Here is a 57,671-nt window from a genome sequence, read left to right as displayed (position 1 = left end):
TGTTAGCAAGCCAGTTTCCAAATCTTCCCTCCTTTATATGTTCTGGATACCAATTTATTTTTCTATTGTTATTGAGTAGATCTTCCTTTATAGCTGTGGTTTTTATATACCATGAAGATCTTGCATAATATATAAGAGGAGTATCACATCTCCAACAGAAAGGATAAGTATGGGTATACTTTTCTTCTTTAAGTAAGAGATTTCTCTCTTTTAAATACTCAATTATTAGAGGATCTGCCTTTTTTATGAACATTCCTGCCCAAGGCTTTATTTCTTTTATAAATTTACCATTTTGATCTACGGGCTGTAAGAAAGGAAGGTCGTACTTTTTACCTAATTGGAAGTCTTCATCTCCAAAAGCTGGAGCAATGTGTACAATTCCTGTTCCATCCTCTAATGTGACAAAATCACCTAAGACCACGTAGTAAGCATCTTTATCTACAGGAAGGAAAGTAAATAGTGGTTCATAGTAAGCTTTTTCTATTTCTTTTCCCTTTTTCTTTTCTACAATTTCATAGGTTCCTTCTTCGAATATGTAGGGAAGCCTTTTTTCAGCAAGAATGTAATACTCATTATTATGTTTAACTTTTACATACTCTTCTTCAGGATGGACTGCAAGGGCTACATTAGAGATTAAAGTCCAAGGGGTAGTGGTCCATGCAAGAAAATATGTATTTTCCTGATCTTTAACTCTAAATTTTACAAAAATAGATGGGTCTTCTGTCTCTTTATAACCTTGAGCCACCTCGTGATCTGAAAGAGCTGTCTCACACCTTGGACACCAAGGAACTATTTTATAGCCTTTATATAAAAGTCCTTTTTCCCATATTTTTTTAATAAGCCACCAAACCGATTCTATATAGTCATTACTTAGAGTAATATAGGGATTGTCCATGTCTATCCAAAAGCCAATTCTTTCTGTAAATCTTCTCCACTCTCTCTCGTATCTAAACACACTTTCCTTGCATTTTTTATTGAATTCTTCTACCCCATATTTTTCTATATCTTGCTTGCTATTAAGACCAAGTTCTTTTTCTACTTCTAACTCTACAGGCAGACCATGGGTATCCCATCCTGCTTTTCTTGGCACATAATATCCTTGCATAGTCTTATAGCGAGGGAAAAGATCTTTATATATTCTGGGTAAAACGTGTCCAGCATGTGGTTTTCCATTAGCAGTAGGAGGTCCTTCATAAAAATTGAATCTTGGAGAACCTTTTCTTATTTCTAAAGACTTCTTAAAAGTATCGTTATCTTTCCAGAATTTTAATATTTCTTCTTCCATCTCTGGGAAGTTTATTAGCGACGGTAATTTCTTAAACAAAATATCCCTCCTTCCAAATCTTAAAGCTCTCAATTTAGGTTTAAGTATATTACAAAAAGAACCTATGTCAAGTTTTATAAGTTTCTAAAAATAAAAAAGGTGAGGGATTACTTATCCCTCACCTTTTTTATCTAGTATAGTTTAATGGAAGAATATAGGGAGGAATACTAAGGAGATTACAGACATAAGCTTAATCAAGATGTTTATGGAAGGACCAGCTGTATCTTTGAAAGGATCCCCTACAGTATCTCCTACCACTGCTGCTTTATGAGCATCAGATCCTTTTCCACCGAATTTACCATGTTCTATGAGTTTCTTAGCATTATCCCATGCCCCACCTGCATTTGCCATAAATATAGCGAGTAAGCCACCTGATATGGTTGCACCTGTTAACATTCCACCAAGAGCTTCTTTTCCAAAGATAAAAGCAATTACAAAAGGCGAGAGAATCATAATTAAACTTGGGAGAACCATGGCTTTTAATGCTCCTTTTGTACTTATGTCTACACACCTTGCATAGTCTGGTTCTGCTTTTCCTTCGAGTAGACCTTTTATTTCCCTAAATTGTCTTCTTACCTCTTCTACCATATGAGTTGCTGCCTCACCCACAGCCTTAAGAGCTAAAGATGAGAATAAGAAAGGAAGCATACCTCCAATAAGAGCACCTGCAAGAACACTTGCTTTAGAGATATCAATATAACTTATTCCTGCCCATTCTTTAAATGCAGCAAACAAAGATAGAGCTGTGAGTATTGCAGATCCAATGGCGAATCCTTTCCCCATTGCTGCAGTTGTGTTTCCATAGGCATCAAGAGAACTTGTTATTTCTCTTACTCTTTCTCCTTGATGAGCCATTTCAGCTATACCTGAGGCATTATCTGCAATAGGTCCATAGGCGTCAACAGATAATGTAATGCCTAAGGTTGCAAGCATTCCAACACCTGCTATTGCTACACCCCACATACCATTGGCAATGTAGGATAAATAAGTTCCAATGGCAAGGATAACAATAGTTAAGAAAGTGCTTTCCATTCCAACAGAAAGACCTGTAATGATATTAGTAGCTGGACCTGTAGTGCTTGCATAAGCAATTCTTTCAATAGGCTTATTAGAAGTGTAATACTCGCTTATTAGTCCTATCCCAATTCCTGCAAGAATACCTATCAGAGATGCCCAGAAAGGACCTGAATTCCCTACCAAACTTAGGGAAAGGAAATAGGACCCAACTATAGTTATCCCTGCAGAAAGGAAGGTTCCATTCCTCAATGCACTGGCTGGATCAGCATTCTTTCTTGATGCATAAACTTTTGTAAATATTATCCCAATAATGGATGCATATAAGCCTATTACTGCTAAGAGGAAGGGGAAGAGTAAGCCTTTTAAGTCTGCATATGCAAATCCTAATACAGCCCCCGCATGAATAGCCCCTACGTAAGACTCGTAGAGATCTGCCCCCATTCCTGCCACATCTCCTACATTATCTCCCACATTATCTGCTATGACCGCTGGATTTCTTGGATCATCTTCTGGAATTCCTGCCTCAACTTTACCTACCAAGTCAGCTCCCACATCAGCAGCTTTGGTATAAATACCACCACCTACACGGGCAAAGAGAGCAATAAAACTTGCCCCTAAAGCATATCCACTGATGATCTCAAGTTTTAACCTTGGATCGGGCATAAATCTACTTAAGATCAGGTATATTAAGCTTGATCCAAAGATTCCTAAACTTGCCTCCATAAGTCCCATAACAGATCCGCCAGAGAAGGCAATATCTAATGCTCTTCCAGTACCATATTTAGCTGCGGCATAAGTGGTTCTACCATTGGCTCTTGTAGCAATTTTCATTCCAATGTATCCTGTTAACATCGAGAAAGATGCACCTATAACAAAGGAAAGCCCTAAAAGAGGTTGTAAGACTATAGCCATAAAGATTCCAAATAAGATTACGAAAATTGATACAGTTCTAATTTCACGATTTAAGAACGCATCTGCTCCCTGTTGTATTGCTTTCATGATCTTTTTTATTTCTTCTGGTCCTTCTTCTTCTCTTAAAATTCCGCGAGCAATGAAATAAGCGGTGATAAAACCAATGAAACCTGAAAGGGGAACAATCCAGAGTAGATTTTGCATTTTTCAACCTCCCTCTTAAAAAAATTCTCCTTAGTTTATAATAAGTTTAAACATATTAATGTCAAGTTAAAATTAGTTTAAAATGGAATTAAGTTCTTTAATAATATTCGTAAATTCTTCTAACAAATCTTGTGCCTCTTTAAGGGTAGAAGATTCGGCATAAACTATAAAGGAAGAGTCTTCAGGATGGGGCAAAATTAAGACCCAAGAATGGTCAAAATAAATTTTTATTCCATCAATATAATCAATTTGTTTTTCAGCAAATTTTTCTATAAGTTTTCTCATTATTTTGCCTTTATTTTCCCAGAAGCAATCTACAGTACCACTGACTTTATAGTACTTAGGAACAGTGTTAACTATTTCCGTTATAGTTATGTTAACCATAGAAAATAGTTCGAGGAATTTTATTAAGGCAAAAATTCCATCAAACGATAGTTGAAATTCAGGAAAGATAAATCCATCTTCACTTGCACCAAATCTTGCCTCAGATCTTAATATGGTTTTTGTAAGTTCTGATGGGGATGTTTTACTTCGTATTATGCTTCCTCCTAAGATTTCGGCTACTTTTTCTACCGCTTTTGATACGGTTACTGGTATTACAATTTGTGACTTGGGATCTCTTTTTAAAATCAAGTAAGTCATTAATGAAATTAAATCATCCTTTGCTATAATCTTACCCTCGTTGGTTATTAGAGAAAAACCTTCACTGTCATTATTTATGATAATCCCAAAATCAGCTCCTATAGATTGAGTTATTTTTAATACTTCTTCTTCAGGTACTAAAAATCTTTTAGTCTCTTCTCCGTATAGGTTTAAAGATATATTTTCTATTCCCAGTCGTGAAAATACATTGGGCAAAAATAAAGAGGAACTATTACCTTGGTAATCTATTACAATTTTGAAGTCTTTTTTTCTAATCAATGATATGTCTACTCTGTTAAGTAGACCTTCCACATAATATTCAATTATATGAGGGGGAAACCTAATGACTCCTATATCCTCAGTATAAGTTCTTCGAAAATCTTCACGGAAAAATATGTTCTCTATTTTTCTTTCAGTATTTTTATCTATATTTGTACCCTTTTTATCTAAGAACTCTATTAGTATTTTTTCAGAATTATATGGAGAAATTCTTATGTGCACCCCAGCGATGGCGTGAAGGTTTTCTATGGAATATCTAGATACAGGTATAGGGAGAGTTCTTATATCAAAAACATTTACTCCTGTGGAAAGTATACCTGTTAATATTGCTCTTTTAATCATTCTACAAGCAGGCTTCTCATCTCTACTCATTACTACGAAAGAGTTCTTTGGAAGAATAGTTCCGAAAGCTGCTCCAATCTTGGTAGCAATTTCTGGAGTTATATCAATATTTATTTTGCCTGAAATGCCTCTATATCCAAATAAAGATTTTCTCCATTGGCTTCCCCAAATTATGCTGGTGTTGACAATGGTCCCTGTTTCAACGGTTTTATTGGGCCATATTTTGACCCCACTGTTTATAAATACCCTTTCTCCAATAGTTGTGTTATCACCTATAGTTACACCTTCCTCAATTTTTGTTGCAGTTTTGATGTTGCATTTGCTTCCTATTATGGAGGAAAAAATTGTAACCTTTTTGCCTATATAGGTATTATTAAAAACTACACACCTTTGGAGCTTAGCTTCGTTATCTATATAAACAGAATCTCCAATTATTGTAGGTCCTAATACAGTTACATTATTGTTAATTTTTGTGAATTGTCCTATATATACAGGGGGTCTTATGAAAGCTGAAGGATCAATTTCTACGTCTTCGTTTGTGTAAATACCAGGTAAAATTTCCCTTCCTGGAATTTTAATTTTTACTTTCTTGTTTAGAACATCAAAATTTGCTTGTAAAAATTGTTCTAAATTACCTATATCGCACCAATATCCTTGTGCTAAATACCCATATATAGGAGCACCCTTCTCAAGCAACATTGGAAATAAGTCTTTACTGAAATCAAAAGGTTGATTTTCAGGAATATAATCTAACACTTCTGGCTCAAGAATATAGATTCCTGTATTTACATTATCACTAAACACCTCTCCCCAACTTGGTTTTTCAAGAAATTTTATTATTCTTCCATCTTCGTTAATTATCACTACTCCATACTCTAAAGGGTTCTCTACACTTGTAAGTACAACTGTAACTAGTGCTTCTTTTTCTTCGTGAAATTTTATTGCTTCATTGAGATTAAAATCGGTAAGAGCATCTCCACTTATTATTAATATTCTTTCCTTGGGTTTATTTTTTAAAGCGTACTTCACACTACCTGCTGTTCCAAGAGGAGATTCTTCTATAGAATAATCCAGATTTACATTCCAATTTGAACCGTCAGCAAAATACTCTTGAATTATCTCAGGAAGATAATATAAAGTAGCTGTTAGCTCCCTAAATCCTTGTTCCGAAAGAAGATTAATTATGTGCTCCATTATGGGCTTACCTACCACATAGGTCATAGGTTTTGGTCGAGTTATAGTAAGCGGTCTTAATCTGGTACCTTCACCCCCAGCCATTATTACGGCTCTCATTTTAAAGTAAAAACCCCCTTTACCAATCAGTTTTTAAATATTCTTGGTAAACATTAAAATACAGATTTTTAGTTTCTTGTGCTATTTTATCCCAGAGATATTTTTCTCTTACTTTTTGTACTGCATTATTTTTAATTACCTGGATCTGCTCCTCATTGGTTAAAGTAAATATTATTTTTTCTGCTAAGTCATAAACATTTTTTGGTTCAAAAAGAATTCCATCTTTTCCGTCTTCAATTATTTCAGAAAAACCCCCAACCCTACTTGCTATTACAGGCTTTCCAAGAGCCATAGCTTCTAAGGCTACAATTCCAAATGGCTCGTAAATGCTTGGAAATACACATATGTCAGCGGTATGTAGCAAAGCATTTCTTAAATTATCATCTATAAATCCAGTAAATATAGTTTTTTCAATTATTCCTAAGTATTTAGCTTCTTCTATAAGACTACCAAGTTGAGGACCTGTACCTACAAATATAAATTTTACATTTTGAATTCTATTGAGAACTATAGGGATTGCCCTTAAGAGATATTCGGCACCTTTTTGGGGATGCATTCGCCCAATAAAGAGGATAATTTTTTCTTTATTTGGAGCATATATATTTTTTATTTCTTCAATATTGAGATTTGTCTTTAGGTTTTCTATATCTATCCCGTTAGGAAGCACGATTATTTTATCCTCAGGGAGATTGAAAAGTTTTTTTACTTCCTCCCTCATATTAAGACTACAGACAATAACCTTCCAAGATTCGTAAGTAAGCCACCATTCTACGTTGTGAATAAACCTTTGCTCGTCAGTATATATACCTTGGTTTCTGCCATACTCTGTGGCATGTATAGTGGAGATTAGAGGTTTTTTTAAAGAATGCTTTAGAGTATAAGCAGAAAAAGTAGTAAGCCAATCATGGGAGTGGATAATATCCACAGATTCCTTTGAGTTTATCTCCATAGCTTTAACAATCATGGATATATTAAGAAGATAGATCCATGATATAAAATTATAAGAATCAATTAATTTTTCAGGCACCCTATATACGGACAAGTTATCAAAATGCTCTTCAAAAGGGACATTTGGAGCTTCACAGGTTATGACGGATACTTTTACATTTTGTTTCGCTAAATGTCTACTTAGGTCATGGACATGTCTACTTAGTCCGCCTACAATTCTTGGAGGATATTCCCATGTTAACATTAGAACATGTAGTTTTTTTTCGTTATTTTTTATGAGGTATAATTCATAGGCCCTTTTTAGGATCTCTTTTTCTTGATTAAAAGTGAGAAAATTATGAGCTTCCTGGAAATTAAAAAATCTTCCGTCAGAAAAGATGCCTTCTTCTACTTTAATACTATCTTCTTCCGTTTCCATTAAGAACCATATTACTGTTTTTTCTTCATCGGGATGCTTTTCGGTAGCGGGAGCAAAATAATGGGTTTTTCCAACGTAATCTATGATTTTTACATTTAAGCCTGTTTCTTCTTTTGCCTCTCTTATGGCTGTGTCTTCAGGCTTTTCCTCATCTTCTACGTGACCTTTTGGAAGTACCCAGTTTCCATTTTTTCTTTTAAGGATTAATATTTTTTTTGAATTCTTGTTTATAATTACTCCTCCAGATGCTAATGCTTTCTTCATAATTCTTCTCCTGTGATATCTTTAAGAAATCTCTTAAGAAGGTCTTCAGGAAGTCCGGTTTTAAGAAGTTCCCTTAAAACCTCTTTTGAATTTAGACCTTTTGACTTTAAGCTCTCATACATTTTATAGACAAATTCTTTTCTCTCCCAAGGAAAGACTATCCAGGCTTCAGTTTCGCTTATGTAAAAGTCAGGTTTCACTATAGACCATGGTTTGTAATAAATGGTAGCTATTTTTACTTGGGAGGCTCCACATTGTTCCAGATGTTCTCTTGCTACTTTAAGACTTTTTCCACTATCTGCTACATCATCGGTGATTAGTACTTTTCTACCTTCTACTATTGTGGAAATGGTTTGAGTTATTACAGGTCTATCTTTTGTTTCTCCTACTCCTCTATAAAAGTCAATCTTTAGGTTTGCAGTATAAGAATTACCAAGAAGGTCTGAAAGGATTCTTGCAGGTATCCAGCCTCCTCTTGCTATTCCTACGATTATTTCAGGTTCGTATTTTTGTTGCTTTATTCTATCTGAAAGATCAAGACATAGATTGTAAATTTCTTCCCAACTTGGTGCTATAAATTCCATCTTTTACCTCCTTTCAAAGTTTTGTATTAATTTTATTCTATCCTAACAAAAATGAATTTAAAAGAAATTTTAAAAAACAATTTTTTCTTTAATGTTATAATACTTTTGTAAGTTTATTTAAATGACAAACTCTTCAGGAGGTGTAAAGATGCCTGCGATTTTGGATGTTCATGGAAGAGAAGTATTAGATTCGAGGGGAAATCCCACTGTAGAGGCAGAAGTGTATTTGGAGGATGGATCAGTAGGTAGAGCAATTGTGCCTTCAGGAGCCTCCACTGGTAGTAGAGAGGCTCTTGAATTAAGAGATAATGATCCTAAGAGGTATAAAGGAAAAGGGGTACTGCAAGCTGTAAAAAATATCAATGAAATCATAGCTCAAGAATTAATAGGACTTGAGGCTCTTAATCAGTATACTGTAGATAAAACTATGCTTGAACTTGATGGAACTGAGAATAAGTCAAGGCTTGGTGCTAATGCCATTCTTGCTGTTTCCCTTGCTACAGCGAGGGCTGCTGCTGCATCCTTAGGAGTGCCTTTATATGTTTATCTTGGAGGCGTGCAAGCAAGAGAACTTCCTACTCCTCTAATGAACGTAATAAATGGTGGAAAGCATGCTGATAATCCTCTTGATTTTCAGGAATATATGATTGTTCCTCTTGCGTCTACTTTTAAGGAGTCTTTGAGATGGGCTGTTGAAGTATTCCATACTCTAAGGAGTATCTTAAAGAGCAAAGGACTCAATACTAATGTGGGAGATGAGGGAGGCTTTGCACCATATCTTGAAAAGAACGAAGACCCCCTTGCTATACTTGTAGAAGCAATACAGAAGGCAGGTTTTGAGCCTGGAAAAGATGTTGCATTAGCTTTAGATCTTGCTGCCAGTGAGTTTTATGAGGATGGGAAATATATCTTAAAGGCAGAGGGGAAAGAGTTAACTTCTGATGAAATGATTTCCTTATTGGAGTATCTCTGTGATAAGTATCCTATTGTCTCTATAGAAGATGGTCTATCAGAAAAAGATTGGGATGGTTGGAAGAAACTTACCGATAAATTGGGAAAGAGGGTGCAACTTGTAGGAGACGATATTTTTGTAACTAATCCCCAAATATTAGCTGAAGGGATTGAAAAAGGGATAGCGAATGCTATTCTTGTGAAGGTTAACCAAATAGGATCTCTTACTGAGACCTTAGACACTATAAGAATTGCTCATCAGGCAGGGTATAGGACTGTTATTTCCCATAGATCAGGAGAGACCGAGGATACCTTCATAGCAGACCTTGCTGTTGCAGTAAACAGCGGTCAGATAAAGACCGGATCCTTAAGTAGAACTGATAGAATTGCGAAATACAATCAACTTCTGAGAATAGAAGAAGATTTGGGTGAAGCAGCATTATACAGAGGAATATTGAATTTTAAGAGATAACTTAATATAATTGACTAAGATCTCGTATAATCCCGGGAATATGGCTCGGGAGTCTCTACCAGGCAACCGTAAATTGCCTGACTACGAGCGGAAGCGCTCCTTAGGGTCAAAAGATCCAAGCGGAGCGGGCAAGATTAAAGGTCTTGCTACACCGAAGGGATAAAAGCCCAGGCGGGTAGGTTCCCTCGTATGGAGAACCTATAAGCTTGGGCTTTTGTTTTTAAGGAGGTATGAAAAGTGTTATTAAGGTACAGTAGAAAAGAATTAAGAGAGATATGGTCAGACGAGCACAGGTATTTTTTGTGGTGGAAGGTGGAGGAGGCTGTTTTAGAGGCAAGAGCAAAATTTGGCGAAATTCCTTATGAAATTTTGAAAAAAATAAAAGAAAAAGCAAGATTTAGTGTTGAGGAGATAATAGAGATAGAAAAGGAAAACAACCACGAAATGATAGCATTTCTTACCAATGTTGCTCAGTATGTAGGAGAAGGCTCGGAGTATATCCATCAAGGATTGACTTCTTCTGATGTTATGGACACTGCTTTCTCTTTGCAGATTATTGAGGCGTTAAATCTTATAGAAGACGACTTAAAAAGGTTAATGGAGGAAATTAAGAAAAAAGCTATACAGTATAAAAACCTTCCAATGATGGGGAGAACTCATGGAATGCATGCAGAACCAATAACCCTTGGGTTTAAATTTTTAAGTTGGTGGTCGGAATTAAAGAGAGATTTAGAAAGATTAAGAGTAGCTAAGGAAAATATTAGTTTTGGGAAATTTTCTGGTGTGGTTGGTACTCTGGCTCATTTATCTCCAAAAATTGAAGAAGAAGCATGTAAAATCTTAGGACTGAAACCCGAACCTGTAGCAACTCAAGTTATACCAAGGGATCGACATGCAGAGGTGATTTATGCTCTTTCCATGATTGCTTCCACATGTGAAAGAATAGCCTTAGAAATACGACATCTTCAAAGAACTGAAGTGGGAGAATTGGAAGAACCTTTTAGGGAAAAGCAAAAAGGTTCCTCCGCTATGCCTCATAAAAGGAATCCTGTTCTTTCTGAGAGAATTTGTGGCCTTTCAAGGGTAATAAGAGGATATATAAATTCTGCTTTAGAAAACATACCGTTATGGCATGAAAGAGATATAAGTCATTCGTCGGTAGAAAGGGTTATTTTTCCTGATTCCACTTCTTTAACAGATTACATACTTAATCTCCTTATTGGAATTATTAATAATTTGAGGATAAATGAGGAGAGAATAAAAGAAAACATGTCAATGAATTATCGTATCTATTATTCTCAAAATCTTCTTTTAGCACTAACAGAAAAAGGAGTATTAAGAGATGTGGCATATGGGTGGGTCCAGGAAGATGCTTTTAGGGCTGTAGAACAGAAAAGGGATTTTATGGATATTGTTTTAGAGGACAATCGTATTAGAGAGTATTTGAGTGAGGAAGAAATTAAACAATGCTTTTCTCCAGAGGTTTTTCTCAAAAATATTGATGTGATTTTTGAAAGATCTGGAATATATAAACAAGAGGTTTAGATAAGGAGGATTTAAAAAGGTGAAAAAGTGGACAGTAATTTTAGAGATATTTTTGAAAGAGGGTATTTTTGATCCTCAAGGAAAGACGGTTAAAGATGCTCTCCATAATTTGGGTTTTAAGGAAGTGGAAGAGGTAAGAATAGGAAAAGTACTCAAGATAGATATCCTTGGAGAGAACAAGGAAGAGATTATTAGTAAGGTAAAAAAAATGAGTGAAATCTTTCTTGCAAATCCTGTTACTGAAGATTTTGTTATAAGGGTGGAAGAATGATGAGGGTTGGAGTTGTAGTTTTTCCAGGCACAAATTGTGATATGGATACTTATCATGCTTTGAGATTGGTAGGACATGATCCAGTCTATTTATGGCATAAAGAACACGATTTAAAAAATGTAGATGTAGTTATTCTTCCTGGCGGTTTTTCTTATGGGGATTATTTGAGGGCAGGAGCTATTGCGAGGTTTTCTCCTATAATGAATGAAATTATAGATTTTGCTAAAAAGGGTGGCTATGTATTGGGAATATGCAATGGTTTTCAAATTCTTCTTGAGGCTGGTCTTCTTCCTGGGGCTATGCTTCCTAATATTACTAATTCTTTTATATGTAAGGAAGTTTTCTTAGAGGTAATTAACAATAATACTCTGTTTTTAAAAAATTACAAAGTTGGTGAGATTCTTAAGATGCCCATAGCTCATAAAGAGGGAAGATATTACATCTCTAAAAGGGAACTTGAAGAATTAAAGGAAAATAACCAAATAGTGCTTAAATATTACGGTGAAAACCCTAATGGGTCTTTGGAGAATATTGCTGGTATTATAAATAAAAAAGGAAATGTTATGGGACTTATGCCTCATCCTGAGAGAGCTGTAGAAGAGATTCTTGGTAGCACCTCAGGTTTAAATCTATTTTTAACTTTATTAGAATAAAATTCAAGGAGTGATAAGAAAAATGGGTGTATTTGGGCTTAAAGAGGAAGAAATAAAGCATGCTATTAAACTACTGGGAAGGGAACCTAATGATTTAGAGTGGTCTGTAATATCGGTTATATGGTCAGAACATTGTAGTTATAAACATTCAAGGAAATATCTGAAGGATTTTCTTACTAAAGCAGAGTGGGTAGAACAAGGTCCAGGAGAGAATGCTGGAATAGTAAATTTAGGGGATGGATATAGAGTAGTTTTTAAGATAGAAAGTCATAATCATCCCTCAGCTGTAGAACCTTTTCAGGGAGCGGCAACAGGAGTTGGAGGTATAGTAAGGGATATACTTGCTATTGGAGCAAGACCTATAGCTTTGCTTGATTCTCTTAGATTTGGACCTATTGAAAAAGGAAGAAATAAATATTTGTTTGAGGGAGTTGTAGGTGGAATTAGTTTTTACGGGAACTGTATAGGAGTTCCTGTGGTAGGGGGAGAGATTGTCTTTGAGGATTGCTACTCCTCAAATCCTTTAGTAAATGTGATGTGTATTGGTTTACTGACTCCAGGACAAAAATCATATAGAGGGAAAGCTGAAGGCAAGGGAAATCTTCTACTTCTTGTAGGAGCAAAAACAGGAAGAGATGGTTTACAAGGTGCAAGTTTTGCTTCAGAGAAGTTAGATGATGAGGTACATAAGAAAAGACCCTCTGTTCAAGTAGGAGATCCTTTTTTGGGGAAGCTTTTGATTGAATCTTGCTTAGAAGCAGCCTCTACTGAGGGGGTAATCGGAATTCAGGATCTTGGTGCTGCAGGACTGGTTAGCAGCCTCTCAGAATCGGCAAGAAGGGGAAGAAGTGGAGTGAAGGTATATTTAGATAAAGTTCCTCAAAGAGAAGAGAATATGACTGCAGAAGAGATATTACTTTCAGAATCTCAAGAAAGAATGCTTCTTGTTATAAAACCAGAGAAAGCAGAGGAGATAATAAGTATATTTAAGAAATGGGATTTAGAGGCAGAAATTATAGGCGAAGTAATAGAGGAGGAAAAGTTTGTTGTCTATTTCAAGGGAGAAAAAGTTGTCGATCTTCCTACGGAGCTTCTTGTGGATGGATCTTTGATTTTTGATCCTCCTTATAAAGACTATGAGGTTCCAAATTTAGCTTTCGATTTCGGCTCTCGAGTCAAGAAAGAGCATGTGAATAGATTTTTGGAAGAGCTTGTTAATGATCTATTTATAAAAGAGAAGATATATCGTCAGTATGATTATTCAGTACAAACTAATACGGTTTTTTCTCCTGGATTCGGAGATGCCGCTGTTTTAAGAATAAAGGGAACTAATAAGGGTATTGCTGTAGTCGTTGACGGAAATGGAAGATACTGTTACCTTAATCCTAAGAGAGGTGCCATGTATGCTGTTACAGAAGCATGTAGAAATATTTTATGTGTTGGAGGAAGACCTTTAGCAATTACTGATGGACTTAACTTTGGTGATCCTGATGAAGCAGAAGTGTTTTATCAGTTTAGAGAAACGATAAAAGGGATAGACCTTGCCTCAAGGGCTCTTGAAATACCAATAGTAAGTGGGAATGTTAGCTTTTATAATGGACAAGCTGAAAATACTATATTTCCAACTCCAATTATAGGTATGGTTGGTATTCTGGAAGATTTAAGTTATTTAATAAAACCTGGATTTAAAGTGGTTGGAAATCCTGTTTATTTAATAGGGGATTTTTCTTGGTTATCCTTAGGAGGATCTAAATTCATAAAGGACATATTTGGTAAGATAGAAGGAGAACCTCCTTATGTAGATCTCATATGGGAGAGAAAACTAAAGTTTTTCATGGAGGAGATAAGAAAAGAAAGGGATATTGTCCTGTCAGCTCATGATATAAGTGAGGGTGGGCTTCTTAGTACTCTTCTTGAGATGAGCTTCTGGGGAGAGAAAGGAGTAGAAATAGTTTTGCCCTCAGATAAAATTGAGAATTTAATTGGAGAAGGCTCAGGTTTAATAGTAGTTGAGATTAATAAAGACAAAGAAATAAAGTATTTAGATTTTATAGAGAAATACGGATTAAAAACTCAAAAAATTGGTATAGTAAAAGAGAAGGAATTTATAGTAGAGCCTTTTATTAAAAGGAATATTAATGAATTTTTACGAAGAAGGTGAAATATTATGAAGATAAGAGAGGAGTGTGGGGTTGTAGGTGTAGTTACTAAAGAAAAAGGACAGGCAAGTTTTATAGCCTATAGGGTACTTTTGAAATTGCAACATAGAGGACAAGAAAGTGTTGGTATTGTGACTTTTTCCGGTAATGATCATTATTTGCATAAAAATTTTGGACTTGTCTCTCAAGTTTTTAATGAGGAGATATTGAAGAGATTAAAAGGTAGAATTGCTATAGGACATGTAAGATACTCTACCTCTGGAAAGTCAAAGGAAGAAAATATACAGCCCTTCTTAGTTAATTTGCCAAGATATGGTTATGTTGCCCTTGCTCATAATGGACACATAGCTAATTCGGATTCTTTGCGAAGAGTTTTGGAAAAGGATGGAGTTATTTTTCAAAGCAGTTCTGATACAGAAGTGATTTTACATCTTATAGCCAAATCTCAAAAGACTACATTAAAAGAAAGACTAAAAGAAGCCTTATCAAAATTAGAAGGTAGTTATTCTCTGGTTATTGGGTCTGAGGAAGGCGTATATGGAATTAGAGATCCTTATGGTTTTAGACCTCTTTTCTTAGGGAGACTTTATGATGGTACCTTTATTTTTGCCTCTGAGACTTGTGCTTTAAAAGAATATCATTTGGTTGATCTTTTAGAAATAGAGCCGGGTGAAATAATTTATATCAATAAAAATGGGGAGATAAATAGAGAAAGATTTTTAGAAAGTAGTATTTCAAGATTTTGTCTTTTTGAGTTCATTTATTTCTCAAGACCTGATAGTATATATGATGGGAAGACGGTATATTACTATCGAAAAGAAATGGGAAAGGTTCTGGCCAAAGAATCTCCCGTTGATGCAGATTGGGTTGTTCCAGTGCCCGACTCAGGTATTCCTGCAGCAATAGGATACAGTGAAGAATCTGGCATTCCTTTGCAAATGTTACTTATGAGAAGTCATTATGTGGGACGAACTTTTATCCAGCCAAAACAAAAAGAAAGAGAGTCGGGGGTAAGAATGAAGTTTCTTTTTATAGGTGATTTAATCAAAGGAAAAAGAATTGTTCTTGTAGATGACTCTTTGGTGAGGGGAACTACTGGTAGAATTCTTGCTGAAAAGTTAAGGGAAGAGGGTGCAAAAGAGGTACATTTAAGACTTTCCTCTCCACCTCTTATTCATCCTTGCCATTATGGAGTAGACATCCCCAATACCAAGGAGCTAATTAGTTATTACTATTCTCCAGAGGAGATTTCAAAAATTCTAGGCTTTGATTCTGTGGCTTTTTTAAGCATGGAAGGACTTTTAAGTATTCTTCCAGAAAGGGGATATTGCGGAGAATGTTTTGGAAAGAAGATGGTAAAAAAAGAAAAGGGAAAGCTATTACTTATAGTTTAAGTGGAGTAAGTATAAATAAGGTTGAAAGAGCTCTTGAAGAAGTTAAAGGATACATTGTCTCTACTTATAAACCTTACGTATTTAATTATTGGAACAGTTTTGCTAGTGTTATTAAAATTCCTTTTCAGGAGTATAAGAATCCGCTTATTATTACAAGTACTGATGGGGTAGGGACAAAACTTATTATAGCTTTGAAACATAACCGTTTAGACACCATAGGAGATGATCTTTTAGCAATGAATGTTAATGATATACTTACCGCAGGAGCGAAGCCTTTGATTTTTATGGATTACTTTGCAGGAAGTAAGATAGATCCAGAGGTGTATAAGAGGGTTATCATAAGTATTGCTAATGCTTGTAAGAAGGTAGATTGTAGTCTTGTCGGAGGAGAGACTGCAGAAATGCCAGGAATATATAGAGGTAAAGAAATAGATCTTGTAGGATTCGTAGTTGGTATTGTTGAAGAAGAAAATTTACTCCCTAAGATGGATAGAATTAAAGAAGGAAATGTTTTAATAGGAGTAGCTTCTTCTGGACTTCATAGTAACGGGTATTCATTAGTAAGATATATTTTGAGGAAAAAGAGAATCTCCCTCAAAAAAAAGATAGATGGATATGATTTGCTTGAAGAAATACTAAGGCCCACTAAAATTTACCCACCTGTAGTTCTGCCCTTGTTAGAAAAATATAGGGATAATATTTTGGGAATAGCCCATATAACTGGGGGTGGCATACCCGGAAACCTCCCCAGGATTCTTCCTAAAAATATTCAGGCAGAAATAGATTCTTCTTCTTGGGATATACCTTGGATTTTTAAATTCTTTATTAAAAAGGGTAATTTAACTTGGAAGGAAGCCTTTAGAGTATTTAATATGGGAATAGGACTAATACTTATTGTTTCAGGAAGAGCAGAGGAGATTTTAATAGACTTAAAAGATTTGGGAGAGAAAGCTTATATTATTGGTGAATTAAATAAGGGAGAAAGAGGAGTAAAGATCGCATGGAAAGAAAACGTCTTGGAGTTTTAGTCTCAGGGAGAGGATCGAATCTTCAGGCATTGATTGATGCATCTAAGGATGAGAATTATCCTGCAGAGGTTGTAGTGGTTATAAGTAATAATCCTTCTGCTTATGCTATAGAGAGGGCAAAAAGAGAAAATATTCCTGTATTTGTAATAAGAAGGGAAGATTATAAAAGCAAAAAGGAGTATGAAGAGAAAATAAAAGAGGTTCTACAGAATTTTAAAGTAGATCTAGTAGTTCTTGCTGGGTATATGAAGATTGTGGGTAAGACCCTACTTGAAGCTTTTCCCAATAGGATTATAAATATTCATCCATCTCTTCTCCCTTCTTTTCCTGGACTTGAAGCTCAGAGACAAGCTTGGGAGTATGGAGTAAAAATCTCGGGTTGTACTGTGCATTTTGTGGATGAAGGTATAGACTCGGGTCCTATAATTGGACAAAGAGCAGTTCCTGTCTATGATGATGATACTCCTGCGACTTTAGCAGAAAGAATTCTTCAAGAGGAACATAAGCTTATAGTTGAGTCGGTGAAAAAAATATTAACGGAAGATTTTGAGATAATTGGAAGGAGAGTAGTTTTTAAGAAGAGGGGGTAAAGATTATGAAAGTTTTAGTTGTAGGAAGTGGGGGAAGAGAGCATGCTATTTGTTGGAAACTCTCACAGGATAGTAATGTGGATAAGATTTATGCTATTCCTGGAAATGCAGGGATAAGTAGTATTGCTAATTGTCTACCTTTTAAGGTTGAAGATATAGACTCTATAGTAAAGTTTGCTAAAGAAAATAGAATAGATTGGACAATAGTGGGACCAGAATTACCTCTTGCTATTGGGATATCTGACAAATTTAAAGAAAATGGATTAGAGATATGGGGTCCTGTTAAAAATTTGGCAAAACTTGAAGCTAGCAAGGCTTTTGCAAAGGAGATTATGAGGAAGGCTGGAATACCAACTGCAAATTTTAGAATTTTTGATAATTTTGGTGATATAAAAGAATTTTTAAAAAAGGAAAGATATCCATTGGTAATAAAGGCTGATGGACTTGCTGCAGGAAAGGGCGTGTTTATTGTAAATAATGTAGAGGAAGGATTAGAAATTGCTAATAAACTTTTTAACGAAGAGATTTTGGGAGAGGCTGGAAAGAAAGTGGTTGTTGAAGAATTTCTTAATGGTAGAGAATTTTCTCTTATTGCAGCAATTAAGGGGGAGGAGATTTATTATTTACCACCTGCTCAGGATTATAAAAGAATAGGAGAGGGTAATACTGGACCTAATACTGGAGGAATGGGGTCTTACGCTCCTGTACCTTGGATAGATGAGAGGCTTATTAAGGTATGTGATGAAAAGATTTTTAAGCCTCTTATGGATGAAATTCATAAAATGGGACTTCAATACGAAGGTTTCTTATATGGTGGGCTTATATTGGTGGATGGAGAGCCTCATGTTCTTGAATTTAATGTAAGACTTGGAGATCCAGAAGCACAAGTTATCTTACCACTTTTAGATTTTTCCTTTCTTTCCTTTAAAGAGGGGACATGGAAAGACAAAAAGATAAAGGATAAAAAAGCTGTTTGTGTAGTGCTTGCTTCAAAAGGGTATCCTGGGAACTACGAAGTGGGACGAGAGATAAAAATAAGGGAAAGTGAAGAAGTAATTATATTTCATGCGGGTACTAAATGGGTTGATGGTAAGCTCGTTACTGCTGGAGGTAGAGTGTTAAATGTGGTTGCTCTTGGAGAGAGTTTTAAAGAGGCAAGAGATAAGGTCTATAAAAATATCAATAATATTAGCTTTGAGAACATGTATTACCGGAAAGACATTGCCCTTGAGGTGGAAAATCTATAAAAATTTCTCCAAAAATTATTGACATAGGGGGTTAATTGTATTATATTTAGCGTTAAATATCATTTTGAAGAAAGGGGAAGTAAGGAGAAAGGATGTTAGGACCGCACTTAGTTTTAGATTTATATGGTTGTCCAAAAGAGAAGTTGGAAGATGTAAAATTTATTTACGATCTCCTGGATGAGCTTCCAGAACAGATTGGCATGCAAAAAATCATGCCGCCTTATGTGATGAGGTATGTTCCTGAGGATGATCCATTGGATTGGGGAATATCAGGTGTGGTATTGATTGCTGAGAGCCATATAGCGATTCATACCTGGCCAGATTTAAACTATGCTAGTGTAGATATCTTTTCTTGTAAGACCTTTAACATTGACCTTGCAAAAGAATTAATCGAAAAGAAACTTTCTGCCCAAAAAACAGAGTGGGAAATCTTGGTAAGAGGTAGAGAATTTCCTATCAATCTCCTTAAAAGAGGAAGGAATGCAGCAGTATAGATATACACCCTCCTTTGGGGGCCTTCCCTCTATAAATCCTGAAGATTCAAAAGTACTCATTATCTCATGTCCTCTTGAAACAACAACTACCTATAAAAAGGGTACCAGGGAAGGTCCCCAAGCAATATTGTTGGCTTCTTATAATTTAGAGCTTTATGATGAGGAGCTCGATGATATTCCTGCTGAAGTAGGGATATATACTCACCCAGATCTTTCTTTATCCTTAGGGAATTTAAAAAAAGCTCTTGAAGAAATAGAAAATTTTACCTTCAATATTATTGATTACAAACATTTTCCTGTTTTTTTAGGTGGGGAGCATACAATTACTAAGGCGATATTAAGAGCATATACTAAGAAATATGATAGTTTTTCTATATTACATCTTGACGCTCACTCGGATTTAAGAGGTGAATACGAGGGGACAGAAAATAGCCATGCTTGTGCCTTAAGAGAGGCTTCGGAGAAAATTAAGATAGTTCAGGTTGGTATAAGAAGTATGTCTGAGGAAGAAAAAGATTATGTTAAAGAGAGAGAGAACATAAAAATATATTTTGACTACAAACTTCAAGAGAAATTTGATGCCTTTGTAGTTGAGGATATCTTAAAGAATTTAGAGGAAGAAGTTTATATAACTCTTGATTTTGATGTGTTCAATCCTTCAGAAATGCCTGCTGTGGGTACGCCGGAGCCTGGAGGACTTTCTTGGTATCAAGTACTTTATTTGTTAAGAGAGGTTTTCAAAAATAAAAAAGTTATAGGGGCCGATTTTGTGGAATTTTCTCCAATTCCAGGATTAGTGTATCCTGATTATATGGCAGCAAGGCTAATTTATAAAACTATAGGTTATTATAAAAAATATTCTTTAAGAGCATGAGTAAAAAGAAGATATCTCTTGTATTTGGTACAAGACCCGAAGCCATAAAGATGGCACCTGTAGCAAAGGCTTTAAAGGATTCTGAATTTTTTGAGGTTCAGATTATATTAACAGCTCAGCATAGAGAGCTTTTAGATCAAGTGATGGAAATTTTTGACTTAAAAGGGGATTATGATTTAAATATTATGCAAGATAAACAAACTCTTACCCAAATTACTGTAAAGGTTCTTGAGGGTCTTGATTTTATATGGCAGAAAGATCCTCCTCATATGGTACTTGTTCATGGAGATACTACTACAACTTTTTCTGCGAGTCTTGCAGCGTTTTATAAAAAACTCCCTGTAGGACATGTAGAAGCTGGATTAAGAACTTATGATAAATATCAGCCGTATCCTGAAGAAATGAATAGGCATCTTACTGGAGTTCTTGCAGACTTACATTTTGCTCCAACTAAAAAGGCAAAAGAGAATTTAATAAATGAAAGAATATCTGAAAAAAACATATTTATAACAGGAAATACTGTCATAGATACATTACTCTTTGTCCATAAGAATATGGATAAACTAAAACCCTCAAAATTAGTCGAAGAACTTCCGGAAAAATTTATTCTCGTCACTGCTCATCGGAGAGAAAATTGGGGAGAACCCCTTAAAAACATTGTCTTAGCTTTAGACGAGATTTTAAGAAGGTTTGATGATCTTTATGTGGTATTTCCAGTTCACCCTAACCCCATAGTAAAAGAACAAGTATATTCAATACTTGGAAAAAATAAAAAGGCTATATTGATTCCTCCAGTAGACTATATAACTATGGTATATCTATTAGATAAGTGTTATCTTGTTTTGACCGATTCTGGTGGATTGCAAGAAGAGGCCCCATCCTTAGGAAAGCCTGTTCTTGTTTTAAGAGAAGTTACAGAAAGGCCTGAGGCAGTAGAAGCGGGGACTGTGAAGATTGTTGGGACGTATAAGGAGAATATTATAAAAGAATTGAGAACTCTTATCCTTGATAAAGAAGAATACACTCGCATGTCTAAAGCAATAAACCCTTATGGAGATGGTAGGGCAAGTGAAAGAATAAGAGACATACTTCTTTATTACTTTGGATTTAGAGATTTTCCTCCAGTGGAATTTAATCCATGATCTCTTTTTTTGAAAATTTTCTATTAGATGTTTTGTTTCCCAAGAAATGTGTATTTTGTGGTAGGTATTCTGAGGGTTTTGTGTGTAAAAATTGTTTGAAAAAGTTGAAATTTCCTGAGTATTACTGCTTAAGCTGTGGACAGCCTCTTACTGTGGATTTGCAAATTTGTTATAATTGTAACAAAGAGGAGAGGATATGGGATGGTTATGAGTTTGTGGCTTACTATGAAGATGGATGGAAAGACATTATAAGCTTATTTAAGTTTAAAAATAAACCTTATATAGCAGATTTTTTCTCACAAATTGGAAGCGAAAAGATTTTAAGAAAAAAATGGAAAATTGATTATATAACTTATGTTCCTTTAAGTTATAAAACTTTAAAAGAGAGGGGATATAATCAATCAGAATATCTTGCTTATTTTTTAAGTAAGAGTCTAAAGGTTGCTTATGGTCCTTTACTCTATTTGAAAAAGAATATAAAACCCCAGAAAACATTAAATTTGAAAGAAAGAGAAGAAAATATGATGAATGCTTTTGGAGTAATTGAAAATAGAGAGATTAATGGGAATATCCTTCTTGTAGATGATGTCTATACAACAGGGACTACCTTGAAGGAGGGTACAAGAACTTTGAAAAAGAGTTTTAATTTAGATAAAGTTTATATATTCACTGCTGTAAGAGTTCTGATTTAAAAAATTTTTGTAAGGAGGTTTTATTATGCAGATAAACTATGTGAGTAAGAACGTGAATATTACTGAGAATCTTCAAGAATATGCAGAGAGAAAACTTTCTAAGCTATCAAGGTTTTTTGATAATATTGAAAATATTGAGGTGGTCTTTTCTGAAGAGGATTGGAGAGATGGAAGCAAAAGACATAGAGTGGAAGTCACATTAAAGGCTAATGGAAAAATAATAAAGGCTTCGGAGGCAAATCAGGATTTTAGGAGTAGTGTGGATCTTGTAGTAGATAAACTTGAAGCTCAGCTAAAGAAGTTAAAAGAAAAGTTGGTAGATAAAGGAAGAAGAACCGAAAGTATTAGAGGGATTTTAATAGAGGAGACCAAAGAAGAAAAACCAGAGGTGGTAAAAGTAAAGAGATTCTTGTTGAAACCTATGGATCTTGAGGAAGCTATTTTGCAGATGGAACTTTTAGGACATGACTTTTTCATCTTTAGAGATGCAGAAACTGATAAAATAGAAGTAGTGTATAAAAGAAAAGATGGAAAGTATGGATTAATTGTAAGTGAGGAGGAATAATGGGATTTTTGTCAAAATTGTTTGATTCCAACGCTCGTACGTTAAAGAAATTAGAAGAATACGTAAAAAGGATTAATGCGTTAGAGCCTGAAATAAGCAAATTATCGGATGAGGATTTAAAAAGGAAGACTCCCGAATTTAAGCAGAGATTAGAGAGAGGAGAGACTTTGGATGATCTCTTGATTGAAGCCTTTGCTGTAGTAAGAGAAGTAGCTAAGAGAACTATAGGAATGAGGCATTTTGATGTTCAAATTATGGGAGGAATTGTCCTTCATCAAGGAAAGATTGCAGAAATGCAGACAGGTGAAGGAAAGACTTTGGTTGCAACTCTTCCTGCTTATCTAAATGCTTTAGAAGGAAAGGGTGTACATATAGTTACAGTGAACGATTACCTTGCTAAGAGGGATAGATATTGGATGGGTCCTATATATGAATTTTTGGGATTAGAGGTAGGGCTTTTGCAAAATGATACTCCTATTCTTGAAAGAAAAAAAGCCTATATGGCAGATATTACTTATGGTACTAATAATGAATTTGGTTTTGATTATTTAAGAGATAATATAGCTTTATCACCTGATCAACTTGTTCAAAGAGAGCTTAATTATGCCATTGTGGACGAGGTAGACAGCATACTAATAGATGAGGCAAGAACACCTTTGATTATTTCTGGTCCTGCTAAAGGAGAAAGTCACATTTATAAGCTTGCTATAAGGGCTGCAAGATATTTGAAAAAGGATGTAGATTATACTACTGATGAAAAAACAAAGACCGTGTCTCTTACCGAGGAGGGGTTGAGAAAAGCTGAAAGTTTTCTTGGCGTTAAAGACTTATATGATTTTAAAAACATGGGGCTTGCTCATGCTCTCTTACAATGTTTAAAGGCTTTGAACTTCTATCATCGGGATAGAGATTACATAGTTAAAGATGGGGAAGTAATAATAGTAGATGAATTTACTGGTAGATTGATGTTTGGAAGAAGATATAGTGATGGGCTTCATCAAGCAATAGAAGCTAAAGAGGGAGTAAGAATAAGAGAAGAAAATGTTACCCTTGCTACAATTTCTATTCAAAATTATTTTAGAATGTACAAAAAGCTTGCAGGTATGACAGGTACTGCGGCAACTGAAGAGGAAGAATTTGTCAAAATATATGGATTAGAAGTAGTAGTTATACCTCCTAACAAACCTTTGAGGAGAATAAATTATCCTGATGTTATTTTTAGAACAGAAGAAGAAAAATTTGAGGCAGTTGTAAAGGAAATTGAAGAAATGTATAAAATAGGAAGACCTGTACTTGTGGGAACTACCTCTATTGAAAAATCTGAACGGTTAAGTAAAATGCTTAAAAAGAAGGGAATTCCCCACAATGTCTTAAATGCTAAATATCACGAAAAAGAAGCTGAAATTATAGCTAAAGCGGGGCAAAAGTATGCAGTGACTATAGCTACAAATATGGCTGGAAGAGGGACAGATATAGTATTAGGTGAAGGTGTAGCGGAACTTGGAGGTCTTCATGTGATTGGAACAGAAAGACATGAGAGTAGAAGGATTGATAATCAGCTAAGAGGTAGGGCAGGAAGACAAGGAGATCCAGGATCTTCAAGGTTTTATCTTTCTCTTGAAGATGATCTGCTTAGGCTTTTTGGTGGAGATCAAATAAAAGCTCTTATGGAAAGGTTAGGTATGGAAAGAGGACAACCTATTGAGTCTCCTCTTCTTACAAGAATCATTGAGAACAGTCAGGCAAAGGTAGAGAGAATGAATTTTGAAATAAGAAAACAGTTACTTGAATATGACGATGTGTTAAATACTCAAAGGGATATAGTTTATAAAGAAAGAAGAAAGATCCTACTTATGGATAACTTAGAAGAGATTGTACAAAGGATAATGAACAGAGTTCTTGATAAGTTCTTCACCATTATGTTTAATCAAGAGAATAGAGAGAGTTGGAAAAATATGTTTTTGGAGACCTTTGGCTTTTTACCCTTCGATTGGGAAGAGATAATTAAAGAAGAGGATTACACTGAGGTAAGAGAAAAATTAGAGGGTAGAATAAGAGAGAGATATGAAAAAAGGAAAGAAGAATTTGGAGAGGAGATGTGGAAAGAAATTCAAAGAATTGTACTTCTTTATGTTATAGATAAACTATGGATAGAACATCTTAATGATATGGAGGCATTAAGGGATGGTATTGGACTTAGAGCCATAGCTCATCATGATCCTTTAGTGGAATATAAAAAAGAAGCTTATCAAATGTTTCAAGATATGGTAGAAAGTTTTGAATGGGAAAGTATAAGATATCTATTTAATGTTCATATTTCTACTCAAGAGACTAAGACTACCACAAAAGGGAGGAGAAGTTAATTGGTAGTATCTATAAATGATCTAATAATCAAATATGAAGAGATAATTGAAACATTCAACAAGTTAGGAGGTTATCTTTGACCTTGAAAGTAAGAAAAAAGAGCTTAAAGCTCTTGAAATGGAAATTGCTAATCATAGATGGGATAATTCAGAAAAGGTAAAACCTATTCTTACTGAATTCAATAAGTTACAAAAGGAAATTGAAAGTTGGGAAAAACTCAAAGCCGATATAGAGGAGCTTTCTGAATGGAAAGATTTGTTAGAGGAAGGAGATGAATATAAAGAGGAATTTGAAAAAAAGTTAAAAGAAGTAGAGAAAAGTTTAAAAAATTTTGAGATTGAAATGGTATTGCAGGATCCTCATGATGAGGCAAATGCTGTTTTGTCTTTGCATGCGGGAACGGGCGGTACTGATGCTCAAGACTGGACTGAGATTCTTTTGAGAATGTATATAAGATGGGCTGAAAGAAAAGGATACCAAGTGAAAATTCTTGATATCTCACCTGGGGAAGAAGCAGGAATAAAAAGTGCTACTTTGTTAATTGAAGGTGATAAGGCTTATGGTTATCTAAAGGGTGAAAAAGGAGTGCATAGATTAGTGAGGATATCACCCTTTGATGCTAATCACAGAAGACATACATCTTTTGCGTTGGTTGAAGTAATTCCTGAACTTCCCGAGAGTACTATAGAGATAAAGCCTGAGGATTTGAAAATAGAGACCTTTAGAGCTGGGGGTGCAGGGGGACAACATGTAAACAAGGTAGAATCGGCTGTAAGAATCACCCATATCCCTACAGGTATAGTGGTTCAATGTCAAAATGAGAGATCTCAACATGCTAATAAAGAGATGGCTTTAAGGGTTTTAAAGGCGAGATTGGAAGAGCTTGAAGAGAGAAAAAGAAGAGAAAAAATTGCATCTTTAAAGGGGGAAGTTCAAGAGATAAGTTGGGGCAATCAAATAAGATCTTATGTTTTTCACCCTTATACTTTGGTTAAAGATCATAGAACAGGTCTTGAAATTGGGAATGTCCAAGCGGTTATTGATGGGGAAATAGATCCCTTCATAGAGGCTTACCTTTTTAATGAATTTAAAAAGAAAAATAAGTCTTAAACATGCTGAAGCTACTCTTTTTTGGATATTATGGTGAAGGAAATTTAGGGGATGATCTTCTTTTAAAAAGTCTAATCACAGTCTTTGGAGATAAATATAATCTTGGGGTTTTAACAAATAGAAGTGATAGAAAACAGCAACAAAAAGGTATCAGAGAATTTTATAAGTTTTCTACTGATGTTTTCAAGGGTGTAAGATGGGCTGATGTGGTGGTAGGTGGGGGAGGGGGAATATTTCAGGATAAAACCAGTAGTAGATCTTTTTACTACTATATTTTTGTTTTGTTTTTATCTTTACTTTTTGGAAAAAAAGTTTATCTTCTTGGACAGAGTTTTTCTCCCTTAGAGAGTAAGATAAACGAGGTTTTCTTAAGAGTTTTTCTTAATAGAATTGAAAAGATATATGTGAGAGATTCTTTTTCAAAAGAGTATCTTGTGAAGTTGGGGGTTAAACCTGAGAAAATAGTTCTTTCTGCAGATTTGGTATTTTTGTTGGATTTTCCTTTTGAGTTAAAAAATAATAGTAGGGCAGTAGGAATAAGTCTCAGAGAGTGGAGAGGATTTAAGTTTGAAGAATTTAATCCTATTCTTGAAAATTTAATCCAGAAATATGGAGAATTTTATTTTTTTTCTTTTCAAGATAAAGACTCACAAATTTATGAACTTATAGAAAATGACTTTAAGTCAAAAATTAGGTTGATTAACCCCACTGACCTGGAATTTTTGAGTTATTTTTCATCCTGCAGATTGTTTATAGGAATGAGACTTCACAGTTGTATTTTAAGTGTGCTTTTAGGTATTCCCTTTATTGCTATATCCTATGATGAAAAAGTGGAGGCTTTTTGTTATGAAATAGATTGGAAATTTGTAATAAAAGACTTTTCACAGGATAAAATTTTATGTTATGTTAATGAAATAGAGGAGGATTATCAGTATTATAGGAATTATTTACTTTCAAAGAGGGAGAGTCTGAGAAAGAAAATTAGAGAGGATATACTTGATTTTGAGAGAGAAATATGCAGATTATAAAAATATTTGGCATCAAATTTAGTTCATATGATAATATGAATGAGTTTAGAAATCATATTAAAAACTTTTTAAGTACGGATAATTGTAAAAGTATTTTTACCCCAAATGCAGAGATGATTGCAAGAACTGTTGAGGATAAGAGTTTTAGAGAAGTTTTAAAAAGATCTGAAGTTAATTTACCAGATGGAGTTGGAATACTTCTCCTTGCTAAGAAGAAAGGAATTAGAATAAATAGATTTCCTGGAATTGAAGCGATGCTTGAAATTTTAAAGTTAGCAGAAGACTTAAAAATTCCTATATATTTTCTCGGAGCAAAAAAAGAAGTTGTTGAGAGTATGGTGAATAGAATTAAGATTCGATATCCTAACTTAGTGATTGCAGGATATAGGGATGGCTATTTTAAAAGGGAGGAAGAAGAAAATATTATTAGCGAAATCAATAATTCGGGTGCAAAAATATTATTCGTTGCTTTGGGATTTCCTAAGCAGGAGTTTTTTATTGATAAATATAAGGATAAATTGAAAGTGAATATAGCTATAGGGGTTGGAGGAAGTTTTGATGTTCTTTCTGGAAAAAAGAAAAGGGCTCCCAAAATAATAAGAGAGTTAAATTTGGAGTGGTTCTATAGGTTATTACAAGATCCAAAAAGAATATTAAGCAGATTTCCAAATCTTATAAGATTTATAAGATTTTATTTTAGGTATAAGGATCATGAAGAAGTTAATTAATTTTTTGGGTATTTCTTTTGGAGCTTTTCTTATAGCTTTAAGTATAGATATCTTTTTAGTACCCAATAAACTTGTTGGAGGGGGAGTTAGTGGTATTGCTATTATTTTATATCACATTTTTAAAACTCCTGTTGGAATCATGATGCTTCTTTTGAATATACCTATATTTTTACTTGGAATTAAAGTTCTTGGAATTCATTTTGGGATAAAGACTGTTTACGGCACTGTGATTCTTTCCTTATTTATTGATTTCCTAACCATCTTTAGACTTCCTCAAGTGAGAGATCCTATTCTTGCTACCGTTTATGGTGGTATTTTAGGAGGTATTGGTCTTGGAATTGTTTTTAAATATGGAGGGTCTACTGGGGGAACTGATATACTTGCTCAAGTTTTATCTCATTTTACAGGACTTAATCTTGGACAAGCTTTACTTATTATTGATGGTATGATTGTACTCTCTGCTGGTTTTATTTTTGATTTTGTTTTAGCGCTTTATGCTTTACTTGTAATCTTGATTCAAGGATATGCTATTGATTTGGTGCAACAAGGTTTATCTTATACTAAGGCAGCCTTGGTTTTTTCTGATAAACCCAGAGAGATTGGGGAAAGAATACTTAGAGATCTCGGAAGAGGAGTAACCATTTTTTACGGTAAAGGTATGTATACAGGAAAGGATAGAGAGATTTTATACTGTGTAGTGAGTCAATCGGAAGTTGCAAAACTAAAAGAGATTATTCATAATTGTGATCCGAAAGCTTTTGTGGTAATTTCTCCAGCCCATGAAGTATTAGGGGAGGGATTCAAATCTTTTCAAAGATGAGAAAAGAAATAATATTAGCATCTAATTCACCAAGAAGAATTTATTTATTAGGTCAAATAGGCATAGATTTCAAAGTAGTTTCGCCTAATGTTGAAGAGGAGGGTAATAGTGAGAGAAGGTCTCCTGTGGACATAGTTAAAAGTAATGCCCTTAAAAAGGTTCAAAAAGTTGCTGAAGAGTATAGAAATGCAATAATAATTGGGGCTGATACTGTAGTGGTACTTGATGGAGAAATTATAGGAAAACCTAAGGATGAGAGGGATGCCATAAGGATATTAAAGAGATTAAGAGATAGATATCACTTTGTCTTTTCAGGGGTTGCTGTTATGGAAACTCCTGAGGAGAAAGTACTAACTTCTGTAGTAAGAAGTAAGGTTAAGATGAGAGATTACTCTGATGAAGAGATTGAAAGGTACGTAGCTACAGGGGAACCTATGGATAAAGCAGGTGCTTATGGAATTCAGGGGAAAGGAGCTTTGCTCGTTGAAAAAATAGAGGGCGATTACTATAATATAGTTGGATTGCCTTTGGTAAGGCTAAATTCTCTTTTGAATAGATTTGGATATAGCCTTTTATAATAAATTAAAAAAATCCTAAAATGGAAAGAAGGAGGAGTTATGGCATTTAACTTTTTATCAGGGCTTTTTTCAAAAGATCTAGGAATTGATCTTGGAACTGCTAATACAGTAGTATATGTGAGAGGAAAAGGAATTGTTGCTTTTGAACCTTCAATGGTTGCTATAAGAAGAAGCGATAAGAAGGTTGTCGCAGTAGGGGAAGAAGCAAAGAGAATGCTTGGAAGAACCCCAGAAGAGATAATAACTATAAGACCTTTAAAAGATGGTGTTATAGCTGATTTTGATGCAGCAGAAAAGATGATACGTTATTTTATCGATAAAGTACATAATAAAAGAGATTTCTTAGTAAGTCCTAGGATGGTCATAGGTATCCCTTCAGGTACTACACCTGTAGAGAGAAGGGCTGTTATTGACACGGCTTATTCTGCTGGAGCAAGAGATGTACTACTGGTCACTGAGCCTATAGCCAGTGCTCTTGGCGCAGATCTTCCTATCTGGGAGCCTTCTGGGAATATTATTGTAGATATTGGTGGTGGTACTACGGAAATAGCAGTGATTTCTTTGGGAGGAATAGTGGTAAGTACATCAATAAAGGTTGCTGGAGACGAGATGGACGAAGCAATAATTCATTATATTAAAAAGAAGTACAATCTTTTCATCGGAGAACGTACTGCTGAGGAGATTAAAATTAAACTCGGAAATGTTGCTTTTGGAGAAGAAAAGAAGGAGTATATGGAGGTAAAGGGTAGAGATCTTCTGACAGGTGTTCCAAGAAACGTGGAACTTAGTTCTGAAGAGATAAGGGATGCTTTAAAAGATACTGTTGACATTATTGTGGAGTCAATAAGAGAAACTCTTGAAAAGACTCCACCAGAACTTGCTGCAGATATAATTGATAAAGGTATAGTCCTTGCAGGTGGAGGAGCACTTTTGAGAGGATTAGATACTTATATTTCTGAACAGATAGGTGTTTCAACCATAGTAGCAGAGGAGCCTCTTCTTTGTGTGGTTAAGGGTACAGGAAAAATCATTGAAGAATTTGAAAGATATAAACAAGTACTTTCTAATGCATCGGAAAATTATTGATGGAAAAAATAAAAATATATGGAGGATAATTCTATTTTTGCTCTTTTTAACCATAATTCTATGGTCTGCTGGTTATTTGGAAAGTATAGCCTTTAGAATACAATACTCTTTTAATCGTTTTTTTTATAATCTTCAAAGAACTTTTGACGATATTAAGTCATACATAACTATGACAGAAAGTTTACAAAAAGAGATTGCAGAATTACAAACAGAAATACTCAGTTTATACAAGGAAAATCAAAATTTGAAGCTAATTTTAGAAAATATAAAGAAAAGAGAAGATTATATCCCTTGGTTAAAAGACTTGGCAGATAAAAATATAGAGATAATCTATGCGGATATTGTAGGAAGAGATCCTATTAAATGGAATTTAGAATTAAAAGTAAATAAAGGGTATTTGGATAAGGTGAAGGTAGGAATGCCTGTTTTATACAAAGATCAAGTGGTTGGTAGAGTTGTAAGGACCGAAAAGCATTATTCAATAGTTAGGACCATATATGATCCTAACTTTGTACTTGGAGTCACTGTTTTAGAGACTAAGGATCAAGGAATATTAAGAGGGGGATACGACCATATGGAGATGGCTTATCTTTTCTCTGATCACGGTATAAAAGAAGGAAATACAATAATAACATCTGGAACAGAGGATAACATTCCTTATGGGCTTAAGATTGGGTACATTGCTGATTTAAAAGAAAAAGCAATATTCTCTTTTTCAAATATGAAAATTTTGCCCTTTGAGGATATTTCTAATATCGAGGGAGTTGCGATTTGCGTAAAGTTTTAATTTTTGTTTTTGCATTTTTGATAGGAATATTGCAAACCCAAATAAGAGTTTTAGGTGTTGTTCCTGATTTTTTAGTGATATTTTTTGTTTTTTTAGTTTTTAAGAAAAAATACTTTCAAGGAATTTCCTTGATTTTTATCTTAATCTCAAGGATGTTTTCCTCAGCCCCTGTGGTGGGAATAGTGCTATATTGGGCAATCATGGAAGTAATAATAGGCATATGGAGAAGAAGTTTCATCTATATACATAAGAGTGCCTCTTTTTTTCTGATAATAAGCTTAAGTGTTTATTCTTTTATCTTTTGGAGAACAGGTTATAGAGTTGATGTTAATTACTGGCTGAATTTTTTAAAATATTTGAGTATTAATCTTTTATTTTTTATTCCTCTTTATTTTCTAATTCCTGAGATATATTCTAATGAAGAAAAAGAATGAGTAGGGAATTAATTTTCAAAAGAATCATAGAACTCTGTTTGGTAATAATCTTGTTACGGTTTTTCTATTTGCAAGTTTATAACAAGGATTTTTATGTGGATCTTTCCCAAAGAAATTATTTAAAATCAATGGTGCTTCCTGCTCCTAGAGGTTTAATTTATGATAGGAATAATAATGTGTTAGCGGAGAATAAAATAGTTTATTCTGTATATTTAATTCCTCCTTATAAGTTTGACAAAGAAAAAGTAAAAAACTTAGCAGAGATATTAGGGCTCAAGATGGAAGATCTCCAAAAAATTTATTCTAAAATATCACCTTATATGCCAGCTTATTTGTTAAAAAGAAAACTTACCCCAAAGGAAATTATTTTATTAGAGGTAAGTCGAGATTACCTTCCTTCCTTTACCATAAATATGGAGTTTGATAGATTTTATCCATATGGAAGTATAGCTTCTCATATAATCGGTTATATGGGAGAGGTTAGTAAAGATGAATTAGAAAATGAAGAATTAGATTATTCCTTAGGAGAAAAGAGTGGAAAATATGGTTTAGAGGCGAGTTATGAAAAAATATTAAGGGGTAAAAAAGGTTTTAGAGGGATTTCTTTGTATGCTTATAGAGAGAAAAAGATTATTACTGCCCAAAAAGATCCTATTCCAGGTAGGTCAATAGTATCAACTATTGATATTGAACTTCAAAAAGTTGCAGAAGAGGCATTAGGAGAAGAGAAAGGAGTAGTTATTGTTTCTAATCCTTGGACTGGAGAGATATTGGCTCTTGTTAGTCATCCCTCTTTTGATCCTAACAAATTTATTGAAGGTTTTACTAAGAAAGAATGGGAAGAATTAATTAAAAATCCTGATAATCCTTTAAATAATCGTGCTATTTCCTCTCTTTATCCTCCGGGTTCAATCTTTAAACTTGTAGTTGCTCTTTCTGCTCTTGAAAATAATAAAGTTTCTTCAGAAGATAGATTTTATTGTCCTGGGGAGTATAAGATAGGTAAATATACATTTAGGTGTTGGAAAAAAGGAGGACATGGTCATTTAGATTTCATTGAGGGAATAGCTCAGTCTTGTAATGTTGTATTTTTTAATGTAGGGTTAAGGATTGGAGATAAAAGCATTGAAGATTATGCTAAAAGGTTTTTTTTGGATTCTAAGACTGGTATTGATATACCTGGGGAGCTAAAGGGATTTATTCCTTCTAGGGAATGGAAGATGGAAAGATTGAGAGAACCATGGTATCCTGGAGATACCCTTAATCTTTCTATTGGTCAAGGATATATTCTTGTTACGCCTATGGAGATACATGCTATGATGAGTATGATTGCTACAGAAGGGATTTTATATAAACCTCATTTGGTCTCTAAAATTATAGGGATGGATAGTAAAGAAGAAGTTATTAACCCTGAAGTGGTAGGGAAGGTAAGTATAAGCCAAAATTCTTGGGCAGTATTGAAAAAGGGTATGAAAAAAGTAGTTGATGAGGGAACAGGTTTGGCAACTCGTATACCTGGAGTTAATATATCTGGAAAGACTGGGACCGCAGAAAATCCTCATGGGGAAAGTCATGCGTGGTTCTCCTGTTTTTTTCCTTCAGAAAATCCTCAATATGTGGTTACGGTATTTGTGGAACATGGTAAAAGTGGTGGTGGTAGAGCAGCTCCTATAGCTAAAAAGGTAATAGAATACATAGTCAAAGGGGGAGTTAAAAATTGAGTAAAATATCTTTTAAAGGTGATTTAAAAGAAGGAATAAAAATTATTATTGATCCTAATCTTAATTGGGATGAGATAAGAAATTTGATCGTCGATGAAATAAAAAGCAAGGAAGGTTTTTTGAAAGGAAGTAGTATATATGTGGATTTTCAAGGTAAGGACATAAAAGATGAAGATTGGCAGGAATTCCGGAAGGAAATCTATGAAAAATATGGTATAATGCTAAGCAAAGAACTATATAGGTTAAGGATTTCAAATTCTAACAATGCTAAGATAGTCTTAGGTCCTATAAGAAGTGGTAAATCTTTAAATGTAAAAGATAATTTACTTGTTATAGGAGATGTTAATTCAGGATCAGAAATAATTTGCAATAAAAATGTTTTTGTGTTGGGAAAGGTTAGAGGCTCTATCTGGGCAGGATATGAGAATAATGATAAGGCAACTATTTTTGCTCTCGAACTTGAACCTGAAAAAATACAGATAGCAAGGTATATATTAGATTTATCTAAAATTAAAAAGGAAAAAACTGGAGTTGGTTATTGGGTCTATGTAGAGAATGGAGAGGTAAAATTAAATAGATATTCAGGGGGTAAAAAGAATGGGTAAAGCCATTGTAATAACTTCAGGAAAGGGTGGTGTGGGAAAGACAACAGCTGTAGCGAATATTGGTACTGGTCTTGCAATGAGGGGGTTTAAAACAGTTCTTGTGGATACCGATATTGGACTGAGAAATTTAGATCTTCTTCTCGGACTTGAAAACAGAATAGTCTATAATCTTGTAGATGTGGTAGAAGGAAAATGCAATTTAAAACAGGCTCTTGTGAGGGATAAAAGATTAAATAATCTTTATCTTTTACCTGCAGCTCAGACCAAAGAAAAAGAGTCAGTAACAATAGAACAAATTAGAGCGCTCATAAACGATCTCAAAAAGGATTTTGATTTTGTGTTGATTGATTCTCCTGCTGGAATAGAACATGGATTTAGATCTGCTATATCAGGAGCTGACGAGGCAATAGTGATTACTACTCCGGAAGTTTCTTCGGTTAGAGATGCTGATAGGGTTATTGGTCTGCTTGAGGCTAATGGTTTTGAAAATCTGAGTCTTATTGTCAATAGAGTAAGATTTGATATGGTAAAAAATGGAGATATGCTTGGGGTTGATGATCTTTTAGAAATCCTGTCTATCGAACTTCTGGGTATTGTGCCCGAAGATGAAAATTTAATAATTAGTGTAAATAAGGGAGAACCTATAATATACAATTCTGATAAGTGTAAGGCAGGACTTGCTTTTAGTCTCATAGTAAAGAGACTTCTTGGAGAAGATGTATCTTGGGATGAACTTGAGAAAGGTGAGTCTTTTTTAGAAAGAATCTTTAAATTTTTAAGAGGGTAAGAGGAGGGGAAGATGCTATTAAATACAATTTGGGGAAGGAAAATTACTTCTAAGGATGTTGCAAAAGAAAGGCTTCAAGTAGTTTTAGTTTATGATAGAGCTAAGATTGAACCTCAGCTTGTAGAGAAGTTGAAAGAAGATCTTGTAAATACAGTTTCAAAATATTTAACTTTTGATTCAAATAATATAAAAATAGAATTATCAAGTGAAGACAATAAATCAATTCTTAGAATTGACATACCCTTAAAAGATTAAAGATTATGGATTTTCTTAACGAGTTAAATAAAGAGCAATTAGAGGCTGTTTTTGAGATAGAAAGACCTGTTCTAATCTTAGCAGGTGCTGGTTCTGGAAAAACCAGAGTTATTACCTATAAGATAGCTTATTTGATAAAAAATAATTTTGCTAAGCCTGAAAATATTGTTGCACTGACTTTTACAAATAAAGCAGCAGAGGAAATGAAGCGAAGAATAGATAACCTGTTAGGGGTGAAGAATGTAGATAAAGTTTGGGCAGGTACTTTTCATGGATTTGGCTTGTATCTCCTTAAAAATTTTGGTAGATATTGGAATCTATGTCCTAATTTTGTAATCTATGATGAGAATGATCAGGAAAATTTGATAAAAGATATTTTAAAAGATCTAAATAGATCAAAAGAATATAGTGCAAGAGACATAAAGGAAAAGATATCCCGATTAAAGGATCAGTTGATTACTCCCCAAGAATTTTCTAATATTATTTCTAATTCTTTTGATGAAATAGTTTTAGAAGTGTATAAAAGGTATGAGAAAGAATTAAGAAAAAATAATGCTCTGGATTTTGCTGATTTACTCTTATATTCTATAAATTTGCTTTATGAGAACCCAGCTATATGTGGCTTTTTACAAGATAAGATTGAATATGTGTTGGTGGATGAGTATCAAGATACTAATAAAGCCCAGTATGAACTATTTAAAATAATTGTCCTTGATAAGCAAAAATTTTCAGTAGTAGGAGATGACGACCAAAGCATATATAGCTTTAGAGGTGCAGATTATCAGAATATATTTAAACTTGAAAAGGATTTTAAAAATTTAAAGATTATTTTTCTGACCAAAAATTACAGGTCGACTCAGCAGATACTTGAAATTGCAAATGCTCTTATTGCTAATAATGATAAGCGATATCCAAAAGAGTTGTGGAGTGATAAAAGAGATGGTACTTATCCCATACTTTTTAGGGCACTAAACGAAGAGGATGAGGCTAATTTTGTTATACGTCAAATAAGGCTTGAGTTAGCAAAAGGGAGGAAATTGTCTGAAATAGCTATACTGTATAGGACTAATCGTCAATCAAGGCCTTTCGAGGAAGCCTTGATAAGAAATAATATACCCTATAAAGTAATAGGAGGACTGAGTTTTTTTGATAGAAAAGAAGTAAAGGACATAGTAGCCTATTTAAATATAATTTACAATCCCAACGATTTAATAAGCTTAAAGAGAATAATTAATGTTCCAAAAAGAGGAATAGGCGAAGCTACTTTTAATATGATAAGAGAATACTATAACAAAGGCTACTCTTTGTTGGAGGCAATAGGAGAAGTTTCAAGAATTAAGAGAGAAGTTAAATCTTTTTACGATCTTTGGAAGTATTTCTTGGATTTAAAAAGTAGTTTGAATATAAGAGAGCTAATTGCTACTATTATTGACAAGACCAATTATTTATCAGAGTTTCAGAACCAAGGAAAAGAGGAATTAACAATTAGAATGGACAATCTAATGGAACTGATGGATTTTGCAGATAATTTTCCAGGTAAAACACAAGATACCTTAGGAGATTTTCTAAGTCATCTGAGTTTGACTAGTAGTAAACTTGAAAGTAGTTTAGAAGAAGGAAAGGTATCACTAATAACTCTTCATAGTGTGAAGGGGTTGGAATTTGAAGTAGTCTTCCTAGTTGGTATGGAAGAAGGTCTATTACCCCATTACAACGCAGCTACAAGGGAAGAAATACAGGAAGAAAGAAGGTTGTGTTATGTAGGAATAACAAGAGCAAAAGAAAAACTTTATCTTTCTTATGCTGTAAAGAGATATAATAGATATCAAGAACCCTCAAGATTTATTGAGGAGATTAGTCATCTTTTAAGTGTTAAAAAATAGATAATTTATGGTATAATATCTCCAGAAAGAGTCGGGGCGTAGCGCAGGGGAAGCGCGTCCGTTTGGGGTGCGGAAGGTCGCTGGTTCGAGTCCAGTCGCCCCGACCACTTTTTTAATCGGGGCGTAGCGCAGTTGGCTAGCGCGCCTGCTTCGGGAGTAGGAGGTCGCTGGTTCAAGTCCAGTCGCCCCGACCACTTCTAAGCAATGAAAAAGTATATCCATGCTTATATTTCAGGGATAGTCCAAGGAGTTGGATTTAGATATTTTGCCTATAAATGGGCAAAAAGATTAGGTATTTCTGGGTATGTGAGAAACCTAAGAGATGGAAGAGTAGAAGTTGAGGCTGAAGGAGAAGAAGATGTTCTGAGAGAATTTATTAAAAAATTAGAGGAGGGTCCTTTAGGAGCGGTAGTTGAAAGAGTTGAAGTTATCTGGGGAGAATGTAAAAATAGATTTATGGACTTTGAAATAAGGTGAGAAAAAATGTATGATTACGAATGGTATGTGGATTTGGTTGCAGAAGATCAATTGCACTGTTATAAGATAGAAGAAGTCATAGTAGATTTAGTATCTCCTTATCAAAGGATACAAATTATTAAGAATCCTACTTATGGTAAATGCTTAATAATAGATGGTAAAATGCAATCTACTGAAAAGGATGAGTTTATTTATCATGAGGTCCTTATTCATCCTGCCTTAATATTACATCCTAATCCTCAAAAGGTTCTTGTTATAGGGGCTGGAGAGGGAGCAACCTTAAGAGAGTTATTAAAGTATGAGAATGTAAACATTACAGCTATAGAAATAGATCCTAACATAGTAGATTTTGCTGAAAAATACCTCTGGGAATGGCATCAAGGAGCTTTTAGGAACGAAAGGGTGAAGTTAATTTTTGAGGATGGTTGGAATTTTGTTAGAGATACCTGTGAAAAATTTGATATAGTAGTCCTTGATTTACCAGAGCCTTATCCTGATACCCCAGCCTATAGATTATATACCGAAGAATTTTATAAGATGATTTATCATATCCTTAACCCTTCAGGAATAGTAGTTACTCAGGCTGAAACTGTTCAGCTAGGGCAGGAATATAAACATTTTAACATTAAAAAGAATTTTTCTGCAGTTTTTAAGAGTTCTCACTCTTATCAAACTTTTATTCCCTCTTTTGATGGAAGTTGGGGTTTCCTTATAGGTTCAAGAGATGAGTTAAATCCTTTTAAGCCTGTAGAAGTTATTAATGAATTGATTGGTAAAAAAATAAAAGGTGAATTAAAATATTACGATGGAGAGACCCATAATCATCTTTTTCATTTGCCTAAGTATCTAAGAAAATTGATCTAAAAGCCTTGAGTTTTAAAGATTTTGATGCTCCAAAATATAAATATAAAAGAAAAAGTTTAGTTGAGATTTTAAAAAATGAGGGTATAAAATCTCAAAAAGTGTTAGATGCTATTCTTAAAGTACCAAGGCATATCTTTGTTCCTTCTGAATATTTGGATCTTGCCTATGAGAACGAAGCTTTACCTATAGGATATGAACAAACTATTTCTCAACCTTATATTGTGGCTTTAATGACAGAAGCCTTAGATCTTAAAGGTGATGAGAAGGTTTTAGAGATAGGAACAGGATCTGGATATCAGACTGCTATACTTGCAGAACTAGCTAAGGAGGTTTATACCATAGAAAGGATAAGAGAATTATCTGAAGAAGCAAAGAAAAGAATAAAACTATTAGGGTATAGTAATGTTTATTTCAAAGTGGGAGATGGGACCTTAGGATGGGAGGAATTTTCCCCTTATGATAGAATTATAGTTACGGCTGCTTCTTATGATATTCCGAATCCTTTAAAAGAACAGCTGAAAGATGGAGGAGTGATGGTTATACCTATAGGAGGAAGAGATTTTCAGTATTTGTATAAAATAACAAAAAAAAATGGAAATTTTTATAGAGAAAATTTAGGTGGGGTGAGATTTGTTCCTTTGAAAGGAGAATATGGATGGAAAGATTAAATAAAGTGGGTAAGCTTGAAATTTTAAGAAGAGAGGCAGAGGGTTGTAGAAATTGTTCCTTGTGGCAGGAAAGGACTAACTTAGTTTTTGGAGAGGGTAATCCAGATGCTTTTATAATGTTTGTAGGAGAAGCTCCAGGCTTTCATGAAGATCAACAAGGAAAACCTTTTGTAGGAGCAGCTGGAAAACTTCTTACAGAGCTCATAGAATCCATAGGACTTAAGAGAGAAGATGTATATATAGCCAATGTCTTGAAATGTCGTCCTCCTAATAATCGAGAACCTCTTCCTGAAGAGATAAGAGTATGTTTTCCCTTCTTGAGACAGCAAATTGAGATTATAAATCCCAAAATTATATGTACCTTAGGTAGGTATGCTGCTTATGCCATATTAGGACATTCTGTAAATATTTCTACGTCTCATGGAAAGGATTATTACGTGGATGGAAGAAGAGTTTTTGTTACTTATCATCCTGCAGCAGCTCTTTATCATGGTAAACTTCTTGAAAATATTAAAAAGGACTTTGAAAAACTAAAAGAATTATATGAAGCAGTGTTAAAATCAGAAAAAGAGCAGAATTTACCTAATAAAAAGGAGAAAGAACAGCTTTCTTTCTGGTAGACAATTAAAAACTTGTGAAAGGGGATGATTATCATGGATAAGGAATCCATATTAAAGGGATTAGATGGTTTTTCGAAATTGGCAAAGCAGGATATGTTAATGAGTGTTCATACTGAAAATCCTGAATATTGGAGAAAAAATGCCGAAGCAAGACATGATAAATATAAAGAGTTATATAAGTTAGTGGAAGAGGTAGGCTTAGATATGGCTATTGAGAAGACTATTGAGGAGTATAAAAGTCTCAAGGAGGAAAATGATCCCGTAGCAAGGGGTAAAAAAAGAGCTTTAGAAAGTTTTTTTGTCTTAGTAGGAATAGATCCATCTCAACTATAAATTTTGGTTTAGGTGATTAATACATGAGTTTTGTGCATTTGCATGTGCACACAGAGTATAGTTTGCTCGATGGAGCTTGTCGTATTGATGAATTAATAGACCAAGCTGTTGCTTTTAATATGCCTGCTGTAGCTATTACTGATCATGGAGTAATGTATGGAGTTGTAGATTTTTATAAGAAGGCCATAGAGAAAGGAATAAAACCTATTATTGGATGTGAGGTATATGTGGCTCCAGCTTCAAGATTTGATAAAAAACAAAGGACTGATCTTTTTCATTTAATTCTTCTTGCAAAGGACTTTGAAGGTTATAAAAATTTAATAAAGTTAGTGAGCTTATCTTTTTTAGAGGGATTCTATTATAAACCGAGGGTGGATAAGGATTTATTGAGACAATATTCCAAAGGGCTTGTTGCTTTATCAAGTTGTTTAGCTGGTGAAATACCAACTTACATTTTACAAAACAATATAGAGAGGGCAAAAAATGCAATAAAAGAGTACTTAGATATTTTTGGAGAGGATTTCTACTTAGAATTGCAGAATAATGGGATGGAGGAGCAAGAATATGTAAACAATTACTTAATTAGGCTTGCTAAAGAATTTAATGTTCCTCTCGTGGCAACCAATGATGTTCATTATCTTAGAAAAGAAGACGCAGAGATTCACGATATACTCCTCTGTATACAGACAGGATCTAAGTTGAATGATAAAGATAGATTAAGATTTAAAACTAACGAATTTTATTTTAAGTCTCCTGATGAGATGATAAACCTATTTAAGGATGTGCCTGAAGCTATAGAGAATACTTTTAAAATTGCTGAAAGATGCAATGTAGAAATTCCCCTTAACAATATCATCCTTCCTGTATTTGAAGTTCCAGAAGGCGAAACCTTAGATTCTTATTTTGAGAAGTTATGCTGGGAAGGTGCAAAGAAGAGGTTTGGAGAAAATATTCCTCAGGAGATTAAAGAGAGATTATCTTATGAGATCTCAGTTATAAAACAAATGGGGTTTTCAGGTTATTTCTTAATTGTTCAGGACTTTGTTAATTATGCAAAAAGTAAAGGTATTCCTGTGGGACCTGGGAGAGGATCAGCAGCTGGCTCCTTGGTTTCTTATGTTTTAGGTATAACTAATATAGAACCTACAAGATGGGGTTTAATCTTTGAAAGGTTTTTAAATCCTGAAAGGGTAACGATGCCAGATATAGATATTGATTTCTGTTTTGAGAGAAGAGAAGAGGTTATTGAATATGTTAGAAATAAATACGGAAGGGAACATGTAGCTCAAATTATAACCTTTGGAACTATGGCTGCAAGAGCTTCTGTAAGGGATGTGGGTAGAGTTCTTGATGTACCTTATAATGAGGTAGATAGAATAGCAAAACTCATACCTCCAAATACTAGTATTGAAGAGGCTTTAAGCACTTCAGAAGAGTTAAGAAATTTGGTAGAAAGCAATCCACAAGCTAAAAGAATCATAGAAATTGCGAAGAGGATAGAAGGTAATGCAAGGCATGCATCAATTCATGCTGCAGGAATAGTAATTTCTAAGGATCCTTTAATGGAATACGTTCCTTTGCAAGTTATGAACGGTAATGATGTGGTAACTCAGTTTCCTATGACTAATTTAGAAGAATTAGGACTTTTAAAGATGGACTTTTTAGGGCTAAGAACTCTTACTGTAATTTACGATACTGTTAAGAAAATTAAAGAAAATTATGGTATTGAAATAGATATCAGTAATATTTCTCTAACTGATGAAAAAGTATACGAGCTTTTGCAAAAAGGAGACACTATTGGAGTTTTCCAGTTAGAAAGTAGGGGTATGAGAAATCTTCTAAGGGATATTAAACCTGAAAAATTTGAAGATCTTATAGCAGTTCTTGCCTTGTATAGGCCTGGTCCTCTTGGTAGATTGGAGAGTTATATAAAAAGAAAAAGGGGGGAAGAAAAGGTTGAATATATGCATCCTGCATTAGAACCAATACTATCTGAGACTTATGGAGTAATAATTTATCAGGAGCAAGTTATGGAGATTGCTCATAAACTTGCAGGATTTACTTTGGGTCAAGCAGATGTTTTGAGAAGAGCAATGGGTAAGAAAAAGCCAGAGGTTATGGAGGAACAGAGAGGGATTTTTGTAAAAGGGGCTGTAGAAAGAGGAATACCAGAAGAGGTAGCAGTAGAAATTTTTGAGGATATGGCAAAATTTGCAGAATATGGTTTCAACAAATCTCACAGCGCAGCTTATGCCTTTGTCTCTTTTCAGACAGCTTATTTAAAAGTTTATTATCCCAAGGAATATATGGCATCACTCCTTACGAGCGTTAAAAACAATACTACTAAGCTAAGTAAATATATAGCTGAGGCTAAAAGAATAGGTATAAAGATATTGCCTCCAGATATTAATGAAAGTATGGTAGATTTTACAGTTACCCCACAAGGGATAAGATTTGGCTTATCAGCTATTAAGAATGTAGGAGAGAATGTGGCAGAAGCTATAGTGGAGGAAAGAGAGAAAGGTAAATTCAAGTCTATCTTTGATTTTATAAAAAGATTGAGTTCAAAGGTCATTAACAAAAGGGCTTTGGAAAGTCTCATAAAGAGTGGAGCTTTTGATAGTTTTGGATATAGTAGGAGGGCGCTTTTGGCTAATATAGATAAGATTCTTGAATCTGCTCAAGTGATAAAGAAAGCTCACGTAGGGCAGGTTTCTCTTATTGATTTAGAGGCTCTACCTCAAGATGAATTTATAAATAATATGCCTGAATTTTCTATAGATGAAATTCTTGACATGGAAAAAGAAATGTTAGGATTTTATGTATCTTATGATCCTCAAGAGGAATTGAGGAAACTTTCAGAGAAACTCTTTGATTATACCATTGATGATCTCCTCGAAATAGAATCTGGTTCTCAGGTGGTTGTTCCAGGTATCTTGAAAAATGTGAGAGAAGTTATTGATAGAAAGAATCAAAAAATGCTTTTTGCTACCCTTGAAGATTTTACTGGAGAGGCGGAAATTACTGTGTTTTCCAGTGTATATAGTAATCATAAGGATATTCTAAGAGAAGGTAAAAAAGTAATTATTAGTGGAAGATTAGAAGTTGATAAGGATGAGTCTGAAGAGAGAATAAAAATAATTGTGGATCAGGTAGGAGATTTAGAGGGAAATATTTTGCTGATTCAATTGGATAACAGAATTGGTTATGAAGTACTATTTAGAATAAAGGAAATTTTGAAAAATAAGAAAGGACTTGTTCCTGTAATCATAAGGTTTGATGAGAATGCTATTCTTACAGCTCCAGATTTTTGGATTACTTATGATGAAGAACTTAAGAAAAATTTAGATAATCTTAAGAAATATGGGATCGAATGTAAACTTGAAAGTATGCAAAAACTTTTGTGATTTATGGTAAAATAATTAAAATTTGTATTTTATTAGGAGGGGACATGTTCAGGGATTGGTTTAAAAAAGATGAGAAAAATAACTCAAGAGATATTCCTGATGGTTTATGGATAAAATGTCCTCAGTGTTCTCAAATTATATACTCTAAAGATTGGAATGAGAACTATAAAGTTTGCATTAAATGTGGTTATCATGACCAGTTGACCGCATGGGAAAGAATAGATCTGTTAATAGACTATGGAACTTTCAAAGAGATATACAAGAATGTTGCTCCAGTTGATATTTTGGGATTCACTGATACGAAGCCATATACTCAGAGATTAAAGGAAGCTCAGGAAGCTACAGGGTTAAAAGATTCCATTCTTGCTGGACAAGGAGAAGTTAATGGTATTCCTATTTATATCATGGTCATGGATTTTAGATTTATAGGTGGAAGTATGGGATCGGTAGTAGGAGAGAAAGTAGTGAGGGTTGTTGAAAGAGCAATAGTTGATAAATTTCCTGTGGTCTCTGTAATTGCCTCAGGTGGAGCAAGAATGCAAGAAGGTTTATTTTCGCTTTATCAAATGGCAAAGACCAGTGCAGCTATAGGGAGACTTAGCAAAGCTAAGATACCTTATATAAACATTCTTACTCATCCTTCTACCGCGGGGGTTCTTGCTAGTTTTGGTTCGCTTGGAGATGTAATTATTGCAGAACCAGGAGCTTTAATTGGGTTTACAGGACCAAGGGTTATTGAGCAGACAATAAAGCAGAAACTTCCTGAGGGTTTCCAAAAGTCTGAATTTCTTTTAGAGCATGGTATGATAGATATGGTTGTAGAAAGAAAGAAACTTAAAAGTGTATTGTATTCCATACTAAACCACCTATGGAGGAAGGTATGGTAAATAAGCTGTCGCCATGGGAGAGAATCTTAATAGCAAGGCATCCTAAAAGACCTACTTTTACTGATTTTTTGAATGAGCTTTTTGATAATTTTTTAGAACTTCATGGTGATAGACTTTTTGGAGATGATCCTGCAATAATTGCTGGTTTTGGAAGTTTTGAAAATGAGAGTGTAGTTATTATAGGACAGGAGAAGGGAAAGTCTATTCAAGAGAAGATGAAAAGAAATTTTGGTATGCCCCATCCAGAAGGATATAGGAAGGCTTTGAGAGTTATGAAGTTGGCAGAAAAATTTTCTCTGCCTGTTATCTCTTTTATTGATACTGCTGGAGCTTATCCAGGAATAGGGGCAGAAGAAAGGGGACAGGCTTGGGCAATTGCTAATAATTTAAAAGAAATGTCCCTCTTAGAAACACCCATAATTGTAGTAGTTTTAAGTGAGGGCGGAAGTGGAGGAGCTTTGGGAATAGGTGTTGGAGATTATATTATGATTCTTGAGAACGCTTATTATTCTGTAATCTCTCCTGAAGGATGTGCTTCTATCTTATTTAGAGATTCTTCTAAGGCTCCCGAAGCTGCTGAGGCTTTAAAGATTACTTCTGAAGATCTTTTGAAATTAGGACTTGTAGATGAAATTATTCCAGAGCCTAATGGTGGAGCTCATGAGGATTTCCTTGGTACTGTCGAAAATCTAAGAAAAGCGTTAAGTAGAGTTTTGAAGAAGTATAAAAATAAAGAGACAAGGGTCCTTCTTGAAGAAAGATGGATAAAATTGAGGAGTTATGGTAGATTTGTTGAGGAGGAAGAAAAATGATTAGAAGAATTGGAGTGCTTACAAGTGGTGGAGATGCTCCTGGAATGAATTCTGCTATAAGGGCTATTGTAAGGTTTGGAATATCTAAGGGAATAGAAATTATAGGGATAGAGAGGGGATATCAGGGTTTAATTGAGGGGGAATTTAAGGTATTATCAAGAGATGATGTAAGCGAGATAGTTCAAAAAGGTGGTACTATCTTACGTACTGCAAGATCGGATGAGTTTAGAGAAGAAGAAGGTCAGAAGAAAGCCATTGAAAATATGGAAAAACATGGATTAGACGCTTTAATAGTGATCGGAGGAGAAGGTTCTCTTAAGGGTGCCTATGATCTTTTTAAAAAGGGTATAAATGTGGTGGGAATTCCTGGCAGTATTGATAATGATGTGTGGGGTACTGATTTTTCTATAGGGTTTGATACTGCCTGCAACAATGTAATAGATGCGATAAACAAAATTAGAGATACAGCCGCAGCTCACGAAAGAACCTTTGTTATTGAGGTCATGGGTAGAGAGTGTGGCTTCATAGCCTTTACTTCAGGACTTGTTAGTGGTGCAGATATAATTCTTATTCCAGAAGTTCCTATTGATTTTCCATATATTACAGAAAAACTGAGAGAAAGGCAAAAAAGGAAAAAGAGACACAATATTATTGTAGTAGCAGAAGGTGTTGGAAGTGCCTATTTTATAGGTAAGCAGATTGAGGATAGGCTTGGAATTTCTACAAGAATAGTTGTTCTCGGGCATATTCAAAGAGGGGGTTCACCCTCGGTTTTTGATAGAAATATGGCTACCTTTATGGGGGTAGAAGCTATAAAGAGACTTCTTAATGGGGAAGGCGGAGTAATGATAGGATGGCAAAAGAATTCCCCTGTTCCTATTTCCCTTGAAGAAGTATCAAAATATAAGAAGAGAGTTCCACCGGAACTTTATTGGGAGGTGGAATGTTTGTGGTAGACTATTGGTGCCGAAGGCCGGAGTCGAACCGGCACGGGTGTCACCCACCCACCAGATTTTGAGTCTGGCGCGTCTGCCAATTCCGCCACTTCGGCACTCTTGATAAATGATAACTTTTAGTATAAGCTTTTGTCAAGATCTAAATCCAATTGAAGAAAGGGGAAATCTTTGGTGAAAAGGTTATTTTGTCCTTGGAGGATAAAGTATGTTGTATCAGAGAAAGAAAAGGACTGTATTTTTTGTAAAAAACTTTTAGAAAATAAAGACGAAGAAAATCTAATTCTGTTGAGGGGAAGGTTTAATTTTATCATATTGAATCTATATCCTTACAATAACGGACATCTCATGATTGTGCCTTATGAACATACCAATGATATTACTAAATTGGATACTGAAACTCTTATGGAAATGATGAGATTTCTTCAATTGTCTGTCAAAGCTTTAAAAGAGACCATGAATCCTCACGGGTTTAATATAGGTTTCAACATAGGAGAAGTAGCTGGAGCAGGAATAGCTGAACATTTGCATATGCACGTAGTTCCAAGGTGGAATGGGGATACTAACTTCATGTTTGTTTTAGGTGAAACAAAGGTAATTCCTGAAGACTTGCAGAGTACATATAAAAAACTAAAGCCAGTTTTAGAGAAACTATATGAAGAAGAGAAGAAATCTCAAGAGTCTTCTTAGGTATATCTATCTTAAGTTACTCAGATTTAAAGATCCACCTGAAAAAATCGCTTTAAGTTTTAGTATAGGCGTTTTTATAGGTATTTTTCCAACCTTTGGGGTTGGAGGAATCTTAGTGATATTGATTTCTTATATTTTCAAACTAAATTATTTAGCAGGGCTACTTGGAACTTTTATAATGAATTATTTTACCTCTCCATTCTTTTGGGCTTTGAGTTATTTTGTAGGAGATTTTATTTTAACTGGTAAGTTTGAATGGCGAGGGTTTGAGAGGGGAAGCTTTAAGGTTTTTGCCATATCCTATTTATTGGGAAACTTTATTGTATCAACTGCATTTTCAGTAATTTCTTATCTTGTTGTAAAGAAAATAGTAACAACTTATAGAAAAAAAAGAGGAGGGCACAAACCCTCCTCTTCTTAAATTTTTTACTTATTAAAGAATGTCTTTACACTTTCATAAAATTCTGGATCAACATTCTTTGTCTTTCCTTCAATCAGGGTTATATCTACTGGTACTAAATCATTTCCTTTTACAGCTACAAATAGTCCGGATTTTCCTTCATGTACCAAATCTACAGCTTTTTTACCAAGAAGAAGTCCCATGATTCTATCTCTTATTGAGGGACTTCCACCCCTTTGAAGATGGCTTAAAATTACCGCTCTAGTCTCAATTCCTAAGTTTTTCTGTATCTCTTCAGCAAGAACATTTCCTACACCACCTAAGCGGATATGACCAAAGGCATCGACCATTCCTTCTTGACCTTTTTGATAGGTAAAGCCTGGAAGTTGTACTCCCTCTGCAATGGCTACAACTGCATGATTTCTTCCTCTGGCGTAGAGTTTTCTTATATGGTTGTAGAGATCTTCAAGATTTGGTTCTACTTCAGGAATTAAGATATAATCTGCGCCACCTGCAAGTCCTCCATAAAGGGCTAACCATCCTGCATGTCTCCCCATTATTTCTACCACAATAACTCTGGCATGAGATCTTGCAGTATCTCTAAGTCTTTTAATTGCATCAACAACTACCTCAACGGCAGTATCAAAACCAAGGGTATAATCAGTCTCTTCTAAGTCCTTATCAATGGTCTTTGGAACACCAATCATGGGAAGACCAAGTTTACTAAATTTTGATGCAACTCCAAGGGTATCCTCACCACCTATGGCTATTAAGGCGTCTAAGTTTAATTTTTTAAAGTTTTCAATACATTTTTGGACGTCTTCTTCCTTTTTAAAAGGATTTGTTCTCGAACTTCCAAGAATTGTTCCACCAACTTCAAGAATATCCTCCACTATATCCAAGGATAATGGCATCGTATCTGCTTTGATAAGTCCAGCCCATCCATATTTTAGACCTATAACTTCATCCCCGTAATCCAATGCCCTCATTACGATCCCACGAATAGCTGGATTTAATCCTGGACAATCTCCTCCACCTGTTAGTACACCAATGCGCATTTTGCTCATTTTTCCTCCTCCTTTTTAAGAGTTTTTTTTGATTAATTATGATTTTATTATTTAGAATAAAAATTGACAAGCTTTTTAAAGGTTGTTAGACTTTATAGACATGTCATAAATAAATCCTTGAGGGGTAGGAAAAAAATGAATAAAAGAGTTATTAGGAATAATAAAGATATCACATTAAATCATTATTTGAGATTGTTTGTTTTTGCTTTTTTGCTTTTAATGGTCTTTTTAGTTCCTATTGCACAACCTATTTTTCTTAAATTACACGATATATCTGAGATACCTAAGGTAACCCTTATTAGAGTATTGGGCAGCTTTGCTTTGTTGTTATGGGCTGTTTGGACGTATATTTTAAATAAAAGATTGAGATTACCTCCCAAAATTGTTTCTGCTGGAATTTTTCTATTCTTAATCTCTTGGGGTTTATCTACCATATTTTCTACTAACTTCTACTTGAGTTTCTTTGGTTCATACATGAGACAAATGGGATTTTTAACTTATTTTTTCTATTTTGCTACTTTTTTTCTTCTTTACGATGTTATAGAAACTCATACAGAATTAAGATATTTCTATTGGACTATTGTTATTACTACAGTTGTTGTTGACTTCTTTGGAGCATTGCAACTGTATAGATTAATGCCTTGGTATGAGAGAGTAAGAACAGAATCAAGAATAATTTCCACTTTAGGACATGCTGATTTTTTGGGACACTTCTTGGTAATGGTGATGCCTCTTATTTTGGCTCTAATATATCAGGTAAAAAACTTATGTTTGAAGATTTCTCTTTATTTTTTATTTTTACTATCTTTTTTAGTTCTTCTTGGAAGTTATACTCGTGGTGCTTGGGTTGCTTTTTTGGTTGGGATTATATTTTATTACGCTTTTGTGTTGTTGAAAGAGAAAAAATTCTTTACTTCTAAAAACAAGATAATAACCTTGGCTTTAGTTTTAGGTTTAGGCTTTACTGTTGGTATTTTTTATATCAGTGAAACAAAGTTGTACCTTGAGAGAAAGGATGTAGGGTTATTTTCTCTTAAAGAGAGATTTGAAAGTATAGGAGCTGGCCTCGGAGTAACTCAACAAAACCCAAGGGTCTTGACTTGGAGAGATAGTGTAAGACTTTTTGAAGATAAGATTTTAAAATCGCCAAGAATAATATATGGATTAGGTCCAGAAACCTTTTCCTTTAATTTCACCCCTTACAAATCCTTAGATTTAGCAAGATATGATAGAGGAAAGGGATATCCTGATAGAGAGCATAATGAATTTTTAGATATACTCTTTCCTCAAGGTCTTTTTGGTTTATTCTCCTTTATTTTTATCATAGTGAGTGTTTTCTTCTATAGTATTAAAAATTACCACCATATTAATCCCGAAAATAGAATTCTTTTCTTAGGAGCTCTTACAGGATGGATCTCTTTTTTGGTGCAGGGACTTGTTCTTTTTGGTTTATCTGCGACTTATCTATACTTCTGGATATTGACCGCCTTTATTATGATATTTTTTAAGCTGGAAAAGAAAGATTCTGTATGGGAAGTTTCTCTTTCTTCTTTGGCTAGATTATTTATTCTAATATTGTGTATCTTCGTAAGTATTTTCAGTATAAAGTTCTCTTTGCAATTTTTTAGAGCAGAAATTTATTATAGATATGGATTGGACTATATAAATTCTGGCGAAGTTGGAAAGGCAGCTGCCATATTAGAGGAGGCAATAAAATTACGCCCTCAAGAAACAGCTTTTCATGAGGCAGTAATAAAAGCATATTTAGGGATTATGGGAGGGGCTGAAAATGAGGATATTAAAAAGGAGGCTTTCATAAAGGGAGAGAGCCATATTAAAGGGCTTTTGGAAAATGCTTATTATAAGTCGTTAACATATAATCTTGTGGGAGCTTTTTATGCTCAAGCTTACCATTATCTAGGAAGAAAAGATGAGACCCTAATTAAAAAAGCGGAAGAATATTTAAATGAGGCTTTATCCTATGATAGATATTGTGTTCCTCCTATGGAAAATCTATTGAAAATGTATTCTACTGATTTGAAGAATGAAGAGAAGGCTCTCGAGATAGCTGAAAGAATTCTTGAGATAGATTCTTACCATGTTGAGGCAGCAAGCTACGCTGCAAAATTTTATTTCCAAGAGGGAGATTTTGAAAAAGCTAAAGAAATTTACGAAAGACTTTTGAGCATAAATCCTAATGATAAAAATATATTATTTAACCTTGGATTAGTTATGTACAGATTAGGTGACTTAAATAAGGCAGAGGAATATCTTTTGAAAAGTTTGAATATTGACCCTACCTACTCAAATGCTTTAGAGCTCTTGAGAGTCATTTATAAACAACTGGGTAAAGAGGACAAACTTAAAGAAATAAAAATAGATGAGAGAGTTTATATCCAAAGGGGGCTTGAAGCTTACAAGAATAAGGATTATAACTCGGCTTTTGATTATTTTAAGAAGGCTCTTGAACTTAAGCCTAATTCTCCTGAGATTATGAATAATATAGGAGCAGTTCTTTTTATGTCAGGCAGATATGATGAGGCTATCTTATGGTTTAAAAAAGCTTTAGAAACTAAAAAAGATTATGTACAAGCTTACGGAAATTTGGTCTATGCCTATCTTCAAAAAGGAGATCTATTTTCTGCAGAAGTTGTGTTAAATGAAGGGTTAAAATACGCTCCTAATGATGCAAATTTAAGAGAATTGAAAAATAAATTAGAGGAGCTTAAAAAGGAGAGGAGACAATGAAAAAAGTTGAATTAACTGAACAAGCATTAATGATTCTTGAGAAAAGGTATCTGAAAAAGGATGAGAATGGTAATGTAATTGAGACTCCTGAGGAGATGTTTGAAAGAGTAGCAGAGACCATTGCAAAGGTGGATTTGATTTATGATCCTAATGCAGATGTAGAAGCTGTAAAAGATATCTTTTATGAAATGATGTCTTCTCTGGAGTTTTTACCAAATTCTCCTACTTTGATGAATGCAGGAAGGCCTTTAGGCCAACTTTCAGCATGTTTTGTAATACCTATTGAAGATTCCTTAGTGAGTATCTTTGATGGCCTGAAGTATGCAGCTTTAATACATCAGTCAGGTGGAGGTACAGGTTTCTCCTTTTCTAAAATTCGTCCTAAGGGAGATATCGTTAGAAGTACAGGAGGAATAGCTTCAGGACCGGTTAGTTTTATGAAAGTATATGATGCGGCAACAGATACTATAAAACAGGGTGGTGTTAGAAGAGGGGCTAATATGGGAATTCTTCGGGTAGACCACCCTGATATCTGGGAATTTGTAACCTGTAAGGATCAAGAAGGTGTCCTTTCTAATTTTAATATTTCTGTAGCTGTAACTGATGGTTTTATGGAGGCAGTGTTGAATGATGAAGAATTTTCTCTTATAAATCCTCGGAATAAAGAAGTGGTTAAGAGGATAAGGGCTAAAGAGCTTTTTGATCTTATAGTAGAGCAAGCATGGAAGAATGGAGAACCTGGTGTAATATTTATAGATGAGATAAATAGAAAAAACCCAACACCCGAAGTTGGAGAGATAGAGTCTACAAATCCTTGCGGTGAACAGCCCTTACTTCCTTTTGAATCTTGTAATTTAGGTTCTATAAACCTCGGCAGAATGTTGAAAAAAGTTGGAGATAAGTATGAAATAAACTGGGATAAGTTAAGAACTACTGTACATAATGCAGTACATTTTTTGGATAACGTTATTGATGCTAATTTTTACCCGTTAAAACCTATAGAAGAAATGACTAAAGCAAATAGAAAGATAGGGCTTGGAGTAATGGGTTTCTATGACTTATTGATAAGGCTTGAAGTACCCTATAACACTAAGGAAGCAAGAGATATTGCAGAGAATATTATGAGTTTTATTCAAAAAGAGGCAAGAGAAGCATCGCAAGAACTTGCAAAAGAAAGAGGAGTTTTTCCTAATTGGGATAAGAGTATTTATAGGGATATGGGGTTGAGATTGAGAAATGCAACTCTAACTACCATTGCTCCTACAGGAAGCATAAGTATCATTGCTAACTGTTCATCAGGTATAGAGCCTATTTTTGCTCTTGCCTTTAAGCGTAAAATAAGTCTTGGTGAGTGGAATGAAGTATATCCATTATTTAAGGAGGCATTGATTAAAGAAAACCTATATTCTGAGGAATTAATAGAAAAGGTAATTCAAAAAGGCACTATTCAAAATATAACTGAGATTCCTGAAAAACTTAAAAGGTTATTTGTAACTGCTTTAGATATCTCTCCAGAAGATCATGTGTTAATGCAGGCATCTTTTCAAAAATATGTAGACAATGCAGTATCCAAAACAGTAAATTTGAGAGAGGATGCCACCTTGGAGGATATAAGAAAGATATATCTCATGGCTTACGAATTAAAACTTAAAGGAATAACAGTTTATAGAGATAAATCAAGAGCCTCTCAAGTTTTGGCGGTAGAAAAAGAAAAGAAGGAAACTAAGGAGAGAGATGCTCATAAGCTAATTCCCAGGCCAAGGCCAACGATTACAAAAGGCGCGACTATAAAAATGAGGACAGGTTGTGGAAATTTATATATCACCATAAATGAGGATGAATTTGGTATATGTGAAGTTTTCTCAACTCTTGGTAAGGCAGGAGGATGTGCAGCATCTCAAACAGAGGCTATATCCAGGCTTATATCCCTTGCATTGAGGAGTGGAGTTGATGTAAATGCTATAATTAAACAATTAAAAGGAATAAGATGTCCTAATCCAGCAAGAACAGAAGATGGAGATCTTATTCTCTCTTGTTCTGATGCTATAGGAAAAGCATTGGAAAAATATCTCAATCTAAAAGAAGGAAAAAACAACACTCTCAATGATTTCATAGTAAGAAGTGAGGAGAAGACAGAAAAGAGCGAGAATTATTCTGGAATGCCTTGTCCTGAATGTGGATCGCCTTTGCAAGTTGCAGAAGGGTGTTTAACTTGTAGGGTTTGTGGATATTCTAAATGTTATTAAATTAAAGGAAGCCCCTTGGGGCTTCCTTATTTTTTTGGTCTTATTTCTGATATCCCTATATAAGGTTGAAGAGCTTTAGGAATTAGAATACTTCCGTCTTCTTGTTGATAGTTTTCAAAGATAGCAATTAACGCTCTTGAGATAGCAATAGCTGTGCCGTTAAGCATATGTACGTATTCTACTTCTCCAGTGACTCTTCTAAATCTTATATTTAATCTTCTTGCTTGATAGTCAGTACAGTTTGAACAGCTCGTTACTTCTCCAAATTCTCCTCTTCCTGGCATCCATGCTTCGATATCAAATTTTCTGGCAGCAGGGGCCCCAAGATCTCCAGAACAAATATCTAAAACTCTATAAGGAATCTCTAATTTTTGAAAGATTTTCTCTTCTAAGCCCAGTATATACTCATGCATTTCTTCAGAATCTTCTGGTCTACATATTATAAATATCTCGGCTTTGCTAAATTGATGTACTCTGTACAATCCTCTATTGTATCTACCATAAGCACCAGCTTCAGTTCTAAAACAGTGAGAAAAGCCTAAGTATTTTAGAGGCAGATCAAGCTCGTCAAGTATTTCATCTTTATGATACCCTCCAAGGGTTATCTCTGCGGTAGCTATTAATCCTAAATCTGTATCTTCTACTCTGTATATTTGAGCTTCAGGTCCACGAGGTTGAAATCCAATACCATCTATAATTTCCATTCGAGCTAAATCAGGAGTTATAAATAATTTAAAACCCTCTGGAAGAAGAGTATCTATTACTAATCTAAATAAAGCAAATTCTAAAAGTACTGCTTCGTTTTTTAAATAGTAAAAATTAGATCCTGTAACTTTACTTCCTCTCTCAAAATCTACGAGATCGTTTAATAATGCAAGATCTAAGTGATCCTTAGGAGTAAAATTGAATGTTTTTATCTCTCCCCATTTTTTTATTTCCACGTTGTCTTTTTCATCTTTCCCCCTTGGAGCTTTAGGAGAAAGGAAATTGGGAAGTTGCCAAAGTCTTGAAAAAAGTTCTTTTTCTACATTATCATATTCTTTTGCTAATTCTTCTATTTTTTCTTTTAAGATTTTTGCCTCTTTTATGAGTTTTTCTCTTTCTTCTCCTTGATGTTTTCCTATCTCTTGGGATATCTTGTTTCTTTGAGCTCTTAAATTGTCCAGTTCCTTTTGTAAAGATCTTCTTTTTGCATCTAATTCTATAATGTAGTCTACGTCATATTTTTGAGGATCCAAATTCCTTAGTATAATGTTTTCTTTCATAATTTCTGGATTTTCTCTAAGGATTTTAATGTCAATCATTCTTGTACCTCCTTTGCTTATTGGAGTATATTTTGTAATAAAAGAATAAGATTTGCAAGGGATAATGTATAGAATAGTACTTTTTCTTGGAGACTGTTGGTTCTAAATATCCTTAAAGAGATTTTCCATTTTACTGGATAAAAGGGTCTTATCCCTTGGTAGGTAAAGGAGTCTCCGATTATATGGCCTAAATACCCGATATTGATGCCTGTATAGAAACCATTATAGAAATAACTGAGATTTAGTGGAAGGTTTTTAAGGTTGTTAATATAAAATATAGAAAGTAGTATGTTTAAAAAGGTCAAACCTGTCAAGCTATGTAGGAGACCCCTATGTTCAAAAAGTGGTTTTAAAAGAGAATTAAAAATGAGGTTTAATATAAGTAAAACTCCTATAAAGATTAAAAGGAAAAAAATTGATTTTTGTGCAATGGTATTTAGAGTAGATTTGAGATCTAAAAAAGTGAAAAGGGAGAAAGATAAAATAAAACTTAGTAATGGTATTAACATGTTTAATAAGGTCTTTGCAGGCAAGATTCTTTTAGAGATTTCAGACTTTGGCGCATCAATATCTGGAATAAATGTTCCTACCAGGGTTCCTACGGATATACCTAAACCCCATGGGGTTAATATTTCTTGAATAGGAATATTTGAAATTCTTAAAATTGCTTGCAAAAGTAGCATATTTAATGATATGTGAGTCTTATATATCATGCTGTTTAATATTTCCTCCTTATGTGTTATATTTATAAAGTATAACAGGAAATTGGTAAAAAATCATATTATATGGGGGGAAGACTGTAATGACAATAAACTTAGCAAGAATTCTGGACTTTGTTATTTTTGGAGTAATAATAGTCTTTCTTATATTTTTGTATAGACTTTTAAGCTCTTCACAGGGGAAGATTGCTGATATTTATGAAATTCATAAGAAAATAGATGAACTTTCTGAAAAAGAGGAATATTTAAGCAGAGAAGTAAGAGAAATAACAGATATTATTAGAGCTTTGAGAACTCAAGAATTGGCATTAATGGAAGAGATCAAAAAAGTTACTGAAAAACAAAGCTCAACCATAAATTTGCAAGAATTAGAGCAGAAAATAAACCTATTAGATAAAAAACTTACAAGAATATTAGAAATATTAATGTCCAAATAAAATTCCCCTCTTCCCCTAAATTCTTTTCAAGAAGAGGGGAATCTATTAAAATTAGCTTCTGTTTTTGAGTTTTAAGATTTCTCCAAGAGTTAGTGGGGGCGGAGTATATTCGTTTAAGTATTTTCTCATTTCTTGCTCTAATTTTTCTCTCATCAAAGCCTTGATAGAAAGGTGTATTCTTCTTGTTTGGGGATTTATTTTAATTATTTTTGCCTCAATTTCTTCGTTTTCTTTGAATTCTACTTTTTCATTTTCTTTTTCAAAAGAAAGCTGAGTATTAGGTAAAAATCCCTCTATGCCGGGTTCTAACTCTACGATGTAACCATCTTTTATTTTTTCTACTATTTTTCCTTTAATATTTTGTCCTTCTTTATATTTTTCATTTATGTCTTCCCAGGGATCTTTCAATAGATCTCTTCTACTTAAAGTTAGTTTTTTATTTTCTTTATCCAGGTCTATAATCTTTACTTCTAGTGTATCTCCAATTTTAAACTTTTCAAATAGGTCATTTGTTCTCTCCCAGGAAAGGAACTTTTTGGGTATGAGCCCCTCGAGTCCTGGCTTGATTTCAATAAATATTCCAAATTCCGTAATATTTGTTATTTTTCCCGAAACAATATCGCCAATTTTATAATTTTTATCAATCACATCCCAAGGATTTGGTTCCACCTGTTTCATACTTAAAAATATTTTTTTATTTATCTCATCAATATTAAGGACTTTCAATCTAACTTTGTCTCCAATTTTTAGTTCATTTTTTATGTTTGAAGGTCTTCCCCATGAGATTTCACTAACAGGTATATAGCCTATTAAATTATCAACCTTTACTACAAGTCCTCCTGCAATTTTAATTATTTCTCCCTCTACAATGGAGCCTTCTGGATACTTTTCTTTAAATACCGACCATGGGTTAGGCTGAGTTTGCTTGATGCTTAATTTGGCAGTTTTACTATCTTCATTTAGAGATAAGATTTTAGCCTTTACAATATCTCCTACACCGTAATATCGCCTTATATTTCTAATAGGAAACCAAGAAATTTCGTCTTTTTCTACTTCTCCTGTAATTCCTAATCCTAAATCTACGGTGATTTTCTCATCGTCAATTTTTATTATCTTTCCTCTCACGATTTGGGAATTTTTTATTTTTTCCCAGAGATTTGCTCTTTCTTCTTCTTGCTTTTTCTCAAGAATCTCTCTTACAGAGATTATTAACTGTTTTTTTTCAGGATTTATCTTTTTAATTTTTCCTTCGACTCTTCGATTTATATAGTACTTAGGGGAGTTAATAGGAGGAATATCAATTTCCTTTGCTGGAATAAAACCTTCTATTTCATTCTTAATTTCCACAATAAATCCTCTACCATTATAATCTGTGACTTTGCATTGAATAGGCTCGTTGTTTTGGTATGCCCATAAGAGTTCTTCCCATATCTTATTTTCTACAGCTTTTTTATGGGAAACAGTAATGATTCCCTCTCTATAGTTTATAGATGTTATTACTACTGGAATGTTATCTATATCTTTATTCTTTTCAAGCTTCACTTTTAGGTCTTTTGATAATTCACTATAGGGTAGGAAAGCATCGTACTTTTTACCAATATCCAGCCATAATCCATCCTTGTTTTTGCTTAGTATATTTCCATATACTAAACTATCAATGGAAAGAGATAAATCGGTTTCTTCAAGTTTTATGTCTGAAATTTCTTCCACAATTTTTCCCTCCTTTCTGTAAAATTATATACTTTTCTTCAATTATAACATAAAATACTTGAAAACATAAAAAAGATGCCTCTTGACTTACCACTAATTTATGGGTATACTTTTCAATGGCTCGCCGAGGTAGCTCAGAGGCAGAGCAGCTGATTTGTAATCAGCGGGTCGTGGGTTCGAATCCCTCCCTCGGCTCCATATAGGTGGGGAGGTACCCAAGTGGCCAAAGGGGGCAGACTGTAAATCTGCTGGCGGGTGCCTTCGGGGGTTCAAATCCCTCCCTCCCCACCACTAAAGGATCGCGGGGTAGAGCAGCCAGGTAGCTCACCGGGCTCATAACCCGGAGGTCGAGGGTTCAAATCCCTCCCCCGCAACCAATTGAGCCCACGTAGCTCAGTTGGCAGAGCGTACCCTTGGTAAGGGTAAGGTCACCGGTTCGATCCCGGTCGTGGGCTCCACTAAAATTTTGCCTCTTTTTTATTTAGTGGTTTTAGGATATAATCTGAGAAAATTTTTAAATTAATTTATCCTTAGGAGGAGATAAAGGATGGCGAAGGAGAAATTTGTAAGGACGAAGCCACATGTGAATATAGGTACGATAGGGCATGTAGACCATGGGAAGACGACATTAACTTCAGCCATAACGATGGCATTAGCTGCGGAAGGGTTAGCGAAGCCATTGAAGTACGAAGACATAGACAAAGCGCCTGAGGAGAGGGCGAGGGGAGTGACGATAAATTTAGCGCATGTGGAGTATGAGACGCCCAACAGGCATTATGCGCACATAGATGCGCCAGGGCATGCTGACTATATAAAGAACATGATAACGGGTGCTGCGC

General features: G+C 34.4%; 52 protein-coding genes, 7 tRNA genes and 1 riboswitch (1 of these 60 running past the window's edge). Of the genes, 49 read left to right on the top strand and 10 right to left on the bottom strand.

The features are described from left to right. The 5 genes from ileS to ACP5QL_RS00275 all read right to left on the bottom strand — a co-directional run. Positions 1–1,324: the 5' end (the start) of an isoleucine--tRNA ligase gene (ileS, locus tag ACP5QL_RS00295; protein ID WP_273333403.1), read on the bottom strand. It extends 1,604 nt beyond the left edge of the window; 1,324 of the gene's 2,928 nt are visible here — the first part of the coding sequence; its start codon is at positions 1,322–1,324; its stop codon lies off the left edge, out of view. A gap of 141 nt (positions 1,325–1,465) precedes the next feature. Further along, positions 1,466–3,457 (bottom strand): sodium-translocating pyrophosphatase, encoded by a 1,992-nt coding sequence (locus ACP5QL_RS00290; protein ID WP_012583780.1) that lies wholly within the window; start codon positions 3,455–3,457, stop codon positions 1,466–1,468. Positions 3,458–3,529: 72 nt separating this feature from the next. Next, complete coding sequence (locus ACP5QL_RS00285) at positions 3,530–6,013, bottom strand: sugar phosphate nucleotidyltransferase (protein WP_428124886.1); 2,484 nt, start codon at positions 6,011–6,013, stop codon at positions 3,530–3,532. A 19-nt stretch (positions 6,014–6,032) separates the two neighbouring features. After that, positions 6,033–7,643, bottom strand: a complete 1,611-nt coding sequence (locus ACP5QL_RS00280) for a glycosyltransferase (RefSeq protein WP_012583778.1) — start codon at positions 7,641–7,643, stop codon at positions 6,033–6,035. After that, a complete protein-coding gene (locus ACP5QL_RS00275; RefSeq protein ID WP_424661891.1) occupies positions 7,640–8,227 on the bottom strand; it encodes a phosphoribosyltransferase in 588 nt (195 codons plus the stop codon). Before ACP5QL_RS00275 ends, ACP5QL_RS00280 begins: the two co-directional genes overlap by 4 nt. Before the next feature lie 148 nt (positions 8,228–8,375). Between ACP5QL_RS00275 and eno the strand changes: the two genes are divergently transcribed. The 39 genes from eno to pfkA all read left to right on the top strand — a co-directional run bounded on the left by eno (position 8,376) and on the right by pfkA (position 45,514). Continuing rightward, positions 8,376–9,650 carry a phosphopyruvate hydratase gene (gene eno / locus ACP5QL_RS00270; RefSeq protein ID WP_012583776.1) on the top strand — a complete coding sequence of 425 codons (1,275 nt, stop codon included), beginning with the start codon at positions 8,376–8,378 and terminating at the stop codon, positions 9,648–9,650. 2 nt (positions 9,651–9,652) lie between these two features. After that, a riboswitch (purine riboswitch) is annotated at positions 9,653–9,754 on the top strand. 133 nt (positions 9,755–9,887) lie between these two features. Next, positions 9,888–11,195 carry an adenylosuccinate lyase gene (purB, locus tag ACP5QL_RS00265; RefSeq protein ID WP_272996539.1) on the top strand — a complete coding sequence of 436 codons (1,308 nt, stop codon included), beginning with the start codon at positions 9,888–9,890 and terminating at the stop codon, positions 11,193–11,195. A 19-nt stretch (positions 11,196–11,214) separates the two neighbouring features. Continuing rightward, positions 11,215–11,466, top strand: a complete 252-nt coding sequence (gene purS / locus ACP5QL_RS00260) for a phosphoribosylformylglycinamidine synthase subunit PurS (protein ID WP_012583774.1) — start codon at positions 11,215–11,217, stop codon at positions 11,464–11,466. Next, on the top strand, positions 11,466–12,119 hold the full coding sequence (purQ, locus tag ACP5QL_RS00255) for a phosphoribosylformylglycinamidine synthase subunit PurQ (RefSeq protein ID WP_012583773.1): 654 nt from the start codon (positions 11,466–11,468) through the stop codon (positions 12,117–12,119). Before purS ends, purQ begins: the two co-directional genes overlap by 1 nt. 22 nt (positions 12,120–12,141) lie before the next feature. Beyond that, positions 12,142–14,280 carry a phosphoribosylformylglycinamidine synthase subunit PurL gene (gene purL / locus ACP5QL_RS00250; protein ID WP_012583772.1) on the top strand — a complete coding sequence of 713 codons (2,139 nt, stop codon included), beginning with the start codon at positions 12,142–12,144 and terminating at the stop codon, positions 14,278–14,280. A gap of 6 nt (positions 14,281–14,286) precedes the next feature. Then, complete coding sequence (gene purF / locus ACP5QL_RS00245) at positions 14,287–15,672, top strand: amidophosphoribosyltransferase (protein WP_428124885.1); 1,386 nt, start codon at positions 14,287–14,289, stop codon at positions 15,670–15,672. Next, a complete protein-coding gene (gene purM / locus ACP5QL_RS00240) occupies positions 15,615–16,700 on the top strand; it encodes a phosphoribosylformylglycinamidine cyclo-ligase (RefSeq protein ID WP_012583770.1) in 1,086 nt (361 codons plus the stop codon). Before purF ends, purM begins: the two co-directional genes overlap by 58 nt. After that, complete coding sequence (gene purN / locus ACP5QL_RS00235; RefSeq protein WP_012583769.1) at positions 16,673–17,290, top strand: phosphoribosylglycinamide formyltransferase; 618 nt, start codon at positions 16,673–16,675, stop codon at positions 17,288–17,290. Before purM ends, purN begins: the two co-directional genes overlap by 28 nt. Positions 17,291–17,295: 5 nt before the next feature. Further along, complete coding sequence (gene purD, locus ACP5QL_RS00230) at positions 17,296–18,537, top strand: phosphoribosylamine--glycine ligase (protein ID WP_428124884.1); 1,242 nt, start codon at positions 17,296–17,298, stop codon at positions 18,535–18,537. A gap of 92 nt (positions 18,538–18,629) precedes the next feature. Beyond that, complete coding sequence (speD, locus tag ACP5QL_RS00225; RefSeq protein WP_012583767.1) at positions 18,630–19,031, top strand: adenosylmethionine decarboxylase; 402 nt, start codon at positions 18,630–18,632, stop codon at positions 19,029–19,031. Then, entirely contained in the window at positions 19,018–19,905 is an 888-nt protein-coding gene (speB, locus tag ACP5QL_RS00220; protein WP_272996531.1) for an agmatinase, read from the top strand. Before speD ends, speB begins: the two co-directional genes overlap by 14 nt. Further along, positions 19,902–21,047 carry a non-hydrolyzing UDP-N-acetylglucosamine 2-epimerase gene (gene wecB / locus ACP5QL_RS00215; RefSeq protein WP_428124883.1) on the top strand — a complete coding sequence of 382 codons (1,146 nt, stop codon included), beginning with the start codon at positions 19,902–19,904 and terminating at the stop codon, positions 21,045–21,047. The genes speB and wecB overlap by 4 nt, the downstream gene beginning before the upstream one ends. Next, a complete protein-coding gene (locus ACP5QL_RS00210; RefSeq protein WP_428124882.1) occupies positions 21,044–21,739 on the top strand; it encodes a ComF family protein in 696 nt (231 codons plus the stop codon). The genes wecB and ACP5QL_RS00210 overlap by 4 nt, the downstream gene beginning before the upstream one ends. 25 nt (positions 21,740–21,764) lie before the next feature. After that, positions 21,765–22,304 (top strand): ribosome hibernation-promoting factor, HPF/YfiA family, encoded by a 540-nt coding sequence (gene hpf, locus ACP5QL_RS00205; protein ID WP_272996526.1) that lies wholly within the window; start codon positions 21,765–21,767, stop codon positions 22,302–22,304. Continuing rightward, on the top strand, positions 22,304–24,667 hold the full coding sequence (secA, locus tag ACP5QL_RS00200) for a preprotein translocase subunit SecA (RefSeq protein ID WP_272996524.1): 2,364 nt from the start codon (positions 22,304–22,306) through the stop codon (positions 24,665–24,667). Before hpf ends, secA begins: the two co-directional genes overlap by 1 nt. 12 nt (positions 24,668–24,679) lie before the next feature. Then, positions 24,680–25,778, top strand: a protein-coding gene (gene prfB, locus ACP5QL_RS00195) for a peptide chain release factor 2 (RefSeq protein ID WP_428125130.1) whose coding sequence is annotated in 2 segments (ribosomal slippage) — positions 24,680–24,745 and positions 24,747–25,778 — 1,098 coding nt in all. Because the reading frame shifts where the segments join, the coding sequence is not laid out codon by codon here. Between the two features lie 2 nt (positions 25,779–25,780). Continuing rightward, positions 25,781–26,806 carry a polysaccharide pyruvyl transferase CsaB gene (gene csaB, locus ACP5QL_RS00190; RefSeq protein ID WP_273333408.1) on the top strand — a complete coding sequence of 342 codons (1,026 nt, stop codon included), beginning with the start codon at positions 25,781–25,783 and terminating at the stop codon, positions 26,804–26,806. After that, on the top strand, positions 26,794–27,534 hold the full coding sequence (locus tag ACP5QL_RS00185; RefSeq protein ID WP_012583759.1) for a WecB/TagA/CpsF family glycosyltransferase: 741 nt from the start codon (positions 26,794–26,796) through the stop codon (positions 27,532–27,534). Before csaB ends, ACP5QL_RS00185 begins: the two co-directional genes overlap by 13 nt. Continuing rightward, positions 27,518–28,354, top strand: coding sequence for a YitT family protein (locus ACP5QL_RS00180; protein WP_012583758.1), 837 nt, complete (start codon positions 27,518–27,520; stop codon positions 28,352–28,354). The genes ACP5QL_RS00185 and ACP5QL_RS00180 overlap by 17 nt, the downstream gene beginning before the upstream one ends. Beyond that, positions 28,351–28,932 (top strand): Maf family protein, encoded by a 582-nt coding sequence (locus tag ACP5QL_RS00175; protein WP_012583757.1) that lies wholly within the window; start codon positions 28,351–28,353, stop codon positions 28,930–28,932. Before ACP5QL_RS00180 ends, ACP5QL_RS00175 begins: the two co-directional genes overlap by 4 nt. A 39-nt stretch (positions 28,933–28,971) precedes the next feature. Continuing rightward, positions 28,972–30,018 carry a rod shape-determining protein gene (locus tag ACP5QL_RS00170; RefSeq protein ID WP_272996517.1) on the top strand — a complete coding sequence of 349 codons (1,047 nt, stop codon included), beginning with the start codon at positions 28,972–28,974 and terminating at the stop codon, positions 30,016–30,018. After that, positions 29,936–30,805 (top strand): rod shape-determining protein MreC, encoded by an 870-nt coding sequence (mreC, locus tag ACP5QL_RS00165; protein WP_242603689.1) that lies wholly within the window; start codon positions 29,936–29,938, stop codon positions 30,803–30,805. The genes ACP5QL_RS00170 and mreC overlap by 83 nt, the downstream gene beginning before the upstream one ends. Further along, a complete protein-coding gene (locus ACP5QL_RS00160) occupies positions 30,790–31,239 on the top strand; it encodes a hypothetical protein (RefSeq protein ID WP_428124881.1) in 450 nt (149 codons plus the stop codon). The genes mreC and ACP5QL_RS00160 overlap by 16 nt, the downstream gene beginning before the upstream one ends. Then, a complete protein-coding gene (gene mrdA, locus ACP5QL_RS00155) occupies positions 31,236–32,960 on the top strand; it encodes a penicillin-binding protein 2 (protein ID WP_428124880.1) in 1,725 nt (574 codons plus the stop codon). Before ACP5QL_RS00160 ends, mrdA begins: the two co-directional genes overlap by 4 nt. Further along, the gene (locus tag ACP5QL_RS00150) at positions 32,957–33,565 is read left to right on the top strand and encodes a septum site-determining protein MinC (protein WP_012583752.1); all 609 of its coding nucleotides are present in this window, start codon (positions 32,957–32,959) and stop codon (positions 33,563–33,565) included. Before mrdA ends, ACP5QL_RS00150 begins: the two co-directional genes overlap by 4 nt. Further along, positions 33,558–34,352, top strand: a complete 795-nt coding sequence (minD, locus tag ACP5QL_RS00145) for a septum site-determining protein MinD (protein ID WP_272996509.1) — start codon at positions 33,558–33,560, stop codon at positions 34,350–34,352. The genes ACP5QL_RS00150 and minD overlap by 8 nt, the downstream gene beginning before the upstream one ends. A gap of 12 nt (positions 34,353–34,364) precedes the next feature. After that, complete coding sequence (gene minE, locus ACP5QL_RS00140; protein ID WP_012583750.1) at positions 34,365–34,607, top strand: cell division topological specificity factor MinE; 243 nt, start codon at positions 34,365–34,367, stop codon at positions 34,605–34,607. 5 nt (positions 34,608–34,612) lie between these two features. After that, positions 34,613–36,490 carry an ATP-dependent helicase gene (locus ACP5QL_RS00135; protein WP_428124879.1) on the top strand — a complete coding sequence of 626 codons (1,878 nt, stop codon included), beginning with the start codon at positions 34,613–34,615 and terminating at the stop codon, positions 36,488–36,490. A gap of 32 nt (positions 36,491–36,522) precedes the next feature. Further along, a tRNA-Pro gene (locus ACP5QL_RS00130) sits at positions 36,523–36,597 on the top strand. Between the two features lie 10 nt (positions 36,598–36,607). After that, positions 36,608–36,684, top strand: a tRNA-Pro gene (locus ACP5QL_RS00125). A 10-nt stretch (positions 36,685–36,694) separates the two neighbouring features. Then, positions 36,695–36,967: an acylphosphatase gene (locus ACP5QL_RS00120; protein ID WP_428124878.1), complete on the top strand. Its 273-nt coding sequence runs from the start codon at positions 36,695–36,697 to the stop codon at positions 36,965–36,967. A 6-nt stretch (positions 36,968–36,973) separates the two neighbouring features. Next, a complete protein-coding gene (speE, locus tag ACP5QL_RS00115) occupies positions 36,974–37,831 on the top strand; it encodes a polyamine aminopropyltransferase (protein ID WP_272996429.1) in 858 nt (285 codons plus the stop codon). Between the two features lie 5 nt (positions 37,832–37,836). Continuing rightward, a complete protein-coding gene (locus ACP5QL_RS00110) occupies positions 37,837–38,499 on the top strand; it encodes a protein-L-isoaspartate(D-aspartate) O-methyltransferase (RefSeq protein ID WP_012583746.1) in 663 nt (220 codons plus the stop codon). Beyond that, on the top strand, positions 38,487–39,119 hold the full coding sequence (locus ACP5QL_RS00105) for a uracil-DNA glycosylase (RefSeq protein ID WP_012583745.1): 633 nt from the start codon (positions 38,487–38,489) through the stop codon (positions 39,117–39,119). Before ACP5QL_RS00110 ends, ACP5QL_RS00105 begins: the two co-directional genes overlap by 13 nt. 33 nt (positions 39,120–39,152) lie before the next feature. Next, the gene (locus ACP5QL_RS00100; RefSeq protein ID WP_012583744.1) at positions 39,153–39,452 is read left to right on the top strand and encodes a hypothetical protein; all 300 of its coding nucleotides are present in this window, start codon (positions 39,153–39,155) and stop codon (positions 39,450–39,452) included. 23 nt (positions 39,453–39,475) lie between these two features. Next, complete coding sequence (locus tag ACP5QL_RS00095) at positions 39,476–42,859, top strand: DNA polymerase III subunit alpha (protein ID WP_428124877.1); 3,384 nt, start codon at positions 39,476–39,478, stop codon at positions 42,857–42,859. Between the two features lie 44 nt (positions 42,860–42,903). Then, positions 42,904–43,746 (top strand): acetyl-CoA carboxylase, carboxyltransferase subunit beta, encoded by an 843-nt coding sequence (accD, locus tag ACP5QL_RS00090; protein ID WP_012583742.1) that lies wholly within the window; start codon positions 42,904–42,906, stop codon positions 43,744–43,746. Next, positions 43,740–44,558, top strand: coding sequence for an acetyl-CoA carboxylase carboxyltransferase subunit alpha (locus tag ACP5QL_RS00085; RefSeq protein ID WP_012583741.1), 819 nt, complete (start codon positions 43,740–43,742; stop codon positions 44,556–44,558). The genes accD and ACP5QL_RS00085 overlap by 7 nt, the downstream gene beginning before the upstream one ends. Beyond that, complete coding sequence (gene pfkA, locus ACP5QL_RS00080) at positions 44,558–45,514, top strand: 6-phosphofructokinase (RefSeq protein WP_420536153.1); 957 nt, start codon at positions 44,558–44,560, stop codon at positions 45,512–45,514. Before ACP5QL_RS00085 ends, pfkA begins: the two co-directional genes overlap by 1 nt. Positions 45,515–45,519: 5 nt before the next feature. Here pfkA and ACP5QL_RS00075 read toward each other — a convergent pair. Further along, positions 45,520–45,609, bottom strand: a tRNA-Leu gene (locus ACP5QL_RS00075). A gap of 76 nt (positions 45,610–45,685) precedes the next feature. Between ACP5QL_RS00075 and ACP5QL_RS00070 the strand changes: the two genes are divergently transcribed. Both ACP5QL_RS00070 and ACP5QL_RS00065 read left to right on the top strand, forming a co-directional pair. Further along, positions 45,686–46,201 carry an HIT family protein gene (locus ACP5QL_RS00070; RefSeq protein WP_272996422.1) on the top strand — a complete coding sequence of 172 codons (516 nt, stop codon included), beginning with the start codon at positions 45,686–45,688 and terminating at the stop codon, positions 46,199–46,201. Further along, positions 46,167–46,622: a DUF2062 domain-containing protein gene (locus ACP5QL_RS00065; protein ID WP_273333414.1), complete on the top strand. Its 456-nt coding sequence runs from the start codon at positions 46,167–46,169 to the stop codon at positions 46,620–46,622. Before ACP5QL_RS00070 ends, ACP5QL_RS00065 begins: the two co-directional genes overlap by 35 nt. Before the next feature lie 5 nt (positions 46,623–46,627). On the opposite strand, the gene ACP5QL_RS00060 is transcribed toward ACP5QL_RS00065, so the two are convergent. Next, entirely contained in the window at positions 46,628–47,668 is a 1,041-nt protein-coding gene (locus ACP5QL_RS00060) for a 6-phosphofructokinase (protein WP_012583737.1), read from the bottom strand. 135 nt (positions 47,669–47,803) lie between these two features. Here ACP5QL_RS00060 and ACP5QL_RS00055 point away from each other — a divergent pair, with 135 nt between their 5' ends. Together ACP5QL_RS00055 and ACP5QL_RS00050 are read left to right on the top strand one after the other, a co-directional pair. Beyond that, complete coding sequence (locus ACP5QL_RS00055) at positions 47,804–50,416, top strand: tetratricopeptide repeat protein (RefSeq protein WP_428124876.1); 2,613 nt, start codon at positions 47,804–47,806, stop codon at positions 50,414–50,416. Further along, positions 50,413–52,662 (top strand): vitamin B12-dependent ribonucleotide reductase, encoded by a 2,250-nt coding sequence (locus tag ACP5QL_RS00050; RefSeq protein WP_012583735.1) that lies wholly within the window; start codon positions 50,413–50,415, stop codon positions 52,660–52,662. The genes ACP5QL_RS00055 and ACP5QL_RS00050 overlap by 4 nt, the downstream gene beginning before the upstream one ends. A gap of 26 nt (positions 52,663–52,688) precedes the next feature. Here ACP5QL_RS00050 and serS read toward each other — a convergent pair whose 3' ends face one another. Together serS and ACP5QL_RS00040 are read right to left on the bottom strand one after the other, a co-directional pair. Beyond that, positions 52,689–53,966, bottom strand: coding sequence for a serine--tRNA ligase (gene serS / locus ACP5QL_RS00045; protein WP_012583734.1), 1,278 nt, complete (start codon positions 53,964–53,966; stop codon positions 52,689–52,691). A 17-nt stretch (positions 53,967–53,983) separates the two neighbouring features. Continuing rightward, on the bottom strand, positions 53,984–54,649 hold the full coding sequence (locus tag ACP5QL_RS00040) for a metal-dependent hydrolase (protein WP_272995390.1): 666 nt from the start codon (positions 54,647–54,649) through the stop codon (positions 53,984–53,986). A gap of 119 nt (positions 54,650–54,768) precedes the next feature. Between ACP5QL_RS00040 and ACP5QL_RS00035 the strand changes: the two genes are divergently transcribed. Beyond that, on the top strand, positions 54,769–55,122 hold the full coding sequence (locus tag ACP5QL_RS00035; RefSeq protein ID WP_272995385.1) for a hypothetical protein: 354 nt from the start codon (positions 54,769–54,771) through the stop codon (positions 55,120–55,122). Between the two features lie 51 nt (positions 55,123–55,173). On the opposite strand, the gene ACP5QL_RS00030 is transcribed toward ACP5QL_RS00035, so the two are convergent. Next, on the bottom strand, positions 55,174–56,832 hold the full coding sequence (locus ACP5QL_RS00030) for a S1 RNA-binding domain-containing protein (RefSeq protein WP_272995383.1): 1,659 nt from the start codon (positions 56,830–56,832) through the stop codon (positions 55,174–55,176). A gap of 123 nt (positions 56,833–56,955) precedes the next feature. Here ACP5QL_RS00030 and ACP5QL_RS00025 point away from each other — a divergent pair. The 5 genes from ACP5QL_RS00025 to ACP5QL_RS00005 all read left to right on the top strand — a co-directional run. Beyond that, positions 56,956–57,030 (top strand) — tRNA-Thr (locus tag ACP5QL_RS00025). Between the two features lie 7 nt (positions 57,031–57,037). After that, positions 57,038–57,123, top strand: a tRNA-Tyr gene (locus ACP5QL_RS00020). 9 nt (positions 57,124–57,132) lie between these two features. Next, positions 57,133–57,209: transfer RNA gene (locus tag ACP5QL_RS00015), tRNA-Met, on the top strand. Between the two features lie 5 nt (positions 57,210–57,214). Then, positions 57,215–57,290 (top strand) — tRNA-Thr (locus tag ACP5QL_RS00010). Between the two features lie 89 nt (positions 57,291–57,379). Continuing rightward, positions 57,380–57,671, top strand: a 292-nt coding sequence (locus ACP5QL_RS00005; RefSeq protein ID WP_428124875.1) for a GTP-binding protein, incomplete at its 3' end; no start/stop codon positions are given.

The organism is Dictyoglomus sp. (assembly GCF_049968615.1).
In the GTDB taxonomy this organism is placed as follows: Bacteria; Dictyoglomota; Dictyoglomia; order Dictyoglomales; family Dictyoglomaceae; genus Dictyoglomus; species Dictyoglomus turgidum.
This window is presented reverse-complemented; position numbering and strand designations above follow the sequence as displayed.

Bases quoted from the DNA above. Each gene is read 5' to 3' on its own strand.
- minD (WP_272996509.1), top strand. From the start codon at position 33,558: ATGGGTAAAGCCATTGTAATAACTTCAGGAAAGGGTGGTGTGGGAAAG.
- mrdA (WP_428124880.1), top strand. From the start codon at position 31,236: ATGAGTAGGGAATTAATTTTCAAAAGAATCATAGAACTCTGTTTGGTA.
- ACP5QL_RS00275 (WP_424661891.1), bottom strand. From the start codon at position 8,227: ATGGAATTTATAGCACCAAGTTGGGAAGAAATTTACAATCTATGTCTT.
- csaB (WP_273333408.1), top strand. From the start codon at position 25,781: ATGCTGAAGCTACTCTTTTTTGGATATTATGGTGAAGGAAATTTAGGG.
- minE (WP_012583750.1), top strand. From the start codon at position 34,365: ATGCTATTAAATACAATTTGGGGAAGGAAAATTACTTCTAAGGATGTT.
- ACP5QL_RS00035 (WP_272995385.1), top strand. From the start codon at position 54,769: ATGACAATAAACTTAGCAAGAATTCTGGACTTTGTTATTTTTGGAGTA.
- ACP5QL_RS00065 (WP_273333414.1), top strand. From the start codon at position 46,167: ATGAAGAAGAGAAGAAATCTCAAGAGTCTTCTTAGGTATATCTATCTT.
- speB (WP_272996531.1), top strand. From the start codon at position 19,018: ATGCAGCAGTATAGATATACACCCTCCTTTGGGGGCCTTCCCTCTATA.
- ACP5QL_RS00135 (WP_428124879.1), top strand. From the start codon at position 34,613: ATGGATTTTCTTAACGAGTTAAATAAAGAGCAATTAGAGGCTGTTTTT.
- wecB (WP_428124883.1), top strand. From the start codon at position 19,902: ATGAGTAAAAAGAAGATATCTCTTGTATTTGGTACAAGACCCGAAGCC.
- speE (WP_272996429.1), top strand. From the start codon at position 36,974: ATGTATGATTACGAATGGTATGTGGATTTGGTTGCAGAAGATCAATTG.
- ACP5QL_RS00095 (WP_428124877.1), top strand. From the start codon at position 39,476: ATGAGTTTTGTGCATTTGCATGTGCACACAGAGTATAGTTTGCTCGAT.
- ACP5QL_RS00175 (WP_012583757.1), top strand. From the start codon at position 28,351: ATGAGAAAAGAAATAATATTAGCATCTAATTCACCAAGAAGAATTTAT.
- ACP5QL_RS00040 (WP_272995390.1), bottom strand. From the start codon at position 54,649: ATGCTACTTTTGCAAGCAATTTTAAGAATTTCAAATATTCCTATTCAA.
- ACP5QL_RS00285 (WP_428124886.1), bottom strand. From the start codon at position 6,013: ATGAGAGCCGTAATAATGGCTGGGGGTGAAGGTACCAGATTAAGACCG.
- ACP5QL_RS00290 (WP_012583780.1), bottom strand. From the start codon at position 3,457: ATGCAAAATCTACTCTGGATTGTTCCCCTTTCAGGTTTCATTGGTTTT.
- purL (WP_012583772.1), top strand. From the start codon at position 12,142: ATGGGTGTATTTGGGCTTAAAGAGGAAGAAATAAAGCATGCTATTAAA.
- serS (WP_012583734.1), bottom strand. From the start codon at position 53,966: ATGATTGACATTAAAATCCTTAGAGAAAATCCAGAAATTATGAAAGAA.
- ACP5QL_RS00210 (WP_428124882.1), top strand. From the start codon at position 21,044: ATGATCTCTTTTTTTGAAAATTTTCTATTAGATGTTTTGTTTCCCAAG.
- ACP5QL_RS00120 (WP_428124878.1), top strand. From the start codon at position 36,695: ATGAAAAAGTATATCCATGCTTATATTTCAGGGATAGTCCAAGGAGTT.
- ACP5QL_RS00100 (WP_012583744.1), top strand. From the start codon at position 39,153: ATGGATAAGGAATCCATATTAAAGGGATTAGATGGTTTTTCGAAATTG.
- ACP5QL_RS00180 (WP_012583758.1), top strand. From the start codon at position 27,518: ATGAAGAAGTTAATTAATTTTTTGGGTATTTCTTTTGGAGCTTTTCTT.
- purM (WP_012583770.1), top strand. From the start codon at position 15,615: ATGTTTTGGAAAGAAGATGGTAAAAAAAGAAAAGGGAAAGCTATTACT.
- ACP5QL_RS00170 (WP_272996517.1), top strand. From the start codon at position 28,972: ATGGCATTTAACTTTTTATCAGGGCTTTTTTCAAAAGATCTAGGAATT.
- ACP5QL_RS00060 (WP_012583737.1), bottom strand. From the start codon at position 47,668: ATGAGCAAAATGCGCATTGGTGTACTAACAGGTGGAGGAGATTGTCCA.
- secA (WP_272996524.1), top strand. From the start codon at position 22,304: ATGGGATTTTTGTCAAAATTGTTTGATTCCAACGCTCGTACGTTAAAG.
- purN (WP_012583769.1), top strand. From the start codon at position 16,673: ATGGAAAGAAAACGTCTTGGAGTTTTAGTCTCAGGGAGAGGATCGAAT.
- eno (WP_012583776.1), top strand. From the start codon at position 8,376: ATGCCTGCGATTTTGGATGTTCATGGAAGAGAAGTATTAGATTCGAGG.
- ACP5QL_RS00185 (WP_012583759.1), top strand. From the start codon at position 26,794: ATGCAGATTATAAAAATATTTGGCATCAAATTTAGTTCATATGATAAT.
- ACP5QL_RS00105 (WP_012583745.1), top strand. From the start codon at position 38,487: ATGGAAAGATTAAATAAAGTGGGTAAGCTTGAAATTTTAAGAAGAGAG.
- purF (WP_428124885.1), top strand. From the start codon at position 14,287: ATGAAGATAAGAGAGGAGTGTGGGGTTGTAGGTGTAGTTACTAAAGAA.
- ACP5QL_RS00050 (WP_012583735.1), top strand. From the start codon at position 50,413: ATGAAAAAAGTTGAATTAACTGAACAAGCATTAATGATTCTTGAGAAA.
- accD (WP_012583742.1), top strand. From the start codon at position 42,904: ATGTTCAGGGATTGGTTTAAAAAAGATGAGAAAAATAACTCAAGAGAT.
- ACP5QL_RS00280 (WP_012583778.1), bottom strand. From the start codon at position 7,643: ATGAAGAAAGCATTAGCATCTGGAGGAGTAATTATAAACAAGAATTCA.
- ACP5QL_RS00085 (WP_012583741.1), top strand. From the start codon at position 43,740: ATGGTAAATAAGCTGTCGCCATGGGAGAGAATCTTAATAGCAAGGCAT.
- ACP5QL_RS00055 (WP_428124876.1), top strand. From the start codon at position 47,804: ATGAATAAAAGAGTTATTAGGAATAATAAAGATATCACATTAAATCAT.
- hpf (WP_272996526.1), top strand. From the start codon at position 21,765: ATGCAGATAAACTATGTGAGTAAGAACGTGAATATTACTGAGAATCTT.
- speD (WP_012583767.1), top strand. From the start codon at position 18,630: ATGTTAGGACCGCACTTAGTTTTAGATTTATATGGTTGTCCAAAAGAG.
- purD (WP_428124884.1), top strand. From the start codon at position 17,296: ATGAAAGTTTTAGTTGTAGGAAGTGGGGGAAGAGAGCATGCTATTTGT.
- purQ (WP_012583773.1), top strand. From the start codon at position 11,466: ATGAGGGTTGGAGTTGTAGTTTTTCCAGGCACAAATTGTGATATGGAT.